General features: G+C 64.5%; 47 protein-coding genes and 1 pseudogene. 22 read left to right on the plus strand and 26 right to left on the minus strand.

The genetic code is table 11. The annotated features are described in order from the left end of the window. Positions 1–178: 178 nt before the first annotated feature. The 14 genes from APH27_RS17920 to APH27_RS17985 form a co-directional block, all read right to left on the minus strand. Positions 179–1,144 (minus strand): D-glycerate dehydrogenase, encoded by a 966-nt coding sequence (locus APH27_RS17920; protein ID WP_060485537.1) that lies wholly within the window; start codon positions 1,142–1,144, stop codon positions 179–181. Positions 1,145–1,153: 9 nt separating this feature from the next. Then, positions 1,154–2,446 (minus strand): MFS transporter, encoded by a 1,293-nt coding sequence (locus APH27_RS17925; protein WP_060485538.1) that lies wholly within the window; start codon positions 2,444–2,446, stop codon positions 1,154–1,156. 63 nt (positions 2,447–2,509) lie between these two features. After that, complete coding sequence (locus tag APH27_RS17930) at positions 2,510–3,460, minus strand: sugar kinase (protein WP_060485539.1); 951 nt, start codon at positions 3,458–3,460, stop codon at positions 2,510–2,512. Then, positions 3,453–4,238: an AP endonuclease gene (locus tag APH27_RS17935; RefSeq protein ID WP_060485540.1), complete on the minus strand. Its 786-nt coding sequence runs from the start codon at positions 4,236–4,238 to the stop codon at positions 3,453–3,455. Before APH27_RS17935 ends, APH27_RS17930 begins: the two co-directional genes overlap by 8 nt. A 69-nt stretch (positions 4,239–4,307) precedes the next feature. After that, positions 4,308–5,330, minus strand: coding sequence for a LacI family DNA-binding transcriptional regulator (locus APH27_RS17940; protein WP_060485541.1), 1,023 nt, complete (start codon positions 5,328–5,330; stop codon positions 4,308–4,310). Between the two features lie 213 nt (positions 5,331–5,543). Next, on the minus strand, positions 5,544–6,782 hold the full coding sequence (locus APH27_RS17945) for a cytochrome c (RefSeq protein ID WP_027917386.1): 1,239 nt from the start codon (positions 6,780–6,782) through the stop codon (positions 5,544–5,546). 12 nt (positions 6,783–6,794) lie between these two features. Next, complete coding sequence (locus APH27_RS17950; RefSeq protein WP_060485542.1) at positions 6,795–8,579, minus strand: GMC family oxidoreductase; 1,785 nt, start codon at positions 8,577–8,579, stop codon at positions 6,795–6,797. A gap of 3 nt (positions 8,580–8,582) precedes the next feature. Beyond that, positions 8,583–9,317: a gluconate 2-dehydrogenase subunit 3 family protein gene (locus tag APH27_RS17955; protein ID WP_027917388.1), complete on the minus strand. Its 735-nt coding sequence runs from the start codon at positions 9,315–9,317 to the stop codon at positions 8,583–8,585. A 195-nt stretch (positions 9,318–9,512) separates the two neighbouring features. Beyond that, on the minus strand, positions 9,513–10,796 hold the full coding sequence (locus APH27_RS17960; protein WP_060485543.1) for an OprD family porin: 1,284 nt from the start codon (positions 10,794–10,796) through the stop codon (positions 9,513–9,515). 43 nt (positions 10,797–10,839) lie between these two features. Beyond that, positions 10,840–12,156 (minus strand): MFS transporter, encoded by a 1,317-nt coding sequence (locus APH27_RS17965; protein WP_060485544.1) that lies wholly within the window; start codon positions 12,154–12,156, stop codon positions 10,840–10,842. A 67-nt stretch (positions 12,157–12,223) separates the two neighbouring features. Then, positions 12,224–12,748, minus strand: a complete 525-nt coding sequence (locus APH27_RS17970; protein ID WP_060485545.1) for a gamma carbonic anhydrase family protein — start codon at positions 12,746–12,748, stop codon at positions 12,224–12,226. Beyond that, positions 12,749–13,951, minus strand: a complete 1,203-nt coding sequence (locus tag APH27_RS17975) for a CaiB/BaiF CoA-transferase family protein (protein WP_033695974.1) — start codon at positions 13,949–13,951, stop codon at positions 12,749–12,751. Next, on the minus strand, positions 13,951–14,871 hold the full coding sequence (locus APH27_RS17980) for a hydroxymethylglutaryl-CoA lyase (protein ID WP_060485546.1): 921 nt from the start codon (positions 14,869–14,871) through the stop codon (positions 13,951–13,953). Before APH27_RS17980 ends, APH27_RS17975 begins: the two co-directional genes overlap by 1 nt. Positions 14,872–14,969: 98 nt before the next feature. Next, positions 14,970–15,881, minus strand: a complete 912-nt coding sequence (locus APH27_RS17985) for a LysR family transcriptional regulator (protein ID WP_027917393.1) — start codon at positions 15,879–15,881, stop codon at positions 14,970–14,972. A gap of 90 nt (positions 15,882–15,971) precedes the next feature. Between APH27_RS17985 and APH27_RS17990 the strand changes: the two genes are divergently transcribed. Beyond that, positions 15,972–16,823 carry a LysR family transcriptional regulator gene (locus APH27_RS17990; protein WP_027917394.1) on the plus strand — a complete coding sequence of 284 codons (852 nt, stop codon included), beginning with the start codon at positions 15,972–15,974 and terminating at the stop codon, positions 16,821–16,823. 99 nt (positions 16,824–16,922) lie between these two features. Then, positions 16,923–17,918: an aldo/keto reductase gene (locus tag APH27_RS17995; RefSeq protein ID WP_027917395.1), complete on the plus strand. Its 996-nt coding sequence runs from the start codon at positions 16,923–16,925 to the stop codon at positions 17,916–17,918. Positions 17,919–18,055: 137 nt separating this feature from the next. Here APH27_RS17995 and APH27_RS18000 read toward each other — a convergent pair whose 3' ends face one another. The 4 genes from APH27_RS18000 to APH27_RS18015 form a co-directional block, all read right to left on the minus strand. After that, on the minus strand, positions 18,056–19,408 hold the full coding sequence (locus APH27_RS18000) for an aromatic acid/H+ symport family MFS transporter (RefSeq protein WP_060485547.1): 1,353 nt from the start codon (positions 19,406–19,408) through the stop codon (positions 18,056–18,058). A 126-nt stretch (positions 19,409–19,534) separates the two neighbouring features. Beyond that, a complete protein-coding gene (locus APH27_RS18005; protein WP_060485548.1) occupies positions 19,535–19,864 on the minus strand; it encodes an NIPSNAP family protein in 330 nt (109 codons plus the stop codon). Continuing rightward, positions 19,864–21,582: an FAD-dependent oxidoreductase gene (locus APH27_RS18010; protein ID WP_060485549.1), complete on the minus strand. Its 1,719-nt coding sequence runs from the start codon at positions 21,580–21,582 to the stop codon at positions 19,864–19,866. Before APH27_RS18010 ends, APH27_RS18005 begins: the two co-directional genes overlap by 1 nt. Beyond that, positions 21,579–22,406 (minus strand): SDR family NAD(P)-dependent oxidoreductase, encoded by an 828-nt coding sequence (locus APH27_RS18015; RefSeq protein ID WP_027917399.1) that lies wholly within the window; start codon positions 22,404–22,406, stop codon positions 21,579–21,581. Before APH27_RS18015 ends, APH27_RS18010 begins: the two co-directional genes overlap by 4 nt. A gap of 177 nt (positions 22,407–22,583) precedes the next feature. Between APH27_RS18015 and APH27_RS18020 the strand changes: the two genes are divergently transcribed. Beyond that, a complete protein-coding gene (locus tag APH27_RS18020; RefSeq protein ID WP_027917400.1) occupies positions 22,584–23,462 on the plus strand; it encodes a helix-turn-helix domain-containing protein in 879 nt (292 codons plus the stop codon). Positions 23,463–23,599: 137 nt separating this feature from the next. On the opposite strand, the gene APH27_RS18025 is transcribed toward APH27_RS18020, so the two are convergent. From APH27_RS18025 to arfB, 8 genes and pseudogenes are all read right to left on the minus strand, one after another. Next, on the minus strand, positions 23,600–24,664 hold the full coding sequence (locus tag APH27_RS18025; RefSeq protein ID WP_060485550.1) for a lipocalin-like domain-containing protein: 1,065 nt from the start codon (positions 24,662–24,664) through the stop codon (positions 23,600–23,602). Continuing rightward, on the minus strand, positions 24,654–27,101 hold the full coding sequence (locus APH27_RS18030; protein WP_060485551.1) for an ABC transporter permease: 2,448 nt from the start codon (positions 27,099–27,101) through the stop codon (positions 24,654–24,656). The genes APH27_RS18025 and APH27_RS18030 overlap by 11 nt, the downstream gene beginning before the upstream one ends. Continuing rightward, on the minus strand, positions 27,101–27,757 hold the full coding sequence (locus tag APH27_RS18035) for an ABC transporter ATP-binding protein (protein WP_027917403.1): 657 nt from the start codon (positions 27,755–27,757) through the stop codon (positions 27,101–27,103). The genes APH27_RS18030 and APH27_RS18035 overlap by 1 nt, the downstream gene beginning before the upstream one ends. A gap of 304 nt (positions 27,758–28,061) precedes the next feature. Beyond that, positions 28,062–28,835 (minus strand): IclR family transcriptional regulator, encoded by a 774-nt coding sequence (locus tag APH27_RS18040; RefSeq protein WP_027917404.1) that lies wholly within the window; start codon positions 28,833–28,835, stop codon positions 28,062–28,064. A 69-nt stretch (positions 28,836–28,904) separates the two neighbouring features. Beyond that, a complete protein-coding gene (locus tag APH27_RS18045) occupies positions 28,905–30,362 on the minus strand; it encodes an amidase (RefSeq protein ID WP_060485552.1) in 1,458 nt (485 codons plus the stop codon). Continuing rightward, on the minus strand, positions 30,359–31,669 hold the full coding sequence (locus APH27_RS18050) for a citrate-proton symporter (RefSeq protein WP_060485553.1): 1,311 nt from the start codon (positions 31,667–31,669) through the stop codon (positions 30,359–30,361). The genes APH27_RS18045 and APH27_RS18050 overlap by 4 nt, the downstream gene beginning before the upstream one ends. Positions 31,670–31,710: 41 nt before the next feature. After that, positions 31,711–32,929: pseudogene (locus tag APH27_RS18055) on the minus strand (M20 aminoacylase family protein); the annotation flags it as partial. A gap of 164 nt (positions 32,930–33,093) precedes the next feature. Then, a complete protein-coding gene (gene arfB, locus APH27_RS18060) occupies positions 33,094–33,507 on the minus strand; it encodes an alternative ribosome rescue aminoacyl-tRNA hydrolase ArfB (RefSeq protein ID WP_027917408.1) in 414 nt (137 codons plus the stop codon). A gap of 399 nt (positions 33,508–33,906) precedes the next feature. On the opposite strand from arfB, the gene APH27_RS18070 reads away from it, so the two are divergent. The 19 genes from APH27_RS18070 to APH27_RS18160 all read left to right on the plus strand — a co-directional run. After that, complete coding sequence (locus tag APH27_RS18070) at positions 33,907–34,065, plus strand: hypothetical protein (protein WP_256250620.1); 159 nt, start codon at positions 33,907–33,909, stop codon at positions 34,063–34,065. A gap of 438 nt (positions 34,066–34,503) precedes the next feature. Then, positions 34,504–35,253 carry a hypothetical protein gene (locus tag APH27_RS18075; protein ID WP_027917412.1) on the plus strand — a complete coding sequence of 250 codons (750 nt, stop codon included), beginning with the start codon at positions 34,504–34,506 and terminating at the stop codon, positions 35,251–35,253. Between the two features lie 64 nt (positions 35,254–35,317). Further along, positions 35,318–35,851 (plus strand): type VI secretion system contractile sheath small subunit, encoded by a 534-nt coding sequence (gene tssB / locus APH27_RS18080; RefSeq protein WP_027917413.1) that lies wholly within the window; start codon positions 35,318–35,320, stop codon positions 35,849–35,851. Positions 35,852–35,865: 14 nt separating this feature from the next. Next, on the plus strand, positions 35,866–37,368 hold the full coding sequence (tssC, locus tag APH27_RS18085) for a type VI secretion system contractile sheath large subunit (RefSeq protein ID WP_060485555.1): 1,503 nt from the start codon (positions 35,866–35,868) through the stop codon (positions 37,366–37,368). A gap of 32 nt (positions 37,369–37,400) precedes the next feature. Beyond that, positions 37,401–37,883: a type VI secretion system baseplate subunit TssE gene (gene tssE, locus APH27_RS18090; RefSeq protein WP_027917415.1), complete on the plus strand. Its 483-nt coding sequence runs from the start codon at positions 37,401–37,403 to the stop codon at positions 37,881–37,883. Continuing rightward, complete coding sequence (tssF, locus tag APH27_RS18095; RefSeq protein ID WP_027917416.1) at positions 37,883–39,715, plus strand: type VI secretion system baseplate subunit TssF; 1,833 nt, start codon at positions 37,883–37,885, stop codon at positions 39,713–39,715. Before tssE ends, tssF begins: the two co-directional genes overlap by 1 nt. Then, positions 39,679–40,749: a type VI secretion system baseplate subunit TssG gene (gene tssG / locus APH27_RS18100; RefSeq protein WP_060485556.1), complete on the plus strand. Its 1,071-nt coding sequence runs from the start codon at positions 39,679–39,681 to the stop codon at positions 40,747–40,749. The genes tssF and tssG overlap by 37 nt, the downstream gene beginning before the upstream one ends. Further along, entirely contained in the window at positions 40,746–43,343 is a 2,598-nt protein-coding gene (gene tssH, locus APH27_RS18105; RefSeq protein WP_027917418.1) for a type VI secretion system ATPase TssH, read from the plus strand. Before tssG ends, tssH begins: the two co-directional genes overlap by 4 nt. Positions 43,344–43,426: 83 nt before the next feature. After that, positions 43,427–44,149 carry a type VI secretion system lipoprotein TssJ gene (gene tssJ / locus APH27_RS18110; RefSeq protein WP_027917419.1) on the plus strand — a complete coding sequence of 241 codons (723 nt, stop codon included), beginning with the start codon at positions 43,427–43,429 and terminating at the stop codon, positions 44,147–44,149. Further along, positions 44,146–45,489, plus strand: coding sequence for a type VI secretion system baseplate subunit TssK (gene tssK / locus APH27_RS18115; protein WP_027917420.1), 1,344 nt, complete (start codon positions 44,146–44,148; stop codon positions 45,487–45,489). The genes tssJ and tssK overlap by 4 nt, the downstream gene beginning before the upstream one ends. Then, positions 45,486–46,199 carry a type IVB secretion system protein IcmH/DotU gene (gene icmH / locus APH27_RS18120; RefSeq protein WP_060485557.1) on the plus strand — a complete coding sequence of 238 codons (714 nt, stop codon included), beginning with the start codon at positions 45,486–45,488 and terminating at the stop codon, positions 46,197–46,199. Before tssK ends, icmH begins: the two co-directional genes overlap by 4 nt. Before the next feature lie 21 nt (positions 46,200–46,220). Further along, positions 46,221–50,132 carry a type VI secretion protein IcmF/TssM N-terminal domain-containing protein gene (locus APH27_RS18125; protein WP_060485558.1) on the plus strand — a complete coding sequence of 1,304 codons (3,912 nt, stop codon included), beginning with the start codon at positions 46,221–46,223 and terminating at the stop codon, positions 50,130–50,132. A gap of 34 nt (positions 50,133–50,166) precedes the next feature. After that, positions 50,167–51,087: a type VI secretion system-associated protein TagF gene (tagF, locus tag APH27_RS18130; RefSeq protein WP_060485559.1), complete on the plus strand. Its 921-nt coding sequence runs from the start codon at positions 50,167–50,169 to the stop codon at positions 51,085–51,087. Continuing rightward, complete coding sequence (tssM, locus tag APH27_RS18135) at positions 51,087–53,579, plus strand: type VI secretion system membrane subunit TssM (protein ID WP_060485560.1); 2,493 nt, start codon at positions 51,087–51,089, stop codon at positions 53,577–53,579. Before tagF ends, tssM begins: the two co-directional genes overlap by 1 nt. A 108-nt stretch (positions 53,580–53,687) precedes the next feature. After that, entirely contained in the window at positions 53,688–54,206 is a 519-nt protein-coding gene (locus tag APH27_RS18140) for a type VI secretion system tube protein Hcp (protein ID WP_027917425.1), read from the plus strand. 100 nt (positions 54,207–54,306) lie between these two features. Next, complete coding sequence (tssA, locus tag APH27_RS18145; RefSeq protein WP_060485561.1) at positions 54,307–55,401, plus strand: type VI secretion system protein TssA; 1,095 nt, start codon at positions 54,307–54,309, stop codon at positions 55,399–55,401. A 35-nt stretch (positions 55,402–55,436) separates the two neighbouring features. Beyond that, the gene (locus APH27_RS18150; RefSeq protein ID WP_027917427.1) at positions 55,437–55,691 is read left to right on the plus strand and encodes a PAAR domain-containing protein; all 255 of its coding nucleotides are present in this window, start codon (positions 55,437–55,439) and stop codon (positions 55,689–55,691) included. Between the two features lie 11 nt (positions 55,692–55,702). Then, on the plus strand, positions 55,703–56,824 hold the full coding sequence (locus APH27_RS26915) for a hypothetical protein (RefSeq protein ID WP_256250622.1): 1,122 nt from the start codon (positions 55,703–55,705) through the stop codon (positions 56,822–56,824). Next, a partial coding sequence (locus APH27_RS18160; protein WP_060485562.1) for a hypothetical protein occupies positions 56,824–57,557 on the plus strand: 734 nt, incomplete at its 3' end. The genes APH27_RS26915 and APH27_RS18160, both read left to right, overlap by 1 nt.

Genomic DNA, 57,557 nt, shown 5'->3' on the forward strand with positions numbered 1-57,557 from the left:
GGGTGAGTATCGCTACCCAGATGCGGTGGGATTTCAAGTAAGCCATTACTGCAAAGTTTGACGCGCCCCCCTGTGGGAGCGGGTTTACCCGCGAAAAAGGCGACTCGGTGCATGGCACCGGCTTCGCCGGTGTTCGCGGGTAAACCCGCTCCTACAGAAAAGCGTTGACCACGCTGGATCACCTGCCATTGACCAAATTCGGCGGGCGCTGGCCCGCCAACGCGCTTAGCAGATTGTCCACCGCACACCGCGCCATGGCCTCCCGCGTTTCATGGGTCGCAGAGCCGATGTGCGGCGTTGCCACCACATTGTCGAGCTGCAACAACGGCGAATCGGCAGCCAGTGGCTCCTGCACGAACACATCCAGCCCTGCCCCGCGAATCCGCTTTTGCTGCAGCGCCTCGAACAACGCAGCCTCATCCACCACCCGCCCACGGGCAATGTTCACCAGGATCGCCTCGGGTTTCATCAGCGCCAGCTCGCGCGCGCCGATCAGACCCTCGGTGCTGGCACTGAGCGGCACCGTCAGGCACAAGTAATCCGCCTCGGCCAGCAGCGTATCCAAGCTGCAGTAACGTGCCGCGTAACGCGCGTCCACTTCGGGCCTGGCCCGCGAGCTGTGGTACAGCACGCGCATGCCGAAGCCGGCAGCGCCGCGTCGCGCCAATGCTTCACCAATGCGCCCCATGCCGACGATACCCAGGGTCTTGCCATGCACATCGGTACCGAAGTGCGCCGGCCCAAGGCTCGCCTGCCACTTCCCCTCGCGTACCCAGCCGGCCAGTTCGACCACCCGCCGCGCGGTGGCCAGGATCAGCGCAAAGCCGGTATCGGCGGTGGTCTCGGTGAGCACGTCAGGGGTGTTGGTCAGCTGCACCCCGCGGCGTGTCAGGTCGGCGATGTCGTAATTGTCGACCCCTACCGACACACTGGAAATCACTTCCAGCTGCGGCGCCAGGTCAAGCAGCTCGCTGTCCAGGCGCAAACTGGCGCCCAACAGGCCATGCGCCCCCGGTAAGGCATCGCGCAGGCGCGCCAGGCCGTCGGCGGCACTGGTGTCCACCCAGGTCACGTCCACCTGTCCCTGCAGCTTTGCCAGCAAAGCGTCGGACAGGCGTTTGTACAAGACGATGCGTTTCTTCATGGCTGTTTCCTATTGGCTCATGGCCAGCCGTGGGCCGCCGCGCTTGGCCCGGCCGGAGGTGTGTGAAGTGTTCAATACGGCGGTGAGCGCGACGGCGGTCAGCAGCGCACCCGACATGAACAGGTAAGAGGCGCCAGGGCCGCCAGTGGCGCCATTGAGGTAGCCCACCAGCCACGAGCCACCGAACGAACCCAGCGCGCCCATGCTGTTGATCAGCGCCATGGCTCCACCGGCGACGTTGCTCGGCAGGATCTCCGGCACGATGGCAAAAAACGGCCCATAGGGCGCATACATGCACGCACCTGCAACCACCAGCAGCGCGTAGGACAGCCAGAAATGCTCTGTACCCAGTGCGTAAGACCCATAGAACGCCACGGCAGCGATCAACAACGGTGGCCAGACGAAACGCTTGCGCTTCTGCAGCCGGTCTGACGCCCAGGACACACCGATCATGCCCAGCACCGCCGCCATGTACGGCACCGAGGCCAGCCAGCCGGCCGCGACGATATCGACATTGGCCGCCTGCTTGAGAATCGACGGCAGCCACAGCACAAAACCATACACCCCGATACTCCAGCAGAAGTACTGCAGCGACAGCACGATCACCTGGGGTGAACGAAACGCCTCGCGGTAGTTCTTCACGGGTTTGATGCCCTGCTGCTCGGCGTCCAGTGCCTGCTGCAGGCTGGCCTTTTCCGGTTCGCTCAACCACTTCACCTGGGCGGGCCGATCATCCACCAGGCGCCACCAGATGAAGGCCCAGAGCACCGCCGGCAGGCCCTCGATGATGAACATCCAGCGCCAGTCGAAGTGCTTGATCAGGTAGCCCGATACCACCGACATCCACAGGATGGTCACCGGGTTGCCGAGCATCAGGAAGGTGTTGGCACGTGAGCGCTCGGCGCGGGTGAACCAGTGGCACAGGTACACCAGCATGGCCGGCATCACCGCAGCTTCCACCACGCCGAGCAGGAAGCGGATGCCGATCAGCAGGTAGACGTTGCTGATCATCCCGGTCAGGGTCGCCAGGCCGCCCCAGAGGATCAGGCTGACGAAGATCAGTTTCTTCACGCTGCGTTTTTGCGCGTAGATCGCGCCGGGTACCTGGAAGAAGAAATAGCCAAGGAAGAACAGCGCCCCCAGCAGCGAGGACAGCATGGGCGTGATCTTCAGGTCGTCGGCCATGCCCGAGGCAGCCGCAAAGCCATAGTTGGCGCGGTCCAGGTAGGCCAGGCTGTAAGTGATGAAGACGATCGGGATGATGTACCACCAACGGCGTGGTGCGAGGCGAGTCGGTTGCATGAAACGTTCTCCTGAGCTTGTTGTTTTTGTCGCAACAGGGCCGGCAAGCCGGCGTTCAGCGGTTCAGGCACTTCTGCGCAGTTCGTGCGCTTGCAGCTCATGGCGGTGTGGCAGGCCTTCCATGTCGCCACGTGATTGCACGGCGCGGCTGCCGCACCAGTTGCCGCGCGCCACCGCGTCGGCCAATGGGCGGCCATCGAGCAGCGCACTGACCACACCGACGGCGAAGGCATCGCCGGCGCCCACCGTGTCCACTACATTGGCCACCGCTACCGGCGCGACCTGCCCGCAGTCATGGCGGGTGCGGTAGTAAGCCCCCGCATCACCGAGCTTGATCACTACCTTCTCCACGCCCTGGTCGAGGTAGAACGCAGCGATGTCGGCGGGCGTGTGCTGGCCGGTGAGCAAACGGCCCTCTTCCAAGCCAGGCAGCACCCAATGGGCTTTCACGGCCAGGGCGTTGATTTCGCGGATCATGGTCTCGCGGTCGGGCCACAGCGACGGGCGCAGGTTGGGGTCGAAGGAAATACTGTGCCCGGCCGCACGCATGCCGTCGATCAGCGCATGGGACAGAGCCCGGCAGCTGGTCGACAGAGCTGGCGGAATGCCCGTGGCATGCAGGTGGCGGGCCTGCAGCAACGCCGGGTCGAGCAGCGCGGTGGACAGGCGGCTGGCGGCGGAATCGGCGCGGAAATACTCCACGGCCGGGTCGCTGCCGTCGTCGCAGCGGCCCTTCAACTGGAAGCCGGTCGGCCGGCTGCCATCGACCTCGACGCGGCTGCAGTCCAAGCCTTCCTGGCGCAGGCTGGCGAGCACGAAACGCCCCAGCGAATCATCGCCCACCCGGCTCAGCCAACGCACAGCAAAGCCCAGCCGGGCCAAGCCGATGGCAACGTTGCTGTCGGCACCGGCAATGCGCTTGGTGAAGGCGCCGACGCTGGCAAGGTCACCCGCCTGTTCGGCGACGAACATGGCCATGGTTTCACCAAAGCACAGCACGTCATGTTCAGGCATGGCTCACCTCCTCGCCCAGGCCCAAGCCCAGCCTGGCCAGGTTGTGCACCTGGGCGCGGGTCAGCGCCAGCAGGTCATCGCTGACCAGCGGGTATTCGACCGCACGCACCAGGCCCGGGCTGAATTCATCGAACAGCGCCTCCCAGGCCAGCAGGTCGGCAGCCTTCGGCGGCACCGCGTGCAGGCGGCCATCTGCGCTTTGCTGCACGGCCTTGCAGTGCACGTAGCGCACCCAGCGGCCAAGCTGGCGAGCGGCCTGCAACGCGGACTCACCCTGCCACTGCCAGTTGCCGATATCGAAGGTCATGCCCAGCGGCAGGGACCAGCCCTGCGCATGCTGGAAGAAACGCAGCAGCGGTTCGATGCGCCCGCCTTGTGCGGTCTGGTCATTCTCCACCAGCAACACAGGGTCACCCTCGTGCAGCAGCGCCTGCAAGGCCCCCACATCGCATTGCTCATGGTAATACCCAAGTGAAACCTTCAGCGCCACGGCGCCCAATGCCCGGGCCAGAGCCAGCTTTGCGGGCAGGCGTGGGTGCGGCTGGCCTTGTGCCGTCCACAGTTCGAGCGGCGAGGAATACAGACATTCCAGCCCCGACGCGGCGATCGCTGCCCAGAGCGCGGCAGTGTCCGGCGCTTCGTCGAACAACTCTTCGCGCAGTTCGATCCGGCTGGCGCCGGCAGCCGCCAGCAGTTCGACAAAACTCAACTGGCCACGCTGCCGCACAAGGCTGGCGCCGTAGCTGGAGAGGCTGATGGAAACGGGATTCGCGTGCATTGTTGTTGTCCTTATGAAACCGGTTTCATTTTTGATTGCAGCAATGCGGGCAGCGCTGCAGCCCGCTCGTCATGGGTGAGCTTGGGTAGAACCTCGGGTGATCAATGTTGCTTTGAAATCGATGCGTCGAGGCACGTCGTTGCTGCCGCGCAGGCGTTCGAGCAGGCACTCGAAAGCCGCCACGCCAATGCGCTCGGTGGGCTGGGCCAGTGCGGTGATACCGCTGCCGACCAAGGGGTACCAGTCCAGTTCGTCGAGGGCGATCAGGCCCACGTCGCTGAACAGCCTGCAGCCCGAATCGTGCAACACACGGGTAACCGCCAGGGTGGCCACGCCGTTGAAGGTGAAGATCGCCTGCGGGCCGTGGCCCTTGCTGGCAAGGAAGGCACCCAGCTTGGCCTGCAAACCGGCGTCGACTTCCAGCAATTGCTGGCGCATGCCGTTGCGGTTGCTGATCGATGCGGTAAAGGCCTGCACCCGCTCCAGCCGCGAACTGGTGCCATCCAGCGGTTCAGTGACCGCAAGGATGTCGCGGTAGCCCCGCGCCTGCAGGTGGTCCAGGGCCTGCTCGATGGCATCGGCGTTGTCCAGGCCCACCAGGTCGACCTTGAGCTCTGGCAGTTGCCGGTCGACCAGCACCATGGGGATGTCGCGCTGCAGGTTGAGCAGTTCGCCGGGGTGGCGGCCGAGGGTGTTCACGATCAGCCCTTCGACGTTGTAGGACTGCAGGGCCGTCAGGTGGTGGCGCTCCTGTTCGTCGTCACGGTTGGTGTTGCATACCACCAGGCTGTAGCCGTGCTGGCGGCAGGCGGTTTCCACGCCATGCATCACGGCCACTGAATAGGGGTTGAGAATGTCGGCCACGAGCATGCCGATCAAGCGCGTCTGGCCACGCTTGAGGCCGCGGGCCATCTGGTTGGGCCGGTAGCCCAGGCGCTCGATGACCTCTTCCAGGCGTTTGGCGGTGGCTTCAGCCAGCAGCTGGCGATCGCCACCGATGTAACGCGAGACCGTGGCCTTTGACACACCGGCAACACGCGCCACTTCGCTGATGGTCACCCGCTCGCGGGCATAGGGGGGTGAATCGGTCATTGCGAGTCCCTTGTGATTGTTGTCGGGTAACGGCGAATGAAACCGGTTTCAATACAGCAGAAGTCTCTGCGCTCGTCAACTGTAGGAGCGGCCTTGTGTCGCGATAGGGTTGCGAAGCAGCCCCAGGATATCGGCGATAAAGCAAGTATGGTCGGGGCCGCTTCGCGGCCCTTTCGCGACACAAGGCCGCTCCTACAGGAACCGGGGTTGCAGTTACCGGTGTGTTTTCACGTCACTGGCGCTGACCGCACTGCCCTGGTTACCCCAGCTGGTGCGAATGAAATTGACCACATCCGCCACTTCCTGATCGCTCAAGCGCCAGCCGAACGCCGGCATGGTGAAGTTCGACGGTGCCGCATGGGTCGCCGGCACCGTGCCGCCCGCCAGCACCACATGGATCAGCGAGGTGGCATCCGCCGTCTGCACCACCGGGTTGCCCGCCAGCGCCGGGAACACCCGGGTGTAGCCATGGCCATCGGTGCGGTGGCAGGCCGCGCAGTTGTCGATGTACACCGACGCCCCCGGCTTGCTGTCGTCGCCCTGCCACAAGGCATCGGCTACCTGCTTGTCGTAGGCATGCGGCTTGTCGTTCGGATCGCTCGGCGGCAGGGTCTTCAGGTAACGGGCGATGGCGGTCAGGTCGGCGTCGCTCATGTGCTGCAGGCTGTGTTCCACCACATCGCTCATGCCGCCGAACACCGCACTGCGGTCACTGCGCCCGGTCTTGAGGAACTGCACCAGCTGTGCCTCGCTCCAGCTGCCCAGGCCGTCCTTGTAGTCGCCACGCAGGTTCTTGGCGATCCAGCCTTCCAGCGGCGCACTGCCAGCCAGGAACTGCTCACCATCTGCCGGGCTCAGAGCCTTTTCCTGCATGGTCAGGGCGCGCGGGGTGTGGCAGGCGCCACAGTGCCCCAGGCCTTCGACCAGGTAGGCGCCGCGGCTGACCACCGGGTCTGCACCGGCTGGCGCCTGCCAGGCTTGCACCTCTGGGGCGAACAGCCCGCGCCAGATCGACAGCGGCCAGCGCATGCTCAATGGCCAGGGGATATCGCTGGGCTTGTTGGGCTGCGCGACCGGCTCGACACCTTGCATGAAGTACGCATACAGCGCCTGCATGTCGTCGTCGCTGACCCGTGCATAGGACGGGTACGGCATGGCCGGGTACAAGGTGCTGCCGTCCCTGGCAATGCCTTTGCGCACGGCCTGGTCGAAGTCGGCGAAGCTGTACTGGCCGATGCCGCTGGCGTGCGGGGTGATGTTGGTGGAGTACACCGTGCCGATCGGGGTCTGCATCGGCAGCCCACCGGCAAAGGGCTTGCCGCCCTTGGCGGTATGGCAGGCCACGCAGTCACCCGCACGGGCCAGGTACTCGCCTTTCTTTACCAGGGCGTCGTCTGCCTGGGCGGCTGCGGTGGCGCCCAGCAGCAGGGTTGCGATCAACAGGTTCTTCATGTTCATCGCTCCTCAAGCCTGAACCAGCGGGCCGGGGTTTTTCAGGTACTGCTCGCGGATCGCCCGGGCTGACCAGTAGGTCAGCGCGGCGACCAGGCCAGTGGGGTTGTAGCCCAGGCCCTGGGGGAACGCCGAAGCACCGGGGACGAACACGTTGTGCACGTCCCAGCTCTGCAGGTAGCGGTTCAGGGCGGAGGTTGTAGGGTCGTTGCCCATGATCGCGCCACCGTTGAGGTGGGTGGTCTGGTAGCTGGCGGTGTTGAAGTGCTCCTTGACCTTCTTGCCGAGAATGGCGATGGACTTGGGGTTCATCGCCTGGGCGATCTTGCTCAACTTGTCGACCATGAACTGGTTCATCTTGATGTCGTTCTCCTGCCAGTCGAAGGTCATGCGTAGCAGCGGCTGGCCGTAGGCATCGCGGTAGGTCGGGTCGAGGTCGAGGTAGTTGCCGCGGTACGACTGGTGCGCGCCGTGGGCGTCCATCGACACCTGGTGGGTGTAGTAGTCGGCGGTGGCCTTCTTCCAGGCGCTGCCCCAGGCCGGGGTGCCCGGCGGGTTGGCGACACCGGCGATCGGCCGGCTGCCGGCCTGGTTGACCCACATCGGCGAACCCCCGACGAAGCCATGGGGCCCATGGTCGAAGTTGTCGGCGTTGAAGTCGTCGATGGCCACGCCGTTGCCGCCGGCCCCGATGAAGTTGTTGGTGTAGGTGTCCTTGTCGAAGAACGCCTTGACCGTGCCCATGTTCTGGTAGGCGAAGTTGCGCCCGACCACGCCTTCGTTCTTGATTGGGTCGTAAGGCTTGCCGATGCCGGAAAGCAACATCAGGCGCACGTTGTTGAACTGGAAGGCAGCGAGGATGACGATGTCCGCCGGCTGCTCCACCTCGCGGCCCTGGGCGTCGATGTAGGTCACGCCGGTGGCCTTGCGCTTGCTGTGGTCAAGGTTCACCCGCAGCACGTGGGCGTTGGCGCGCAGCTCGAAGTTCGGCACCTGGCGCAGTGCCGGCAGGATGTTCACGTTCGGCGAGGCCTTGGAGTACATGTAGCAGACATAGCCGCTGCAGAAACCGCAGAAGTTGCACGGGCCCATCTGCGCGCCGTATGGGTTGGTGTACGGCCCGGAGGTGTTGGCCGACGGCAGGTTGTAAGGCTTGTAGCCGAGGCTGGCCGCAGCCTTTTCGAACAGCTTGGCCGACACCACGTTCTTCTGCGACTCCAGCGGGAACGGGCTTGAGCGGTCAGGCGCGTAGGGGTTGCCGCCCTTGCCTTCGCCAACCCGTTTGCCGTTGACGGTCCAGGCCTGGCCCGAGGTGCCGAAGACCTTCTCGGCAAAGTCGAAATGCGGCTCGAGTTCCTCGTAGCTGACGCCGAAGTCCTGAATGGTCATGTCTTCGGGGATAAAGCGCTTGCCGTAGCGTTCCTCGTAGTGGCTGCGCATGCGCAGCTCTATCGGGTCGACCCGAAAGTGCACGCCCGACCAGTGCAGGCCCGCGCCGCCGACGCCCTTGCCCGGCAGGAAGGCGCCGAGCTGGCGGTTGGGCAACGCAACATCGTTGACGCTGTGGCGGATGGTGACGGTTTCTTTGGACACATCGACAAACAGCTTTTTGCGCACGCTGTAGGTCAGCTCGTCGATCACCTGCGGGTAGCTGCCGTCCGGATAGGTGTCCTGCATCGGCCCGCGCTCCAGCGCCACCACCTGCAGCCCGGCTTCGGTGAGTTCCTTGGCCATGATCGCACCGGCCCAGCCGAAGCCGACGATGACCACGTCAGCCTTTTTCATTGCATTGGCCATGCCTTACGCCCTCTCGCCACGAATCGATACTGCCGGGAACGGGTAAGGCGCGTTGCGCTCGACCCAGTCCATGAAATCTGCCCGGGCACCCGGGAAGCCGATCTGCGTCCAACCGACCATGCCTTTGTTGCCGCCGTGCATCGGGTCGCAGAAAAAGCCCTCGCGGGTGTTCTGCACCAGCAGGCTGAAAAACACCTTGGCCGGTAACTGCTCGAAAACGATCTCACCGGCTTCGATCTTGCCGAGGATCTTGTCTCGGGTAGCGCTATCTTGCTCGGCAAACGTTTTACCGCTGGCGTTCTTGCACCAGGCCTCCGTGGCAGCTATCCCTAAGCGGTAGATCTGTTGCGGGCTGAGTTGCAACTGGTAGCCGAGCTCTGGTGCGGCATCGGCCTTGAACGGGCCCTGCATGTACCACTGGGCGCCGGTGGCGTAAGGGGTGTTCATCTGGCGGTCGATGAACTCGGCGGCGCCAGCCTCCAACGCACCGGGGCCGAGCTCGTCGGCGGGGATGATGCGTGACACGGCCGCTTGCAGGAACGCCCACTCTTCAGCGGTGAAGAAGGTTGGCTGATAGTTGCCGGCCGGAGGTGTGGCCGGCACCTTGGGCTCGCGCACCGGCTCGGCCAGCAACTGGCTGGCACCAAGGCCGGTACTGGCCACGGTGACCACCGGGATCAGGGTCAAGGTTTTGCGCAGGAAGTCCCGGCGCGGGTTGTCGGGGGCATGCTCAGGCATTTCGCGTCCTCATCAGCATTGGGCGGCCTTGGATTGCGCCATCTGGTGTCCGGCCGGGCCGGAAAAGCCGCGTAATCTAGCGGGTTTGGAAATCTTTTGAAACCGGTTTCAGAGCCTGCGACAGCCTGCGCCTTGACACTCCCCCCGTAGGAACGCCCCGGCAAGGCCGCTCCTACCCCGAACGCGCCAGACTCATCAGAATTCGAAGGAGTACCCAACGATCACCCGGTTCTCATCCGCCGCATCGGCAAAATTGGATCGCATGCTCGCATTGCGCCAGCGCAGCGACACGTTCCTGAATGGCCCCAACTGCACCACATAGGTGATGTCCGTGGTGCGCTCCCACTCTTCGCCCTCACCACCCCGTGCCTCGAGGGCCCTGCCCTTGACCGTGGCGATCCGCTGCGGGTCTACCTGGTCCCCCTTCACATAGCGCACATTGAACGTCAGCCCCGGGATGCCCAAGGCGGCAAAGTTGTAGTCATAACGCAGCATCCACGCACGCTCGTTGGCCAGTGCGAACGTGCTGATCTGCTGTTCGCTGAACAGGTAGGTATCGGTGCCGCCCACATAGGCGTATGCGGTGTCACCGCTGACCTTCTGGTAGCCGCCGCTGAAAGTATGGCCATGCAGGCTGTAACCAAAGTTTGTGCTCAAGGTGCGGTTGTCGACCGCCCCCAGCAACGCCCTGCCCTGTTCCCTGGCGTTGAACCAGCGCCACTCGGTGAACGCCTCCCCCGCCACCAGGGCGACGCGGTACTTGAAACCGGCGAAATCACGGCGGAAGAGGTCTTCGAGTTCGCTGGTGTGCAGGCTGACGGTCAAGTTCTTCACGGGTTGGTAATCGACCCCGGCGTAATACAGCCGGTCACTGCTCACCGTCGCTGAATAAGCGCCCTGTTGCGCCATCGCCGTCAGGTCTTCGAAGTCAGTGGAGTCGCGCAGTTTGGTCGCATCTACCTGCAGCACGCTGAACGTGACATTGTCCAGGTCCTTGCTGACCACCTGCGCCCCGTTGAACCACTGCGGGAACAGGCGACTGTAGTTCGACGCCAGCAGCGGCAACTGCGGGCTCAGCCCACCGACCTGCAACTCGGTCCGCGACAGCTTGGCCTTGAACGTGGCAACCGCCTTGCCGTAGTCGTCCACCGCACGCTTGTCACTGCCTCGCGGCAACAACCCGGTCCCGCTGCGGTCGGGCGAGGAATCGAGCTTGATGCCCAACATGCCGGCCGCGTCCAGACCAAGTCCGACCACCCCGTCGGTATAGCCGGATTGCCACTTGAGCATGAAGCCCTGAGCCCATTCGCCACGCCGCGACTGGCTGGCCGTATCGCCATGGAAATCGCGGTCGAAGTAGAAGTTGCGCAGCTCCAGGCTGCCCTTGCCATCGTCGACAAAGCCTGCCTGGGCCGCCGGGCACGCGCAGCCAAGCATCGCGAGCATCAGCGATGCCCGCTGGGAGAGGGAAATGTTCATGGTTTCGCCTTGTTGTTGTTCTTGTTGGAGAAAGCAGTGGAACTCAGGCTTTGGGGTTCCTGACGTAGCGCATCACCACCAGGCAGGCGATCAGGATCAGCGGGGCAATCGACAGCATGCCCATGTAGCTGCTGGCGGTCAGGTCATTGATCTTGCCGACCATCACCGGCGCGACGATGCCGCTCAACTGGCCGACCGAGTTGATCGCCGCGGTGCCGGTGGCGATGGCCAGGCCAGAGAAGGTCGATTGCGGGATGGTCCAGAAGATCGGAATGGCGATGAAGGTACCTGCCGTGGCCAGCACCAGCGCCGCCATCATCGCCCAGGACGAGTCGGCGAACAGGCACGCCAGCAGGTAACCCAGCGCCGACGCCAGCAGGCAATACACCAGGTAACGCTTGCGTTCGCCGGTGCGGTCGGAGCGCCGGGTCAGCAGCACCATGCCGATGCAGGCCACAGCATAGGGCAGCGCCGACAGCACGCCGACCCAGAGCATGTCCTGCACGCCGGACGACTTGATCAGGTGCGGCATCCAGAAATTCAGGCCGTAGGAGGCGGTTTTCACCACGTAGTAGATGAACGCCATGATCGCCACTTCACGAGTCAGCAGCACCCGCCAGATCGACCCCAGCACCGGCTTCTGCACGCGCCTGTCCTGGGCCAGGTTCTCTGCCAGCAGGTCTTTCTCCTGGCGGCTCAGCCACCTGGCCGACTCGATATCGCGGTCCAGCTTCCACAGCACCAGGCCACCCAGCAGCACGCACGGCAACCCCGACATCAGGAACAGCCAGTGCCAGCCGGCCAGGCCCAGCACGCCATCCATGGTCCCCAGCAGGAACCCCGCCGCCGGTCCGCCCACCGCGCCGGCCAGGGGCACGGCAAGGAACCACAGGCCGTTCATCTTCGCCAGGTGTTTCCTGGGGAACCAGCAGGCCAGGTAGAACAGGATCGCCGGCCCGAACCCGGCCTCCATCACCCCGATCAGAAAGCGCAGGAAATACAGCGTGTACTGGGTGTAGGCGAACACCAGCGCCGCCGTGGCCAGGCCCCAGGACACCATGATCCGGCAGATCCACGCCGGCGCCCCGTAGCGCTTGAGGCCCAGGCTGCTCGGCACCTCGAACAGCACGTAGCCGATGAAGAACATGCTCGCGGCCAGGCCATAGGCGGCGTCGCTCAGGCCCAGTTCAGCCTGCATCTGGGTCTTGGCAAAGCTGATGTTGATGCGGTCGAAGTAGGAAAACAGAAAGCAGATGATGGCCAGCGGCATGATGCGCCAGGCCACGCGGCGGTACAGCAGCAGTTCATCGATGTGGCTGTCGGCGCGCTCGCGCGCCACTTCGCCGGTCAAGGCAACCATGGTGGATCTCCATTCTTGTAATTATTGGAGAGCGGCGGCACCCGTTGTGGGCACCGCTTGCAACGTGTCAGCCAATACGCACGAGCTTGTCCTTGAAGGCCTGGCCCTTGCGCACGTACTCGGCGGCATTGGCCTGCATGCCAGCGATGGCTTCGGGGCTCAGTTCACGCACCACCTTGGCCGGCGCTCCGAGGATCAGCGAGTTGTCGGGGAACACCTTGCCTTCGGTGACGATGGCGCCAGCACCGACCAGGCAATTGCGGCCGATCACCGCGCCATTGAGCACCACCGCCTGAATCCCGACCAACGCGCCATCGCCGATGGTGCAACCGTGCAGCATCGCCTGGTGGCCGATGGTGACGTTGCGGCCCACGGTCAGGGCAAAGCCCGGGTCGGCATGCAGCACCGCGCCTTCCTGGACATTGCTGTGCTGGCCGATACGGATCGGCTCGTTGTCACCGCGCAGCACCGCCTGGGGCCACACACTTGCCCCCTGCTCCAGGGTGACGTCGCCAATCACCGTGGCATCTTCGGCAATGAAGGTTTCCGGGTGAATGGCCGGTATCAACGTGTCGTATCGATAGATTGCCATTCAGTGCACTCCCTGGGCCTGATCGTCGGTTTTCAGCACACCGGCCGCACACAGTTCGGCGATGTGCTCCTCGCTATAGCCCAGTTCGCGCATGACCTTGTGCGTGTGTTCACCAATCCGCGGGATCGGCCGGCGCGGCTGCAGGCGCTGGCCGTCCAGCGACAGCGGCAGCAAGGGCATCGGCGTGCTGCTGCCATCTTCGAGCAACAGGTCCGCCATACCGCCGCTCTGGGTCAGGTGGGGGTCGTCGAACAACTCTTCCGGGCGGCGAATCGGCGCGAAGGGAATGCCGTTGGCCTCCAGTTCCACGGCCAATTGCCGGGCATCAAGGATGGCGAATACCTCGGCCAGATGCGCCAACAACCGCGGCCGCTGCAACACACGGTCATTGTTGCTGGCCAATGTCGGGTCATTGAGCAACGCCGTCTGGCCTAACAGCTGGCACAAGGCATGCCACTGGCCCTCACCCGTGGCGGCAACGAACATCTGTTCGCCGCCCGCGAACGTGAACACGTCGTAGATGGCCCAGGCGCTGATGCGGTTGGGCATCGGCGCCGCCGCCTGGCCGGTTACCACGTACTGCTGCATGTGCTGGGCCGCGAGCAACACACAGTTCTCGTACAGCGCGCTCTGCACTTCTCGACCGACACCGGTGGTGTTGCGCTCGTTGAGTGCGGCCAGCACCCCAATGGCGCCGAACATGCCACCCATGATGTCGTTCACCGAACTGCCGGCGCGCAACGGGCGCCCCACCGGCCCGGTCATGTAGGCCAGGCCGGCCATCATCTGCACCACTTCGTCCAGGGCAAGGCGGTTGTCGTACGGGCCACTGAGGAAGCCCTTGTGCGAGGCGTAGATCAGCCGCGGGTTGCGCTGGCGCAGCGTGCTGTAGTCCAAGCCCAGCGTGTGCATGCGCCCAGGCTTGAAGTTCTCGATGAACACGTCGGCGGTGTCGATCAGCGCCAGCACCGCCTCATGGCCCTGGGGCGTGTCGACGTCGACGGCGATGCACTGCTTGTTGCGGTTGAAGGTGCGAAAGAACCCCGCCCCCGCCCCCAGCAGACGGCGCGTACCGTCACCGCGGGTGGGCTCGATCTTGATCACTTCGGCACCCAGGTCGCCAAGGATCATGCCGCAGGTGGGGCCCATGACCATGTGCGAAATCTCGACGACACGAATGCCGTCCAAGGGGAGTCTGGACATTACGCGTTCCCTCGGTAGTTGAGCGGCAGGCCGGCGCGGGCAACGGCGCCGTAAAGCGGTTCATCCGGCAGCGCCTCGCGCAGCAGCTGGCGGGATGCGATCAGCGCCGGCAGGTCGATGCCGGTGTCAAAGCCCATGCTCTGCAGCATGAACACCAAGTCCTCGGTCACCGTGTTGCCCGACGCCCCCGGTGCGAACGGACAACCGCCAAGGCCGGCGAGCGATGCATCCAGCTCGCGAATGCCCTGCTGCACCGCCACCAGGCTGTTGGCCAAGGCCAGGCCACGGGTGTCGTGGAAATGCGCGGCGCGCAGGCGCTCGCCGGCAATGGCGCGCACGGCCTGGATCACCGTGGCCACCTGGCCTGGGTTGGCGTAGCCGGTGGTGTCACCGAGCGAGACCAGGTCGCAGCCGGCCTCGATAACCTGACGGGTCAGTGCGCACAGGTCGGCCAATGGCACATCACCTTGGCGGGTGCAGCCAAAGGCCACCGACATGCCCGCGATGATCTGTACATCATGACGCCCCAGCTCGCTGCGCAGCTGGCACATACGCCCCAGCTCCTCGACCATTTCCTGGGGCGTGCGGCGCACGTTGGCCAGGCTGTGGGCGGTACTGACCGATACCGGCGCGACAATGCGCTGGGCGCCAGACTCAAGCGCATCCTGCGCCCCCCGCTGATTGGGCGCCAGCACGGTCACCAGCAGATCGGGGTACGTCAGGGCGTGGGCCACCACCTGCCTGGCGTCGGCCATCTGCGGCAGCAGCCGGGCCGGCACGAATGAAGCGACTTCCATATGGCGCACGCCGGCGGCATAGGCACTGTCGATCCAGCGCATCTTGGCGGCAGTCGGCATCACCGTGTGCAGGCTTTGCAGGCCATCGCGCATGCCGACTTCGTTGATTGTTATTGTTGTCATCACGGTCTCTCTGTCTGAAGCGTGGGGCCAGACTAAGAGCAGGACGACAGGCGGAAAAGACGTGTTTCACGGGCTGATCCATCGCCAACCACGATGGATCAATCCCGGGTTTGCCAGGCCGGCGCCCGCAGCAGCAAATGGTCGAGCAGCCGGCGTGCAGACAGGCTCAAGGCATGGCGGTCGCGCATGCAGATGACAAACTCACCCAGCGCCCAGTCATCGGTCAGCGGGATCACCCGCAGGTCGAACAGCTGTGCGTAGCGCGCCACCGCTTCCTGTGGGAACACCGCCAGACCCAGGCCAAACTGCACCAGGCGATAGGCTGCATCGAACGACGACACATACGAGCGAAAGCGCAGTTCCTTGCCCGCCGCCTCGGCGCTGTTGCGCATGAAGGTGTTGAGCGTGGCGAATGCCGACAAGCCCAGATGCTCGTAATCCAGCGTCTGTGCAAAAGCGATGCTGTCGCGCCCGGCCAGCGGGTGATCGGCGCCGACCACCACGGCCAGGTGATCCTGCCGGTACGGCACGAACTCCAGATCGCCGACGGCCATGGACTTGCGGCAGATGCCCAGGTCGGCACTGCCTTCGGCCACCCCGCGCACCACGTCCGGGCTGAAACGCTCTTCGATATCGGCCTGGACCAGCGGGTTGTCGAGCATGAACGCCGACAATTCCTCCGGCAGGAACTCCATGATCGATGACACATTGGCCAGCACCCGTACATGCCCGCGCGCGCCCTCGGCGTACTCGCTCAATTCGCTGTCCAGGCGCTCCATGGCCCGGGTCAGGCCACGCGCATGGCGCAGCAGGGCAAGGCCTGCCGGGGTCGGCTCGACGCCGCGCTTGCTGCGCTTGAGCAACGCCGTGCCAAAGCGCGCTTCGATATCCGAGATCCGTTTGCTGACGGCCGACGGCGCCATGAACGCCCGCTCGCCGGCTCGGGCGATGGTGCCGGCTTCGCAGACCACAATGAACAGGTGCAACGACAGGTGATCGAGAGGCTGCATGGCGGTACCCGTTGCGCAAATGGCAGCCATCCTAGCACCTGCCGGTCGGCATAAGGCCGTATCATGGCGCCTCTACTACAGAGGCCCGCCATGTTCGATTGGGAAGATCTGCGCCATTTCTGCGCCTTTACCCGTACCGGCTCGCTGTCGGCAGCGGCCAAGCTGCTGGGGGTCGACCATGCCACCGTGGCCCGGCGCATCGCTGCGCTGGAGGCTGCGCTGAACCTCAAGCTGGTCGACCGCCGCCCCAGGGCCTACGCGCTGACCGACGAAGGCCGCCGGGTAGGCGAATACGCCGAACAGATGAGCCAGTCGTCGTTCGCCCTGGAGCACTTCGCCAATGCCGGGCAGCAGCACGTGGAAGGCGAAGTGGTGCTGGCGGCCCCACCCGCTTTGCTCGGCAGTATCATTGCCCGGCGCCTGGGTACGCTGTTGCAGCGCTACCCGCAGCTGCGCCTGAAACTGGTCGGCAGCAAGTCGCGGGCCTCGCTGGCGCGCCGCGAAGCCGATATCAGCATCACCCTGGCCAGGCCCACCGAGCCGACCCTGGTCGCCAGCCTGCTGGGTTATCTGGACTACCGGCTGTACGCCGCGCCCGCCTACCTGCGCAGTGCTGGCGCGCCGCGCTACATCGGCTACGACGAATCCCAGGCCAAGTCGCCGCAGCAGCAGTGGCTGCTCAGCCAGACCGGCAACCCGCCCTTCGTGTTGCAGAGCAACGACCTGCGCATCCAGGCCCAAGCGGCCGCAGGTGGGGTAGGCATCGCCTGCCTGCCGGCATTCATGGCGCAGGAGCATGGCCTGGAGGTCGCCGGCAAGGACGAACAGACCATGAGCATCGAGATCTGGCTGGCGGTACACGAGGATGTGCGCAACACGCCGCGCATCAAGGCCGTTACCGACTTCCTGCAGCAACAGGTCAAGCCACTGCTGCGCTTGTGAATTTTTGCGGATTTCGCCTGCACCGATTCGGGATTTTCGCAAGCAGCCATCACCGCTAAGCTTCCCTGCATCGCACAACCGATCACTGAGGAGCAGCGGATGCAATACGTCAAACTGGGCAACACTGGCCTGGACATCTCCAAACTGTGCCTGGGCTGCATGACCTTCGGCGAACCCGATGCCGGCACCCACCCGTGGACCCTGGGCGAAGCCGACAGCCGCCCGATCATCCGCCACGCCGTCGAGCAAGGCATCAACTTCTTCGACACCGCCAACAGCTATTCGGCCGGCACCTCGGAGATCATCCTCGGCAAGCTGCTGAAGGAATTCACCCGTCGCGAGGAAACAGTGATCGCCACCAAGGTGTTCTTCCCCGCCAACATGTGGGAAGGCAGCACCCGCCCCAACGAGCAGGGCCTGTCACGCAAGGCGATCATGGCCAATATCGACGCCAGCTTGGCCCGCTTGGGGACCGACTATGTCGACCTGTACCAGATCCACCGCTGGGACTACCACACGCCCATCGAAGAGACCATGGAAGCCCTGCACGATGTGGTCAAGGCCGGCAAGGCGCGTTACCTCGGCGCGTCGTCGATGTATGCCTGGCAGTTCGCCAAGGCCCAGCAGGTGGCAACGAGCAACGGCTGGAGCCGCTTCGTGTCGATGCAGAACTACCTCAACCTGATCTACCGCGAAGAAGAGCGCGAGATGATCCCGCTGTGCCTCGACCAAGGTGTCGGCCTGATGCCCTGGAGCCCGATGGCCCGCGGCCGCCTGACCCGCCCCCATGGGCAGCAGACCGAACGCACGCGTACCGATATTTCCGGGCAGTCGTTCTACGCCAACACCGAAGTGGAAGACGGCCGGGTGATTGACGTGGTCGAGCAGATCGCCGGCGAGCGCGGTGTGCCGATGGCACAGGTGGCGCTGGCCTGGGTGCTGGGCAAGCGTGGGGTTTCGGCACCGATTGTCGGAGCCTCGAAGGTGGCGCAGCTCGATGATGCGATTGCCGCGTTGGCGTTCCAGCTGAGCGATGAGGAAACCGCCCGGCTGGAAGCGCCCTATGTGCCGCATGCGGTAACGGGGTTCAAGTAAGCCTGCACTGGCCTCTTCGCGGGTGAACCCGCTCCCACAGGATCACCACCGGGCTGAAGCGGATGCGGTCCCTGTGGGAGCGGGTTCACCCGCGAAGAGGCCCGCACAGCCATACAGCGCCGCCGGTCGGACGCTGATTAACCTCGTGACGAATGGAGTACATCTGTACTCCTTGCTGAATTTGCGCGCCACCCCTGCAGCAACACCGCCAGTGCCGCCAGCCCCGCCGGTATGAGCAGCGATGCGAACACCTGGGCAAAACTCCAGCCCAGCGCCAGCATCTGCGCACCGGCAAAGGCACTGAGGATGGCACCGAAGCGGCCAATGCCACTCATCCAGCTGGCGCCGGTGGCCCGGGCTTCGGTCGGGTAGAACGCCGCCGCCAGTGCATTCATGCCCACGCTCGCGCCGTTCAGGCCAAAGCCCACGGCTGAGGCGATGGCGCACAGCCAGGCGAAATCACCTGCCACCTGGCCAATTGCGAAGATAACCGCGCCGCTGAACAGGAAGGTCAGCATCAGCACCCGCTGCGGGTGATAGCGGTCCATGGCCCAGCCCACCGAAACCGCACCAACCGGGCCGCCGACCTGGAAGCAGGCCGTGACGATCGCTGCCTGCGACACCGAGAAACCGCCGCCCTCCTTCACCAGGGTCGGCAGCCAGCCGCTGAACAGGTAGACCAGGAATAGCGCCAGCACATAGCCGGCCCACAGCATCAGCGTGCCGAAACGATAGCGTGGCGAAAGAATGGTGCCGATGGCGCCGCCCTTGTGCGCGCTGGTAGCAGGTACCACGAAGGCGCTGTCGGGCCCGCAATGTGCCGGTGCCAGGCGCTGGACGATGCGCCGGATACGCTGCGGGTCGGCGCCCTGGCTGACCAGGAAAGTCACCGACTCAGGCAGGCGCCAGCACAATAACGGCAAGACCAGCAGCGGCAACACCCCGCCCAGGGCCAGCACGCTGCGCCAACCCAGGTTGGGGATCATCCAGGCGCTGACGAAGCCTCCCAGCGCCGCACCCAGCGAGAAACCGCAGAAGGCCAGGGTTATCAGCAGCGAGCGGCTGCGCGCCGGTGCGTATTCGCTGACCAGGGTGCTGGCGTTGGGCATTGCCGCGCCCAGGCCCAGGCCGGTGAGAAAGCGCAGGGCGACCAGGGTTTCCAGGTTGGGGGAAAAGGCCGAGGCAAGGGTCCACAGGCCGAACAGCAGTACGCTGCCGAGCAGCACTGCCTTGCGCCCGTAACGGTCAGCCAGGGGCCCGGCAACCAGGGCGCCGAGGGCCAGACCGATCAGCGCGGCACTGAGCACCGGGCCAAGGGCCTGGGCGCCGAGGTGCCATTCGCTTTTCAGTTGCGGGGCGATGAAGCCGATGATGGCGACGTCCAGGCCATCCAGCGCGATGATCAGGAAACCGAGGAAAACCACCCATTTCTGGTAGGGACCGATGGGTTGCTGGTCGATCAGTTGGCGTATGTCGATTGGTGTGCTCATTTGCCTTACCTCTTGTTGTTTTTATTGGGGGTAATGCGCGGTATTTGTGGGAGCGGGTTCACCCGCGAATGCGTCGTTGAATCCACCACCGCTTTCGCGGGTAAACCCGCTCCCACAAGGTCCCAGTCAAGCCATGGCGCTATTACACAGGTGCACCGGCTTGATGATCCGCGTCTCCTGCGCCACCACCAGGTCGCGGGTGGCCTGCAGGTACGCGGCAAAGCCCGGGTCGGCATCGCGCGCCGCGCTGCGCCGCTCGAAATCCGCCAGGCTGTCATAGCCCCACAGGTGCACCACCTGGTTCAGCGGCCCGATGCTGCTGACGTAGAACCCCAGTGGCGTACCCAGATGCCGTCGCAGAATGGGCATCGCCAATTGCTCGAAGGCTTCGAGAAACGCCGCCATGCAGCGCGGCCGAATGGTGTAGACACGGTGGTCGACAATCGCCTTGTCCATCACGCCACCTCCCGCGCCGGTTTGGCACTGGCCAGCCCCTGCTCGACCCCTGCCAGGTGCCGGCCGGTGATGTAGCCGAAGGTCATGATCGGCCCCAAGGTAATGCCCGCGCCGGGGTAGTTGCCGCCCATGATGCTGGCGCGGTCGTTGCCCACGGCGTACAGCCCAGGGATGGCGCGCCGTTCGCCATCGAGCACCTCGCCGACCACGCTGGTACGGATGCCATCGAAGGTGCCCAGGTCGCCCATGACCACCTTCACCGCAAAGTACGGCCCGTCACCCACCGGTGCCACGCACGGGTTGGGCTGTTGTTGAGGGTCGGCCAGGTAGCGGTTGAAGGTGGTGGTGCCACGGCCGAATTGCCGGTCCTCGCCGTGCACTGCGCCAAGGTTGTATTCGCGCACCGTGCGCGCCAGGCCTTGGCCATCGATGCCCGCCTTGGCCGCCAGCTCGGCGAGGGTCTTGCCCTTGAGCAGGTAGCCATTGCGCAGCAGCGGCCCCAGAGGCATCGGTGCAGGTTTGGCATAGCCCAGGCCGTACTTGGCCAGGGTGCGCCGGTCGCAGACCAGCCACATGGCGGTTTCCGGTTGGTCGGCACACGCTTCGATCAGTGCCGCGCCAACATCGTGGTACGAGTTGGATTCATTGGTAAAGCGCTTGCCACTGCACAGCACGCCGATCACGCCAGGCTTGTAACGATCAAGCAGGTGCGGGAATGCCACATACTTGCCACCGGCCATCGGCACTTTCGAGACCGGCATCCAGGCCGCTGCCGCTTGCAGGCGGATATCCACCTTGCCGCCCTGGGCCTCGGCCATGCGAGCACCGTCGCCGGTATTACCCGCCGGCACCGGCGAAAAATGCTCACCGCCCCGGCGTACGTGGGGGTATGCCTCTCGCAAACGCTGCACGTCATGGGAGAACCCCCCGCACGCCAGCACCACCCCGCGCCGCGCCTCGATACGCAACTCACTGCCCTGCTGCTGAGCCAGCGCCCCGCTCACCCGCCCGCCCTCGCGCAACAGCTGCCGCGCCGGGGTACCGGTAAGGATCGGGATGCCGAGGTCCAGCGCCGACTTCACCAGCCGCGCCGCCAGGGCATTGCCGCTGGTGACCTGGGTGCCGCGACGGTACAGCAGCAGTTCCTTGAAGTGGGTCAGCAGCCGTTTGGCCACGTAGCTGAACGAGGCCAGCGAACGGGTGACGTTGAAGAAGTGCTTGAGGTCGGCATTCGACGAATTGAACATCATGCCGATGAAGGTGATGGTCTTCAGCGGTGGGCGCAGCCTGGCCATGTCCGCCCCGAGGCCGCGGATGTCGTAGGGCGCGGCCAGGATCGAGCGGCCGATATCGGCACCGCCCTCGACCTGCGGATGGTAGTCCGGGTACAACGTGGGGACGAACTTGACCGTGGTCTCGCGCTCGAAAAACGCCACCATCTGCGGCCCATGTTGCAAGAACGCCTCGACACCAGCGGCATCGAAGCAGGCGCCGGCTTCGTTGCGCAGGTAGGTCAACGCCTGCTCAGGGCTGCCATTGTGGTCATATCGGTTGCCCGGCACCCACAACACACCACCGGAAAACGCCGTGGTACCGCCAAAGCAGTCGTCCTTCTCGATCACCAGCACGTCAAGGCCATGCTTCTTGGCCGTGATCGCCGTCGCCAGGCCACCGGCTCCGGCGCCGATCACCAGCACATCGCAGCTGCGCGTGTTCATGCCTTCGCCCCCTCGAAGCCGGGGCGCGGGATCAGCGCCATGGGCATGCTCTCCAGGCCGCCATCCACGGTCAGTTCGGCGCCGTTGATGTAGTCGGCGCGGGGGCTGGCGAGGAACAGCACGGCGTCGGCGATATCCTGCGGCTCGCCGATACGCTGGTTGGCGGTCATCGCGCTGCGCTGGCGTTCGACCTGCGGGTCGGCATAGAACGCCGCCGACAGCGGTGTGCGGATCAGCCCCGGGCACACGGCATTGCTGCGCACCCCACGCGGCCCCCATTCCACGGCAATCTGCCGCGACAGCATGCTGACACCAGCCTTGGCCGCGCTGTAGGCGCCACTGTTAGGCTGCGGGTAATGCGCGGCGATCGATGCCACATGCACGATACGCCCCTGGCCACGGGCAAGCATCGAGCGGCCGAAAGCTTGCGCGCACAGCAGGTAGCCGCTGAGGTTGACCGCCAGCACCTGGTTCCATTGTTCCAGGCTCAGGGTTTCCAGCGCCCCGGGGCGCAGCACGCTGGCATTGTTCACCAGCACATCGCAGCGCCCGTGCAGCGCCTGCACCTGGGCAGCGGCCTGTTCGACGCTGGCCGGGTCGGCAATATCGCAGGCCAGTGCACTGACTTCACCGGCACTGTGCTCGCCCAGGCTGGCGGCGAGCTCCCGGCACTTGTCGACGTCACGGTCCAGCAGCACCACATGGGCCTGTTGCTCGACCAGCGCGGCGGCCAGCGCCGCACCGATGCCACCGGCCGCGCCGGTGACCACGCAAACGGCTGAATCCAGGCCCAGCCAGGTGGAGGAAATCTTGTTGTTATGCATGCGGCTCTCCAGAGTGTCGCTTGATCTGGTGAACAGCCTAGGGCCGAGGGGGCAGCCGGCAGAATGGACAAAACCTGCAAGCGTCGCCACATTCCGGTCAATTTTGTGCCAGGCACCTGAAGCCTGCATCTGGCTGTGGCACAGTGGCCGGGTAGCGACCAGAACAATTACAACAACATGAACAAGATCCCCAACTACGCCTTGTACGGTGAAACCGCACAGCCGGTGTGGCACGAGTCCTTGCATGTGGAGCAGATCTCACAGCGCTCCGGCGCGCACAACTGGGAAATCGCCGCACACCGACACGACGGCCTGCTGCAACTGCTGTACCTGCAGAGCGGCAGCGGCGAAGTGCTGTTCGACAGCGAGCGCGTGCAGGTTTGCGCACCCTCTGTGGTCTATGTGCCCGCGCAGGTGGTGCATGGCTTCCACTGGGCCGGCCAGGTCGAGGGCCAGGTGATCACCGCCGCGCAGCCGCCACTGGAGAGCATCGCCCAGGTGCTCGCGCCCAACTTGCTGGCAGCGATCCGCAAGCCGCAGGTCATCGCCCTGCCCCGTTGGCCCACCGAGGACGACCCGCTGCTGCCGCTGTGCCTTGCCCTGCGCGAGGAATACCACAACCGCGCCCGCGAGCACGTGGCCAGCAGCATGGCGTTGCTGCTGGCCCTGCTGATCCAGGCCCTGCGCCATGGGCAGGAGGCGCCCGACCCGGCGCACCGCCCAGCGTCACGGCGCAGCCAGCAACTGACCGGGTTTCGGGAGCTGGTGGACAGGCATTACCGCGAGCACCGGCCACTGGGCTTCTATGCCGGTGAACTGGGCATGACCCTGGCGACCCTCGGGCGCTTGTGCCAGGAGCACCTGGGCATGACCCCGATGAATGTGATCAATGCCCGGCTGGTGCTGGAGGCCAAGCGGGTGCTGGGGCATTCGGATGCAAGTGTGAAGCAGATTGCCCATGAACTGGGGTTTGCCGATGTGGGGTACTTCAGCCGGTTCTTTCGCAAGCAGTGCGGGGTGAGCCCGAGCGCGTTTCGCGGTGAAAAACCCGGGTGATGTGCTGCCTGTGCCGGCCTCTTCGCGGCTAAAGCCGCTCCCACAGAGATCACACCCCAAGGCCCACAGCGCTCACACCGCACCTGTAGGAGCGGCTTTAGCCGCGAAGAGGCCGTCAGCATCAATACTGCGCTGCGCTAGTACCCAGTCATCTCCAGATACCCCCGCCCTTGTACGCTGCCATTCACCCGCACCGGCCCTTCCCAGTATGGGAACCGCGTCCCCATCCAGGCCTTGGCCTGCACTGCCTCGACCTGCACATCCAATTGCACCGAGGGCACTTGAACCCGCCAGCGGGTCGGCACGCGCTTGCCGTTATCCTGGTTGGCCCAGGCCAGCGGTGTCAGCTCGACCTCAGCCCCTTGCAGCGCGCGTACCTGCCCGTCAGGGCCAACCCAGGTGCCAGCCCGGTACGGCTGCCCCTGGTCTTCACGCACCTGAAACAGCATCAGCTTGGCGCCACTGCCCAGGTGCAGCGAAAACCAGTCCCAGCCACTTTGCCCGGCCGCCAACGGCTGGCTGCTCCACTCCCGGTCGAGCCAGGCCTGCCCGGTTACCGCAATGCGCTGCCCGTCCCGCTCGACCTCGCCACTGACCTGGTAGAACGGCTGGCTGTAATAGTACGAAGCCTGGCCCTTGCCAGACTTTTCGCTGTAACCACGGTCACCGTGCAACACCAGCGGCTTGTCGCTGGCCAGGGTCAGGTCGTAGCGAAAGCCCTGGCCGCTGGCACGCATCTGCAAGCGCTGGATGTTGTCATCGCCTTGCAGCGACCAGTCATTGATCCAGGCCCGGAACGGCCCGGTTTCGACACCGGCCTGGCCGATGCCGCCCCGTGCCAGCGTTTCGCCGACCTGGTGGCCGCCCGGGTCGGTCAGCGCGGCATGGCCCATCCACAGGTTGGGGCTGTTCCAACTGTGCGTTTCGGGGCCGGGGCGCAGGGCTGAACGGAACAGTGTCCATTGCACGCCCCAGTCGCGGCCTTGGGCATCACGCAGGTTGGCGGTGACATACCACCATTCGATGCGGTAGCCGTCGTGGGCGCCGTGGTCGCGGGGGAACACCCGCTCAGTGTTGCGCGTGACCTGCTTGAACGCCGCCGCCTCGGCTCCGAGCCCTGCATAACTCGCAGCTGGCGGCGCAGGCGCGTCACACCCGGCCAGCAGCAGGCAGGCCAGCAACAGCCAGGCATCAAGCCTCATCGGCGAACCGCCTCAACAGCTCACTCGGCTGGCGCCGTGCCAATTGCCACAACGGCCAGGCGCTGGCCAAAAGGCTGGTCAACACGCCAAGCCCGGCCAGTTGCACCAGTTGGCTGGCAAACACGTGCCAGGGCAGCCGCCAGCCGAATGCCTGCACATTCACCACCGCCACCAGGCACCAGGCCAGCAGCAACCCGAGCGGGATGGCCAGCAGTACGGTAAAGCCGCTGAGCATCAGGGTCTGGCCCAAGCTCAGCCAGGCCAGCCGACGGCGCGGCACGCCCAGCGCCCACAACGGAGCCAGCTGCCCGAGGCGCTGCTGGCCCAGGGTCAGCTGGCTGATGAACAGCGCCACGCCAGCGACGCCCAGGGTAAGGCTGTTCAGGGCGGCGGTGACAGCGAAGGTACGGCTGAATATCTGCGTCGACCAGGCTTTCAGGCTGGCCTGCTCGACCAGTTGCGATTCGTCCAGGCCGTAGCGCTGCTGCAAGGCGCCCTTGACCTGCGCGACCTGCCCGGGCCGGATCAGCAGGCTCAGGCCGCTCAGGCTGGCCGTCGGCGCGTGCCGGCGCAACCAGTCGGCATTGACCAGCACATGCCCTTTAGGGTTGCCATAGTCGGCGTGAATGCCTACCACCCGCACGCCCTGCGGCGGTTCGCCCGGCAACTGCACGGTATCCCCGATGCCCAACCCAAGGCGCCGCGCCAATTGCTCGCTGAGCATCGCACCCTGCCCGTTGGCTACCTGCGCCCAGGCGTCCGCAGCCTGTTCCAGCAAAGGCCAATGGTTGCGGTAGAACGGATGATCGATCACCCCCTGCACCTGCACCGGCCATTGCTGCAGGCGCCACTCCACCCGCCAGCCTGGCAGCACGGCACTGACGTCCGGGTTGTGCTGCAGGTCCTGGTAGATCTGCAGCGCCTGCGTGCTATCGCGGGGTGTGACATACAGGTCGGCGGCCAGGCGCTGGTCGAGCCAGTCTACGAACGTGCGGCGGAACCCTTCGGTCATGCCGCCCACGCCCACACTGGCAGCCAATGCCAGTAACAGCGCCATCAGTGCCAGGCTCAGCGCCGGCAACTGCTGGCGGCTGTCGGCAATGAACCACTGCGCCAGCGGCCGCCGGCCGTGCCTGCCCAAGCCGGCGAGCAGCAGGGCCAGTGCGCCCGGCAACAACAGGGCCGCCGCCAGCAACAACGCAGCAAGCATGGCGAAAGCACTGGCCAGGCTGCTGCCGAAAACGCCACAGCCCAGGGCCAGCAAGGCCAGGGCTGCGGCGGCCAGCGCCTGGCGCTTCAACCAGGGCAGCTGGGCCAACCGCCACGCCTGCGGTTGAGCCAACGCCAGCAACGGCAACCGCGCTGCGCGCAACAGGCTGTCGATGCCGGCCAGCAGTGCGCCGAGCAGGCTCACGGCAATACCCACCAGCCACCAGAACAGCGGCAGATGCAGGTGCCCGGAGACCTGGGCGCCATACAGGCCGCGCAGGCTGGAAGCGAAGTCGGGCAGCAGCAGCGCCGCCAGCAGGTAACCTGCCGCCACGCCTGCCAGGCCGCCGGCCACAGCGAACAGCCCAAGCTCCAGGGCCAACGCCGCCAGCAACACCTTCAGGCTCACACCGCAAGCGCGCAAGGTTCGCATCAGGCCTCGTCGCTGCTCCAGCGCCAGGCCGATGGCGGCATGGGCAATGAACAGCCCGACCACGAAGGCCAGCAGGCCGAGGGCCGTGAGGTTGAGATGAAAGCTCGCGGTCAGGCGTTGCAGGTCGGTGTCATCGCCCGCTGGCTGCACTTTCAATCGCTCGGCGAGGGCCTGCGGCAACGGCTGGTCGGTGTCGCTGATCAGCCGCGACAGCTGCCCTGGCGCGTCGAGCAAGGCCTGGGCCACGCCGATATCGACCAGCATCACGCCAGGCGCCAGGTGCTCATTCAAGGTCAGTGGCGGCAACGCCTGCCCATCGGCCGTGCGTAGCTTGCCCGCCAGTTGGCGCAAGGTATCTGGCCCGACCCAGGCCTGCCCTGGTGTGCCGATGAAGGCCGGCAAATCGAAGCTCGCCGGGTCGGTACCTGCGACTGCCGTGCCAGGCAGCATGCTCAGCGGCTCGATGCCGATCAGCCTGACGGCAATCGCCGGCTCACCGGCCAGGCGCAAGCGCCCTTCCAGCACCGGCGTCACTTGCCAGCCTTGCCTGCGCAGTTGCACATACAGCGCCTGATCGAATCGCTCCCCGTCCCGCGCGACGATCTGCTGATGCGCCGGCCCGCTCAACACGGCGCTGGCCTCGGCATAATCGCTGCGCGCCTGGGCGTTTAGCGCCTGCACGCCAGTCCACAAAGCGGTCGCCAGCCACAAGCCGGTGAAGATGCTGATGCACTGCAAGCGGTGGCGCCACCAGTGGCTGCCCAGTGCCTGCAGGGTTATCAGCAGGTCGTTCATCAGCTTTGCACCCGGCCCTGGTGCAGCACGCAGCGGTGCTGCAGGCAGGCCGCCAGGCGCGGGCTGTGGGTCACCATCAGCACGCTGCTGCCGGCCTCGCCGACCAGTTGCAGCAACAAGGCCAGCACCTCGTCGCTGCTGGCTTCGTCAAGGCTGCCGGTGGGTTCGTCGGCGAGCAATAGCGTCGGCCGGCTGGCCAGTGCCCGGCCGATGGCGACCCGCTGCTGCTGGCCGCCAGACAGCTGCTCCGGGTAACGATCGAGCAATGCCGCCAAACCCAGGCGTTCGGCCAGGTAGGCCAGCCACTGCGGGTCGTGGCGCTTGGCCAGGCGCGCCTGGAAGGCCAGGTTGGCTGCCACGTCGAGGCTGCTGATCAGGTTGTATTGCTGGAACACCAGGCCGATGCCCTCGCGCCGCCAACGGGCCAAGGCGGCCTCGCCGTGGCCGTGCAAGGGGCTACCGTCGATGAGGATGCGCCCGCTGTCGGCGCGGTCGAGGCCGGCGACCAGGTGCAACAGCGTGCTTTTGCCACTGCCGGATTCGCCCATCAGGGCCAGGCTGCTGCCGCGCGACAGGGTCAGGTCGACGCCGCGCAGGACCTGGAGTGGGCCTTGGGCAGTGGGGAAGGACTTGTGCAGGTGCTCGATGACCAGCATGGGGTTACCTTTGGGGAGCTAATTGCAGGGTGCATGCCTTTGATTCTATAGCGCCTGGGAGATCGAGCGCCGCCCGCGCGGCGCATCGCGGATAAATCCGCTCCTACATGTGTTGCAACGTGCCGAACCTGTCACGCCATCGTTGCCCGCCCTGGCGCATGACTTGAGCCCACAAACAAGGCAGACAACCATGGCCTCACAGGCATGGCCACGTTGCAACAAATGTAGGAGCGGATTTATCCGCGATGCGCCGCGCGGGCGGCGCTCGGTCTCGAACCCACCAATAATCTACCGCCAAACACCCCTAACCCACCAAAGCATGCTGCACTTCCCCAACAGTCGTCGCCAGGCTGTTCAGGTGCAAACTCAGCACCTGCTCCACCGGCGCCTGGTCCAGCGGCCAGTGCAAGGCAATACTCCCGGCCAGTTGCCCCTGCACCCTCACCGGCAAGGCAATCGCGCGGATCAGGAACGGCAGGCGCACCGGATACTCCCAATAGCCCTCGGTACGCTGGCCGAAGCCCTTCTGCACATCCCCTTCCAGGTCACGCATCAACACTTCACCGCCCACCCGCTCATGCTGGGCCAGGCGCTGCACCTCATCCACCGCCAGCTCCTTGAGGCAAGCCCGTCCCATCGCTGAATGGAACAGGCTGGCATGCTGGCCGACGATCTGGCAGTTGTTCGGATAACGCTTGCGCAACACTTGGGGAATCGCGCTTTCCATCACCTCCAGCCGCTCGCCGTCGAAGCACGAGAGGTCGACCACCAGCCCGGTGCGCTCGCTCAATTCCAGCAACAATGGTGCGGCGGTTTCCACCAGTTGGCGCTTGAAACGCTGCTGGCGGTCGCCAAACAGGCGGCGGGCGCACAGGCGGTAGCGCCGGTCGCTCAGGCCGCGGTAGACCCAACCCTGCTCCTGCAAGGTGGCGAGCATGCGCGATGCCGTGGCCTTGGGCAGGCCGGTGAGGTAATGCAGCTCCTCAAGCCCCAGGGCCTGATGCTCGCCAAGCAGTTCGACGATGGCCAGCGCGCGTTCCACCGAGCGCACGCCACCGCTGTCTGTCGCTGTGCCCATGTATCCGACCTCCCTGTCTGTGCGTGGATGGTCATCATGCCCAGCAAGATACGGGCCGGGCCAGCCCCCTTACCGCTCCAGCAGGCTTGGCGGGGGGCGCCGGTCCACCCAGCGGGTCAGCTGTTCATGGGCGTAGGCCAGCTGCAGCACGGCGTGGTCGGCCTGGGCCGGGCCTATGATCTGCAGGCCCGTCGGCAGCCCCGCGGCATTGAAACCGACCGGCACACTCATGCTCGGCAAACCGGCCAGGGTTGGCCCGATCACCACCTCCATCCAACGGTGGTAGGTGTCCATGGTGCGCCCCCCGACCACCTTCGGCCACGCCTGGGCTGCGTCGAAAGGGAACACCTGGGCCGCAGGCAACAGCAGGAAATCGTAACGCTCGAACAGTTTCTGCATGGCCTGGTACCACGCGCTGCGGTCCAGCGACGCCTGATACACCGCAGCGGCACTGAGCTGCAGGCCGCCCTCCACTTCCCATTGCGCCTCGGGTTTGAGCAGCGCCCGTTTGCCCGGGTCGGCATAGGCCGCCGCCAGGTTGCCGTGCACCAGGAAGTGGCGGTGGGTGAGCCAACATTGCCACAACCGCGCCGGATCGAACGGGGGCTGGCAGGCCTCGACGGTGCAGCCAAGCTCGGCGAAATCGGCCAGGGCTGCTTCGCACAGCCCCAGCACGCCGTCTTCCATCGGCAGATAGCCGTCGTAGTCACCCAGCCAGCCGATCCGCGCCCCTTTGAAATCGCGCTGCAGCCCCGCCGCGAAATCCCGCCCGCCATCGTTCAGCGACAACGGCACCCGCGCATCATGCCCGGCCTGCACCGTCAGCAAGCGGGCGACATCGGTCACGCTGCGCCCCATCGGCCCCTCAGTGGCCAGCTGCTGGACGAACAGCTCCGGCGTCGGCCCATAGGGCACCCTGCCTAGCGACGGGCGCAGGCCGAACACGTTGTTGAACGCCGCCGGGTTGCGCAGCGACCCCATCATGTCGCTGCCATCAGCCACCGGTAGCAAGCGCATGGCCAGCGCCGCCGCCGCGCCGCCGCTGCTGCCTCCGGCCACGCGGCTGTGGTCGTAGGCATTGGTGGTGGTGCCGAACAGCGTGTTGTAACTCTGCGAACCCAAGCCGAACTCCGGCACATTGCTCTTGCCGATGATGATCGCCCCGTTCGCCCGCACCCGCGCCACGCTGATGGCATCGTGCGCCGGCACCTGCTCGGCGAACAGCGGCGAACCCAGCGTGGTACGCAGCCCGGCCGTGGCGGCCAGGTCCTTGATCGCCTGGGGCATGCCATGCATCCAGCCCCGCGACTGGCCTTGCGCCAGTTCGCGGTCGCAGGCATCGGCCTCGGCCAGCAAGGCTTCAGCTGCGCGCAACGACACCAGTGCATTGACCTGCGGGTTGCAGCGCTCGATATGGCCCAGGTAAGCCTGCATCACCTCGCGGCACGCTACCTGGCGTGCATGGATGGCCCGGGACAAGGCCTCGGCGTCGAGGGCGACGATGGGGTCGATAGCTAACGCGTTCACGGTTTTACTCCAAGGTTGTAGGCGACGGCCTTGCCGGCGCGCGGTGCTTCTTTCAGGCAGTAGGTGCCGAGCAGGGTCAGCAGGCAGGCGAACAGCACGTAGAACGACGGTGCCACCGGCGTGCCCAGCACCTTGCTCAGCCAGGTAACGATCAGCGGTGCGAAGCCGCCGAACACCATCACCGCCACGTTGTAGGCCACCGACACGCCCGTGGAGCGCACCTCGACCGGGAACTGCTCGGCCAGCGCGGTCGGCGCGGGGCCGAAGAAACCACCGATGGCGCTGCACAGCAGCAGTTGCATCACCAGCAGGCGCTCGATCGAGGGCGCCGCGGCCACCCACACATAAAGCGGGTAGACCATGACGAAGAACGCCAGGGTGAAGGCCATCAGCACCGGCCGCCGGCCAAGCCGGTCCGACAGCGCGCCAGACAGCGGAATCACCACGGTCATCAGGCCCACGGCGAGCATCTGCACCAGCAGCACCTGGTCCAGCGGCAGGCCGAGGTTCTTGTGGGCGAAGGTCGGCATGTTCACCAGCACCACGTAGAACGACACCGTCGCGCCACACGCCAGGCCCATCGACACCAGCAGGCTGCGGCGGTGTTTGCGCAGCACCTGCCACAGGCTCGGCGCCTGGCCCTTGGCCTGCTTGCGCGCCTCCAGGAATTCCTCGGGTTCTTCCATGTGCTTGCGAATCCAAAGCCCCACCGGGCCAATCAGCAAGCCAAGCACGAACGGTATCCGCCAGCCCCAGCTGTCCAGCGCCTCGGGCGTGCACAGGTGGGTGACCAGCGCCACCATCGCCGCCCCGGAAAACACTGCCAGGCACTGCCCCACCAGCTGCCACGAGCCATACAGGCCCTTGCGATTGGCCGGCGCGCTCTCCACCAGAAACGCCGTGGCGCTGGCGTACTCGCCGCCAGTGGCAAAGCCCTGCAGCATGCGCGCGACCACGATCAGCAGCGGCGCGCCCATGCCGATGGCCAGGTAGCTGGGGGCAAAGGCGATCATGGCGATCGACACCGTCATCAGGCGGATGATCAGCTGCATCGCCGCCTTGCGCCCCTTGCGGTCGGAATACACCCCCAGCAGCACACCACCCACCGGGCGCATGAAAAAGCCCACGCCGAACGTGGCCAGGGCCATCAGCAGCGAGGCGTATTCGTCGTCCGAGGGAAAGAACTGGCGGGCGATGATGCTTGCCAGAAAGCCGTACACGATAAAGTCATACCACTCCAGCGCATTGCCGATGACCGCCGCGACCACTTGCCGGGTACGCGAGGCGCCTGTATTGGAAATCTGCATGCGGAACACTCCATCTTCTGTTCAGGTGATCGCCCAGGCGCAGCGGCGCCCGGGTTCCCAGCGGCAGTCGTCAATACAGGGCAATCAGGCCGGCTTGAGCCAGCTCTCGGTCAGCGCGCCCCAGTAGGCGGCGCCGGTCAGCAGGATGTCGTCGTTGAAGTCGTAGGCAGGGTTGTGCACCATCGGCCGCTGCACGCCGTTACCGATGAACAGGTAGGCGCCCGGGCAGCGCTGCAGCATCCAGGCAAAGTCCTCGCTGCCCATCAGCTTGCGGGTATTGCCATCGACCTTGTCCGCGCCGAGCAGTGCTTCACCGACCTGCTGGGCAAAGGCGTTTTCCGCGGCATGGTTGACCAGCACCGGGTACGCCGGGCGGTGCTCGATGCTGGCCGTGCAGCCAAAGCTCTGGGCTTGGCTGACGATGATGGCCCGCACCCGTTCCAGGGTCTGCGCCCTGACGTCGGCATCCAGCGCACGCAGGCTCAGGCGCAGCAGCGCCTGCTGTGGAATCACGTTGGCCGCCTCGCCCGCCTGCAGCGCGCCGACCGTGACCACCGCCGCTTCTTGGGCATCAATGTTGCGCGCCACCACCGTCTGCAACGCCATCACCACACTGGCTGCCGCCACCAGCGGGTCGACCGTCAGGTGCGGCATCGAGCCATGCCCGCCAACGCCTTCGATGGTCACGGTCAGCAGGTCTTGCGAAGCCATCATCGGCCCTTCACGCAAGCCCAGGTGCCCAGCCGGCAGCCCCGGCATGTTGTGCATGCCGAACAGTGCATCACAGGGGAAGCGCTCCAGCAGCCCATCGGCAAGCATCGCCTCGGCACCACCCTGGCCCTCCTCGGCCGGCTGGAAGATCAACGTCAGCGTGCCATCGAACTGCCGCGTCGCCGCCAGGTAGCGCGCCGCGCCCAGCAGCATGGTGGTGTGGCCATCGTGGCCACAGGCGTGCATGCAGCCCTGGTGGCGGCTGCTGTAGGCAGCACCGGTGGCCTCATGGATCGGCAACGCGTCCATGTCGGCACGCAAGCCCAGCTTGCGCGGGCTGCTGCCGTTGCGCAGCACGCCGACCACACCGGTCTTGCCGATGCCGGTGTGCACCTCGTAGCCCCACTGCTGCAACAGCGTGGCGACCAGGGCCGAGGTGCGGCTTTCTTCGAAACCGAGTTCAGGGTGAGCGTGGATATCGTGGCGGATGGCGTGCAGGTCGCTGGCCACGTCATTGAGCCAGGCCAGGATGTGCTGGTGTTGCTGCATGGGGAATCTCCTCGCGCGGGTGGGTCCCGTTCTTGTTGTTCGCTTGAGATCACGACGGGAAAGGCAGGTCGTGCTTGGCGACAGATAAGCGCGAGTGGCGAGGGAGTACAAACGAATGTGGTTCCGCCCAGTGGAACCACCTTGCAAAAATGCCTATCGCGCGCCTAGAACTCCACCTTGCCCCGCCCCGCCTTGACCGTGCTGCGCCTGGCTTTGCCTTCGAGGCGGCGAGTCTTCGAGCCGAGGGTTGGCTTGGTGGGGCGGCGTTTTTTCTCGGTCTTGCCGGCAGCAATGATCAACTCGGCAAGACGCGCCAGTGCGTCAGTGCGGTTCTGCTCCTGGGTGCGGTACTGTTGGGCCTTGATGATCAACACGCCGTCGCCGGTGATGCGACTGTCACGCAGTGCCAACAGTCGCTCCTTGTAAAACTCCGGTAGCGACGAGGCGCGAATGTCGAAGCGCAGGTGCACGGCGCTGGACACCTTGTTGACATTCTGCCCACCTGCGCCTTGCGCGCGGATGTAGGTCAGTTCGATGTCGGCATCGGGCAGATGCACGTTGTTAGAGATGGTCAGCATGGCATGGCCCTTGTGATTGCCTGCCATTATCACAGCCTTGGCGGTTCGTTCACAGAACAAAACGCGTTTGAGCTCAACGTCACGATCGAGATGCCCTACTGCGCTGGCTTTGCAGAGTGGCAGTCGTCTGATCCCAAGTGCTTGCCCAGTTTCCAAGGACTGGCGCGAAACCTGTGCAAGCGGGCTGGCCCGCGAACACGGGCGCAGCCCGTGCCGTCCAGCGCCATGCCTGACAGCCACTACATGATGCAGCTGTCACCAGTAGAGTATGAGAAACGCTATTTTCTGAGCTTGGAGAGTGTCTAGGAAACCAGGGGCGATTCATACCCAAGCTGGGCCAACACGTTCCTGGGCTACCGCTCACGCCTGCACAGCGAGCCGCAACAGGTTCGCCTGAGCGTGTTCGCAATGCCGCGTGGCATGGGCACGCTCAGCGATGCCGTGCTGTATGAAAATGGCGACCCTTCGGTCGAAGCCACCGACGAGTTGCATGCGTTGCTGGGGTGGTTGTGGGAGTGGGGAATCGAAGTCCGTACCACTGGCTCAAAACCGCTCTAGCAGGCTGCCCTAAAGTCGCAGCATGCGGCATATTCCGTCGCATTGCCATCATTGAACCGCGCCTTTCAGTGGCCTGCACACCTGCGTCTGCGCCCGAAAAAATGAGACCCAGTTCACTTCCTGCAAAAAACTTTTAGCGCAAAATTTTACGCCGTTCTTAACCCCTGCACCCCTTATTTTTAGGGGCCAATCCCCTATTTTCAGTGGATGAAACCACACCGAGCCAGCATCCAGCCATCATTGCGTAAGTTCACAAAACAGGGAAAAAATTGCCGCCCTCGCAGGAACTTCTTTCACAGCGGGGTGCCCTACTCGGCATTACTGGCAACACGATATTCATGTGCCAGCACACAAATTTGCCGCAGCCGAGAGGCGTGACTTCAGGTCCACGCCATTGGCGTTTCAGGACGATCAAGCAGGCTCATGGACGATGTACCGATGACACAGACATTCGATGTCGAAGCACTGATCAAGCTGCGTAGCCAGACGCGGGCGATCTCCGATGCGCTGAAGGCGCAGGCGGCGGATTACCTTGCCACCGTGGCACCGCTGATCCGTCCGCAAACCCTGTTTGGCGAATACCTGCAAGGCGCCCAGCGCAGCAGCGGGCGCGAAACCCAGGGCCATTTCCAGTCGTTGATCGAACTTTACGAGCGCATCGGCTCGGCCGCGCCATTCCAGCTGGTCAGTGAACTGGAAGTGCCGCTGAACCTGATCAGCACCACCCCCGAACTGTTTCCGCTGGAATACGACAAGGTCCTCGAACAGAGCGGCCAGGTCATTCGCATCACCAGCCCGACGCGCTGGGTGGTGGGCTTTCACGCCTTCGACCTGGCGCAGTTTCGCAACGTCATCAAAGACCCCAACCGCAGCAGCGCCGAGCTGTACCGCTTCGTGGTGCACTACCTGGTGCTGTTCTACTGCCTGAGCAAATCGCCGGGCCTTGGCCGGCTGTTCGAAGGCCTGCGCTACGGGCTCAGCTTCGAGCGCCTCAAGGGCTTTGGCGACCTGCCGTTCTGCGTCATCAGCTCGCCGGTACGTTCGGAACTTCCTGACGATTCGGTCATCCGTAGCAGCACGCAAATTGCCGGCAACACCAGCTTCGAAGAACTGGTGGGGCGCGACAACATTCTGGAAATGAACGACGACATCCGGCAGCGCCTGCTGCTGACGATCGAAGGACTGTAACGCGCAGGGCCCGCTCGCGGGCCGCGCAATGATTCGCAGCGAATTGCTCGCACTGGAGAACACGATGGCGAAGAAGGAAAGCACCCAGCACAAACTTGACCGCGTTCGCGCACCTCGGGTCCACATCACCTACGACGTGGACATCGGCGATGCGCTCGAAAAGAAGGAACTGCCCTTCGTCGTCGGCGTACTGGGCGACTTCTCGGGCAACCCGCTGGAGCCGCTGCCCAAGCTCAAGGACCGCAAGTTCGTCTTCATCGACCGCGACAACTTCAACAGCGTGCTCAAGGGCATCAAGCCGCGCCTGACCTACCGCGTGGACAACACCCTGGCCAAGAACGGTACTCAGCTGGGCGTCGAGCTCAACTTCAACACCCTCGAAGATTTCGAGCCACAGAACGTGGTCAAGCAGGTCGAGCCGCTGCGCAAGCTGCTGGAAGTGCGTAACAAGCTGGCCGACCTGCGCAACAAGATGGGCGGCAACGACAAGCTCGAAGAGCTGCTGATGGACGTGCTGCAGAACACCGAGAAGCTGAAAACCCTGGGCAAGGAATTCGGTCGCGAAGCCGCCGTACCTGCCGACGATGGCAAAGAGTAAGCAGGAGCCAGACGATGACCGACAAGCAAGCATTGCCTCAACAGGAATCCGACCTGGTCGAAGTCGAGAACTTCGCGCCCCAGGCCTCTCTGCTCGACAGCATCATCTCCGAGAGCCGTGTGGCCCGTTCGGAAACCGAGCGCAGCCGTACCCGCGACCTGATCGGTGAACTGGTCGGTCAGGTGCTGGAAGGCGAACTGACGCCCAGCAAGGATCTGATCGCCGTACTCGATGCGCGTATCGCCGAAATCGACGCGATGCTCTCCGAGCAGATGAACGAGATCATGCACGCCAGCGAATTCCAGCAGCTGGAAGCCTCCTGGCGCGGCCTGAAGTACCAGGTCGACCAGACCGAGACCAGCACCACGCTGAAGATCCAGTTGCTCAACGCATCGAAAAAGGACCTGGTCCGCGACCTGAAGGCCGCCTCCGAATTCGACCAGAGCGCACTGTTCAAGAAAATCTACGAAGAAGAGTACGGTACCTTCGGCGGTGCGCCTTTCGGCATGCTGGTGGGCGACTACGAGTTCACTCGCAGCCCAGAGGACATGTACCTGCTTGAAGAAATCTCCCACGTCGCCGCTGCCGCCCACGCGCCGTTCATTTCTGCAGCATCGCCGGAGCTGTTCGGCTGGGACTCGTTCACCGACATGTCCGGACCGCGCGACCTGGCGAAGATCTTCGACACCGTCGAATACGCCAAGTGGAAGTCGTTCCGCGCCTCCGAAGACTCGCGCTATGTCGGCCTGACCCTGCCGCACGTACTCGGCCGCCTGCCCTATGGCCCGGATACCGTGCCGGTGGACGAGTTCAACTTCGTCGAAAGCGTCGATGGCCGTGACCACAACAAGTACCTGTGGATGAACGCCGCTTACGCCCTGGGCACCCGCGTGACCGATGCCTTCTCCCGCTATGGCTGGTGCGTGGCGATCCGTGGCGTGGAAGGCGGTGGCCTGGTCGAAGGCCTGCCGACCCACACCTTCAAGACTGACGACGGTGAAATCGCGCTCAAGTGCCCGACTGAAATCGCCATTACCGACCGCCGCGAGAAAGAGCTGTCGGACCTTGGCTTCATCCCCCTGGTCCACTGCAAGGGCACCGACTACGCTGCGTTCTTCGGCACCCAGTCGACCCAGAAGCAGAAGCAATACAACACCGACATTGCCAATGCCAACGCACGGCTGTCGGCGCAGCTGCAGTACATCTTCGCCACCTCGCGTATCGCCCACTACATGAAGGCGATCATGCGCGACAAGATCGGCAGCTTCGCCTCGCGCAAGGACGTGGAGTCGTTCCTCAACGAATGGTTGGCCGACTACGTGCTGCTCGACGACACCGCCAGCCAGGAGGCCAAAGCCAAATTCCCGCTGCGTGAAGCCAGCGTCGAAGTGGTCGAGGTGCCGGGCAAGCCAGGTGCCTACAAGGCCGTGGCGTTCTTGCGCCCGCACTACCAGCTTGACGAACTGACCGCCTCGCTGCGTCTGGTCGCCGAACTGCCGCAATCCACCCGTAGCTGATCGAACCCAAGCCAGGAAGGCGCCAGTCACCCATGAGCCGTAACTATCAATTAGTGCCAACACTGTTGGATCGCCTGCTTGATGACACCCCTCATCAGGCAAGCGAGGCGGTCTCCAGGCGGCTGTGCTCCCTGGCCGATTACAAGGCCAGCCTGATCCGCGACCTTGAAGTGCTGGTCAACACTCGTCAGTGCATGGTCGCCGAGCGGCTGGGCGGCCATGCGCAGCTGGCCGGCACCATCCTCGAATACGGCATGCCCGACTTCACCAGCAAGGGCGTGCTCAACCCCGAGGACCGGCGCCTGATCCAGGCCCAGCTTGAACGCGCCATCACCGTTGGTGACAAGCGTTTTCGTGCGGTACGCGTACAACTGATGACCCAGCAGGTAGGCCACCGCATGCTGACCTTCCGGGTCGATGCCGTGCTGCATCTGCAGGATGCCACCCGCCAGGTCTCGTTCGACGCCGTACTGCAGATCAATACCCAAGAATACAAAGTGCAGAACCTCAACTGATGCTCGACGATCTGCTGCCCTACTACGAAAAGGAACTCTCGCACCTGCGCTTTCTCGGCCAGGAGTTTGCCCGCGAGTACCCGAAAATCGCCTCGCGCCTGCTGATCGAGGGGGACAACTGTGAAGACCCTCATACCGAACGCCTGATCGAAGCGTTTTCGTTCCTTTCCGCACGCATTCACAAGAAGCTCGATGACGAGTTTCCGGAAATCGTCGAAGCCTTCCTCGAGGTGCTGTACCCGCATTACCTGCGCCCGACCCCGGCGCTGTCGATCGCCGAGTTTTCCGCGGGTAACCGTTCGACCCTGGCGGCGTGCTACGACATCGCCCGCCACACCGAAATCACCTCGCGCAGTATCGAGGGTGTGGCCTGCCGGTTCCGCACCTGCTACCCGGTGCAATTGTGGCCCGTGGCCGTGCAGGACGCTTCTTTCACCGAACTCGAACGTTCGGTGTTCAACGGCCACAGCGCCGACCTCGTGGCGCACCTGAAGATCGGCCTGGCCGCCACCACCGACTTGCATTTCGGTCAGCTCGACATCCATTCGCTGCGCTTCTTCCTCGACGGTGAAAGCACACTGATGCTGCAGCTGTACGAGCTGCTGTTCAACAACCTGGCCAAGGCCACCGTCAGCTTCTACGAAAACGGCCAGCGCCGGGAGATCGGCCTGCCGGCTGATGCCTTGCAGGCTGTCGGCTTCGAGCAGGATGACGGCCTGGTGGATTATTCGGCCCGCTCGTTTGCCGGCTACCGCTTGCTGCACGATTACTTCACCTTCCCTGACAAGTTCATGTTCTTCGACATTGGCGGGCTCAAGCGCAGCCTGGCAGGTCGTGACATTCAGGCCATCGAGCTGAATTTCTACTTTTCCCACTTCGAGCTCGGCGAGCGCCTGGTACGCCTCGCACAGAACCTGGGGCGGCACAATTTCAAGCTCGGCTGCACCCCGATCATCAACCTGTTCAAGCAGCAGGCCGAGCCGATCAAGCTGAGCCATACCCAGCATGAGTATCCAGTGACCCCGGATGTGCGCCTGCAGGGCAACGCCGAAGTGGTGTCGATCGACCGTGTGCAACGCGTGCGCAAGCTCGGCGGCCGCGACAAGGTCAGCGAGTGCAACCCGTTCTTCGAGCCACGGGGCGAGCTCGGCCCCGATGCCTGCTACTGGATCGGTCGCCGCCAGCCGTCACGGCGCGGCAGCCAGGGCGGCACGGAAATGGTGATCCGCGTGGTGGACCGGGAACTGGACCTGATCGACAGCAGCAGCGACACCCTCAGCATCGCCCTGACCTGCAGCAACCGCGACCTGCCGCAACTGCTCAGCTATGGCGGCAGCCAGAGCGACCTGAGCCTCGACCAGGACAGCGTGGTCGACACCATCCGCCTGCTGCGAAAGCCCACCGCCACTGCCCGCGTGCCACTGGGCGACGGCCTGATCTGGCGGTTGATCTCGCACCTGTCACTGAACCACATGTCGCTGGTGACCCAAGGCAAGGAAGTGCTGCAGGAAATGCTCAGCCTCTACAACTACCGACGCGGCTTGGCTGTACGCAAGCAGATTGGCGGCATCCTGTCGATCAAGAGCGATCCGGTCGTCGCCCGCATCGGCCACCCACGGCCAAACTTCGTACGCGGCGTGGGTATCACCCTGGAACTCGACGAAAGCCAGTACATCGGCAGCGGCGTGTTCCTGTTCGGCAAGATCCTGGACCATTTCTTCGGCCAGTACTGCACCGTCAACAGCTTTACCCAATTGACCCTACGTACCCGCCAGCGGGAAAAGAGAATCGTACAATGGCCACCCAGAACCGGCGATCAGCCACTGGTCTGATAGACCAGGCACGTGCCCAGCCCTACCGGTTCGAATTCTTCCAACTGGTGCGGCTGCTGCGCCTGCACTACAGCAGAGCCGGACGTATCGACCCGGAAACCCGTCCGCACGACGACCCGCTGCGCTTCCGTTCGCAGCTGTCGCTGGCATTCCCGGTCAGCGAAGTCAGCGAGCTGAAGTTCGAGCGCGCCGAACGCACCAACGCAAACGATCAACCGTTGTCGGAGGTCCAGGTCACCTTCATGGGCCTGGTCGGCCCGTCCGGGGTGCTGCCACGGCCGTACACCGAGCTGCTGATCAATCGCCACATCCAGCACCGTGACGACGCCGCGCACGCGTTCATGGACCTGTTCTCGCACCGCATGGTCGCGCAGTTCTACCAGGCCTGGCAGAAGTACAAGTTTCACATCGAGCACGAACGCAAAGGCAGTTCGGACTTCGAGCGCTACCTGCTGAGCATGGTGGGCTTTGGCGAGCATGCGCGTCAGCGCAAGTTCACCCGCAAAGATTCGGGCCTGCGCCACGAACTGTTCAGCTACTTCGCCGGTTTGTTCAGCCAGCGTCCGCGCAACCCGCAAAACCTGCAGGCAATGCTCAGCTTCTATTTCTCCCTTCCCTTCACCCTGCGCCCGTTTTCCGGGCGCTGGCTGAAGCTCGAAGCCGAGCAATGCACGCGCCTGGGGCGGCAGAACGCCCAACTGGGGCAGAGCAGCGTGATCGGCAACCGCGTATGGGACTACCAGTCGTGCGTGCGGATCGAAATCGGCCCGCTGGAGCTGGCCGACTACCGGCGCTTCCAGCCCGGCACCGAGGACTACCACAAGCTGGTGGAACTGGTGCGTTTCTACCTCGGCCCCAGCCTGGATTTCGAACTGGCACCAAAGCTCAAGCCCGAGGCTGTGCCGGTCGCCCGCCTGGGGCGCGAAGGCGGTGTGGCGCTGGGCTGGCTGGGCTGGCTGAAACGCCCTGGCAGCCAGGTCGAACCTGCGCGCTGCGGCATTTTTAGTATTCCTTTTGATGGGGTCTCGCTGTGAACCTTAAGTCACTGTTTGCCAAGCTCAACGACACCTGCCGCGGCGCCACGGAAAGCGCGGCTGCGCTGTGTCTGGCCGAGCGTCACTACGAAGTGGACATCGAGCACGTGCTGCTGCAACTGCTCGAAGGCGATGACAACGACCTGCGGCCTGTGCTGCGCCACTACGATGTGGTGGTCGAGCGCCTGCAGTCACAGCTGGCCGATGCCTTGCAGGGCTTCAAGACTGGCAATACCCGCACGCCAGCGCTGTCGCCGCACATTACCCAGCTGATCGAGCGTGCCTGGGTGCTGGCCTCGATCGAATATGGCACCGGTCAGATCCGCAGCGGCTACCTGCTGCTGGCCCTGCTCGACGATGCCGACCTGCGCCGCCTGCTGCTGGCCAGCGCAGCGGAACTGGACAAGATCAACGTCGACGACCTGCGCGCCAACCTCCCGGCCCTGATCAGCGCCAGCGGTGAAGCCCAGCAGGCCACGGCGTTGCCGGCCGACACCAGCGGCCCTGCCCCGCTGCGTGGCGCGGGCAAGACGCCAGCACTGGACCAATACACTGTCGACCTGACCCGCAATGCCCGGGAAGGCCGCATCGACCCGGTACTGGGGCGTGAGTTCGAGGTTCGGCAAATGGTCGACATCCTCACCCGCCGTCGGCAGAACAACCCGATCCTCACCGGTGAGGCCGGGGTCGGCAAGACCGCCGTAGTCGAAGGCCTGGCACTGCGCATCGCCGAGGGCGACGTGCCCGAACCGCTCAAGGGCGTTGCCATTCACACCCTTGACCTGGGCTTGCTGCAAGCCGGCGCCGGTATCAAGGGCGAGTTCGAGAACCGCCTTAAAGCGGTGATCGAGGAAACCAAGCGCAGCGTGCACCCGATCATCCTGTTCATCGATGAAGCCCACACCCTGATCGGCTCCGGTGGCCAGGCCGGGCAGAACGATGCTGCCAACCTGCTCAAGCCAGCACTGGCACGGGGCGAGCTGCGCACCATCGCTGCGACCACCTGGGCCGAATACAAGAAGTACTTCGAAAAGGACGCCGCCCTCGCCCGCCGCTTCCAGGTGGTCAAGGTCGAAGAGCCTGAAGAGGACCAGGCCATCTACATGCTGCGTGGCTTGCTGGAGAAGATGCAGAGCCACCACCGGGTCGCCGTGATGGACGACGCGCTGGTCCAGGCGGTACGCCTGTCCAGCCGCTATATCACCGGCCGGCAGCTGCCGGACAAGGCCGTCAGCGTGCTCGACACGGCCTGCGCGCGGGTTGCCCTGGGCCAGACTTCGCAGCCCGGCCGTCTTGAAGACTGCCTGCGCCTGGTCGACAACCTGCGCACCGAGATCGACCTGCTGGAACAGGAACAAAGCAAGGGCAGCGACCACCAACGCCGCCTTGGGCAACTGCACGAGCAGATCGAACAGGCCGGCCTGCGTCAGCAGCGCCTGGAGCAGCAGTGGCAGCGCGAGCTGGAACTGGTCAAGCAGATCCATGCCTTGAGCGATGCCAGCGACAGCGACAACCGCGCGGCCCTGGCCGAACTGCGGGTGCAACTGGCCGATGTCCAGGGCGAAGAGCCGCTGGTCCATGCCCTGGTCGATGGCGCCACTATCGGCGAAGTGATTTCCGGCTGGACCGGCATCCCTCTGGGCAAGATGCTGCGCGATGAAATTGACACCGTGCAGCGCCTGCCGGCACTGATGGCCGAGCGCGTGCTGGGCCAGGACCATGCCCTGCACGAGATCGGCAAACGCATCAAGATTTCCCGGGCGCGCATGGAAGACCCGAACAAGCCGATTGGCGTGTTCCTGCTGCTGGGCCCTAGCGGCGTTGGCAAGACCGAGACCGCGCTGGCCCTGGCCGACACCCTTTACGGCGGCGAGCGCAATGTCATCACCATCAACATGTCCGAGTACCAGGAGGCGCATACCGTCTCCAGCCTCAAGGGCTCACCTCCCGGCTATGTCGGCTATGGCGAAGGTGGCGTGCTGACCGAGGCGGTGCGGCGCAAGCCTTACAGCGTGGTACTGCTCGACGAGGTGGAAAAGGCCCATCCGGACGTGCTCGAACTGTTTTTCCAGGTATTCGACAAAGGCGTGCTGGACGATGGCGAAGGCCGCGAGATCAACTTCCGCAACACCGTGATCATCCTCACCTCCAACGTCGGCACCGAACACATCATGCGCACCTGCCTGGGCGCCGAGCAGGTTCCGGCGCCGGCGCAGTTGGTCGAAGACCTGCGCGACCAGCTCAACAGTGTGTTCAAGCCGGCCTTCCTGGGCCGCCTGAGCATCGTTCCCTATTACCCGGTCCAGGACGCCATTCTCGAGCGCATCGTCGGCCTCAAGCTGGAACGCATCCGCCAGCGCTTCGAACGCAACCATCAGGCCCAGCTGCACTTCAGCCCGGCGCTGGTGCCGGCGATTGCCGCGCGCTGCACCGAGGTCGACAGCGGTGCGCGCAACATCGACAACATCCTCTCGGGCAGCCTCATGCCGGAGCTGGCCGAACAGGTACTGGCGCGCATGGCCGAAGATCAGCCGATCAACAGCCTGCGCATCGACCTGGATGAAACCGGCGGCTTCACCTACAGCCTGGCGTGAAGGAGCGGCCGTTGACGCAAGGACCATCAGCAGCGCCCCGGGGTAACCGGGAGTTGCCAGAACAAGACTTCAGGAGCAGGACAATGGGCAGGTTACTGGGTGTACTGATCATGGCCTCGGCACTTTCCGCCTGCGGCATCACTGACCGCGTCGGCAAGCGTGTCGACGACACCTGGGCAGGCGACATGCTGTTCAGCAGCGACGAAAAAGTGGTCCTGACCATCGACGGCGGCAACCACCTCAACCCGGATGTGGCCGGCACCCCGCTGTCGGTGGTTGCGCGCGTCTACCAGCTGACCAGCCTCGATCGTTTCATCAGCAGCGATGCCGACAGCCTGCTCGACCACCCTGAACAAGCGCTGGGCAATACCGTGCTCGATACCCGCGAAACCGTGGTGCTACCGGGCATGGGCAACATTCAGCACTGGCCCCTGGCCAAGCAGGCGCGGTATGTCGCGGTGGCCGCGTTCTTCCGCGACGAAAGCGGCGGGCGCTGGAAGATGGCCTTCAACGCCGACGCCTTCCGCAAGGACGGCATCTTCTTCTCGTCCGAAGGCGGGCGAGTCCTGCTCGACCTTAACCAGGTCACTGCCGAGCGTGGCCAGGATGTCCTGCAGCTGCCGGCGCAGCAAGCCATCGCCACCCTGCAACCGGCACAACCGCTGGAAACAGCACCCAGCGTCAGCCAGCAACTGCAGGACAAGGCATTGGACGCAGCCCAGCAGGCCGCTGCCGATGCCGCCGAGCAATCGGCCAAGAAAGCAATGACCAACGTGTTCGATTCAGCACTGGAAGGTATCCAATGAGCAACAAGAGCCGCGTGATGTGGTCGGAAGGCATGTTCCTCCTGCCGCAACACTTCCAGTATCAGGACGAGTTCCATCAGCACCAGCTGGCTCAGGCGACCCTGCGTTCGTCCCCCTTCCACTGGGGTGTGCAGGCGCTCGAGGTCGATGAACAAGCGCTGAGCAGTGGTGTGCTGCAGCTCAACCGCCTGCACATGGTATTTCCCGATGGTTCGGTGTTCGACGCCCCGCAGCATGACCCGCTGCCAGCGGCGCGCGACCTCAAGGAAGTGCTACTGGGCTCCGGCCTGAAAGTGTATGCCGCACTCAAGCTGGCAGAGCCGTACAGTGCTAATTACCTCGAAGAAGGCACCGAGCGCAAGGGCGCCCGCCGCTTCCGCAAAGCCTTCGCGACCCTGCCCGACCTCAACGAAGGCGACCTGGAAAACGAAATCACCAGCCTGCGCCTGAACGTGGTGCTGCTGGTCGACGGCGATGCACTGGATGGTTACAGCTATTGCCCGCTGCTGCACTTGCAACGCAACAACGTCAACGCGTTCAGCGTCGACAGCCAGTTCGTCCCCCCGGCTTTGCACCTGGGTGCCCACGAAACCCTGCTGACCATTGCCCAACGCCTGTTGGCGATGCTGCAGAGCAAGAGCGAGACGTTGTCCGGGCGCCGCCGCGAACGCGCCGACCAGATCGCCGAGTTCGGTTCCAGCGATGTCAGCCTGTTCTGGCTGCTGTACACGGTCAATCGGGCCTACCCTGGCCTTGCGCACTTGCTGCAGCACCCGCGCCTGCACCCGGAGCAACTTTATCGCTTCCTCGCCGAGCTGGCCGGCAGCCTGCTGACCTTCTCGCTCGATGCACGCCTGGAAGACATCCCGGCCTACGACCATCAGGACCCCGCTGCTTCGTTGCTGAAGCTGGACCGCCTGGTGCGCGAACTGCTCAACAGCGTGGTGCCCAACCAGTACATCCCGATTGCGCTGGACCAGACCCGGCCGTCCTACTACGTCGGCCGCCTCAATGACCCGCGCCTGGCCGGCGCCGACTTCTACATCTCGGTGCACGCCGACATGCCTGGAGCCCAGGTACTGGAGCTGGTACCGCGGGCCTTCAAAGTCGGCTCGCCGGAAGACATCGAAGTGGTGGTCAACACGGCCATGCCGGGTGCCACGCTCAACCACTGCGTGCGGACACCCAACGCCATCCCGGTGCGTCTGGACAACCAGTACTTCGCGATCGAACCCCATGGACGGGTGTATGAACGCATGATGAGCGCCCACGCCATCGCCTTCTACGTCCCCAGTGCCTTCAAGAACCTCAAGCTCGAACTGATGGCGGTGCTCAAATGACTGTTGCCGTAATGCCAGGCGGCGCGACCGCCGTCGAACAACCCTCCACGCTCAAGGACCTGGTCAAGGATTTCCTGACCATGGCGCTGATGATCCGGCGTGGCAACAAAGTGATCGACGTGCAGCGCCTGCGTGCTGCTATCGACGAGTTCTTCCCGGCCCTTGAGCGCGATGCCCGCCGAGCCAACTACAGCGTCGAGCAGGTCAAGGACGTGCAGTACGCGCTGTGCGCCTTCCTCGACGAAAGCGTGCTGAACGCTGGCCCCAGCGAGATCCGCAACCAGATCGAGATCAACCCGCTGCAGTTCCAGTACTTCGGCGTACACCTGGCCGGCCAAGGCTTCTTCGACAAGCTCGAGGCCCTGCGCACCGACGTCAAGCGCAACCTCGACGTGCTGGAGGTTTACCACCTTTGCCTGGCCCTGGGCTTCGAAGGCAAGTACAGCCTCGAGCAGAAGGACCAGCTGCGCTACATCGCCAATACCCTCGGCCAGGACATCGCCCGCCACCAGCCGCCACGAAAGGCAATGGCAGCACAGTGGGCATTGCCGGACCAGGTTTCGCAGATGCTGCGCTACGAAGTGCCGCTGTGGCTGTACCTGGTACTCATCGCGCTGGTCTGCGGGGCCGTCTACCTGACCCTCGACTGGTTGCTGGGCAAGGAAGTCGCCGCGTTGGCAGAGCAGGTCCGCCGGCTGTTCGGCGTTTAACTCGGGTACGGTCAGGAAGACATGAAAGCACTACTGCGCTGTTTGAAGAATTTCTGGTTTGCCTTGGCACTGGTCTGGGTAATCGGCCTGCTGGCCTGCTGGTTCGCCCTGCCGCGCTGGCAGTTCTCGCCCGAGCAGGTGTATGTGGCGATGACACTGTTCAGCGCCGTGTGCCTGCTGTTGATCGTGTTGCGCCAATACCGCCGCATCCGCGCCGAGCAGAACATCGAGAGCCTGGTGCAGCTGGAAGTAGACCGCTCGCTGGGCGCCGAAGGCGAGTTCCGCGACCAGCATGTGCTGCGTGAACGCCTCAAGCACGCCATCGCCATGCTGCGCTCGGCGCGCTCGGCCGGTGGCGGCGGTGCCTCGGCACTGTCCGACCTGCCGTGGTACCTGGTGATCGGCATGTCGGCCTCTGGCAAGACCTCCCTGCTGACCCGCTCCGGGCTCTCGGCATCGATCGCCGGCGCCCAGGCCAGTGGTTTCGACAGCGGCACCCAGCACTGCGACTGGTACTTCAGCCCTGAAGCGGTGCTGATCGATACAGCCGGCCGCTACTTGCGCGATGACGCTTCTGCCAGCGAGTTCGCCTCGTTCCTCAAGCTGCTGCGCAAACAGCGCAGCAAGCCTGCGGTGAACGGCCTGGTGCTGGTGGTGAGCCTGCCAGAAATCATCTGTGCCACCGTGGCCGAGCGCGAAGCCATGGCGGCGCGCCTGGTCAGCCGCATCGACGAGTACAGCGAATGCCTGGGGGTGAACCCACCGCTGTACCTGATGCTCAGCAAGACTGACCTGGTGCCAGGCTTCAACCAGGCCTTCGAGGGCCTGGACAATGCCCAACGCCAGCAACCGCTGGGCATGACATTCCCGCTCGCCGAGGTGCGCAGCAAGGGCTTGCGCAACGTCGCCGAAGCCCGCTTTGCCCAGCTGCTGGGCAGCCTGCGTGAGCATGTCGACCACCAGGTTATCGCTGGCGGCAACACCGCAGGCGTCGAATTGCTGCAGTTCCCCAACTACTTCGCCGAGCTGTCGAGTGTTTTGGGTGGCTTCCTCGAACAGTTCGAGCGCAGCGCCGACGGCCGCACCCCACCGATCGTGCGGGGTGTGTACTTCACCAGCGCACTGCAGACCGACGAGCAGCTGCCACCGGTCTACGAAGATGCCCTGGGCGCCCACTATGCCCTGCAGGCCAGCGAGCGTCCGGCGTCGAACAAGCCAGCCAGCAAGATCGGTGACAAGAGTTTCTTCATCACCGAAACCTTCCGCCAGGTGGTGTTCCCTGATCGCAACCTGAGCCTGTACTACTCGCGCCAGGGCCGTACCCGTGCCCTCACCCCTGCCCTGGCCGGCGCCGCCGCCCTGGCCGGCGTTGCCCTGCTGGCTTGGGAAGGTGTGTCGTTTCACAACAACCGCCAGGTACTGGCCACCCTTGGTGGCGAGCTGAGCGAGCTGGAACAGGCCCCCGAGCAGGCCGAGCGTTTGGCCTCCGGCCAGGCCATGGAGCAGCTGCGCCATTACCTCGGCCAGTTCGAAGGCTACGACAGCCAGGGTGTGCCGCTGGCATTGGGCGCCGGCCTGTACAGCGGTGCCGAGTTGCTCAGCCCGTTGCGCCAGGCGTACCTGCAGCAACTGCGCACCCAGGCCCTGGAGCCAATCGGCAAGCAGCTACAAGTGCAACTGCGCGCGCTCAACCAGTTCGCCGAAACCGTCGACCGCACGCCACTGGCCGACACCGGCAAGCGCCGCGCGCCGAAGGCTGAGGCGGCGGATGCCGCGTCAGGCAACGGGGTCAAGGTGCTCAAGGCGCCGACCGCTGCAGCACTGACCACTCAGGTTCCCCGCAGCGGCGCGCAACTGGCTGGCCAGGTGCAGGCTGCTGCCAGCGAGGCCGGCCAGGACGGCCGCCGCCGCGCCCTCGATGCGCTGCATGAAAAAGCCCGTTCGGTGTCCAGTGCCGACCCGTCCGAAGACACCGCCCTGACCGCCGGCCTGTCACTGTCCGAGGACAGCCTCGGGCGCCTCAGCGAGCAGCAGGTGGCCTCGGTGATCGAAGCCTACAGCGCGCTGAAGCTGTACCTGATCCTGACCCGCCCGCAGGAACACCCGGACGCCGACTTCGTCGCCGCCGAGCTGCCGCGCGCCTGGGCCCAGGCCGCGCAGGCTCAGGGCCACGACGTCGACCCGGCACTGGTGCAGGCAAACAGCGCGCTGTACGTGCGCTACCTGCAACAGGGCACGGCCCCGGCCCTGCGCCGCAACGAACAACTGGTCAGCGAGGCCCGCCAGAGCCTGCGTTCGTTCATGATCGCCAGCTCCCTGGTCGACCGTGAATACCTGCGCCTGCAACTGGAGTCGGGCCGTCAGTATCCGAACCTGACCCTGGCCGACATGGTGCCGGCCAACAGCCGTAACCAGCTGTTCTCCTCCGAAGCTGTGCCAGCCTTTTACACCCGCCAGGGCTGGGAAGCGTTCGTGCAGCCAGAGTTGATCAAGCTGCTCTCGGGCGACCTGCGCAACGACAGCGACTGGGTGCTCGACGGCGAAGGCGGAAACGGCCTGGTGCAGAAAGCCAACTTCATGCGCGAGCTGCTGGCCCGCTACAAGGCCGACTACGCCGAAGCCTGGTTCAACCTGCTCGAAGGTGTTGGCGTACGCCACTTCACTGACATGGCCAACGCCAATGAGCGCCTGGCGGTGCTCAGCGACGTGCAGAACTCGCCGGTGAAGAGCCTGCTGGCTGCCGTCAATCACAACACCGATTGGGACCTGCCCAAGCAAGCGTCCGCCTCCCCAGCCAGCGCGGCTGAAGACAGCTTCTGGGGCAGTATCAAGGGCGCCTTCAGCAGCCAGGGCGCTGCGGTGGAAAACGTCGTCGCGCAACTGCCGCGCGTTGATGACGGCAGCCTGGCCAAGCGCTTCGAACCGGTCTCGCGACTGTTCGCCGCGCAGAATGCCGAAGGTGCCGACAGCACCGTGATGGACCGTTACCTGGCCGCGCTGCGCAAGCTCAAGGTGCGCCTGAGCAACATCCAGCGCTCGCAGGATGTTGGCAAGAACAGCAAGCTGCTGATCAGTGAAACCCTCGAGGGCCAACCTTCGGAAGTCACCCTGGTGCGCAACTACGTCGAGACCAGCGTAGACACCTCGGCCGGCAAGCTGTCCAGTGCCCTGCAGCGCTTGTTCAATTCGCCGCTGCAATACACCTGGGAAACCCTGCGCGACCCGGCCGGGCAACAGATCGCCAAGGCCTGGGCACAGGATGTGGCCCGCCCATGGCAGCAAGTCATGGCGCACCGCTACCCGATCGTCGCCAACAGCAACAACGAAGCCTCGGTAAAGGACCTGCAGCGTTTCGTCGACCCCGAAAGCGGCCTGCTGCCAGCGTTCAAGCGCAATCAAATCGGCAACCTTGCCGGTGGCGAAGGCCTGGGCATGGGCACTGGAAGCAACACCAGCCCACTGGTCAACGCCAGGATGGTCGACAGCATCGACAAGGCCAGCTCGGTTGGCCAGGTGATCGCCAGCCTCTCGGACCGAGAGAACGGCTTCGAGATCATGCTCGAGCCTTCGGCGCGCTACACCGACATCATCTTCACCCTCGACGGCCAGGAGCAGCACTACCGCAACGGCCGCACCAGCTGGAACCGCTTCGCCTGGCCGGGCAACAACAATACCCCGGGCGCACGCCTGGATGTGGTCACCCTGGAAGGCCAGCGCATCAACGTGTTCGACTACCCCGGCCGCTGGGGCCTGCTGAAGATGAACGACAGTGCCCGGGTCAGCGACCTGGACACCGTGCAGCAGCGCTTTACCTGGCAGTCGGTGGCCGGCCCGGTGAGCCTGGTGGTACGCAACTATGGCGGCGTGAAGATGACTGATCTGGCCCAGGTCAAGGCACTCAGCGTGCTCAACGACAGCGCACGGGTGAACTGATGCTGACCCGTACCCTGACAGGGGCACCTGGCCAATGATCGGATGTTTCGGCAAAGTCCCTGCCAGCGCCGACTTCGTCAGCCTCAACGGCGCCTTGCCGGAGGTCTGCGAGTTCGACCTGTGGCTGCAGAACGGCCTCGGCCGCATGCAGGCGCAGGCCGACTGGCGCGAGCGTTTCGATGCCCTGCCGGTTTGCTTCTTCTGTTACCGCAGCCGCGCCGGGCAGTGGCTGCTTGGCGGCTTCATCAGCTCGCGCGACACCAGTGGCCGGCGCTACCCGTTCATGGTGTTCCAGAGCATCCGCATGGACCACGATGCGCGCTTCGTCAGCCCGCACATTCTCTGCGAGCTTTTCGCGGGGCAGATCAAGCCATTGCTCATGCAAGCCGCCCAGGGCGCTGACATGGCCGAGCTGTTCAACCGGGTCAAGGCCATGCGCGGCTGGACCGCACAGGACCTGGACCTGTACCGCCGGGTGCACGAGAAGTTTCTGCGCGACTTCAACCTGCGCGATGTCGCCCGGCCGCTGCGCCACAGCTACCCAGAGTTCGACACCCAGGCCGGCATGGCCAGCCTGTACCGTCTGCGCACCGCCCTGCAGCAGGCGCACACGGCGCCGATCTGCCTGCCGCTGCCGGCTCAGAGCGGCCTCAAGCGGCCCATGGCCGACCTCTGGTGCTCGCTGCTGTCACGCCTGCGCGGCAGCGCCGGCATGCCTGACGTCAGCGTGCTGGTGGACGACTTCATGCGCCCCGGGCTGCTGTGCTTCACCTCCCGCGGCAGTGACGAGATCTACCGGCTGCTGACCGGCATTGCCGACTGCAGCGAACGGCATGACCTGCTGGCCCCATTGCCGTACCCATCGACCGGCAGCCCCCTGGCGCTGCCGGCCGATGACCTGGCCTTGAACGATTTCATAGAGCGCTTCGCCAGCGCTCGGGACGAACAATACTGATGAACAGGCTCAAGTATTACTTCTTCAAATATCAGCCGTACGTACTCGGCGTGGTGTTTTTCCTGGCCATTTTCCTGGTCTGGGCGGCCGGTGTGGCGCTGGGCTTTGCTTCGCTCTACAGCCTGCTGGCCGGTATCGGCGTGTTCGTGCTGCTGTCTGCCCTTTACGTGCTGCTCATGTACCGCGGTGTCTCGCAACATCATGACCTGGAAGCGCTGCTGCGCGAAGATGCCGACCAGGCGGTGCTCAATGCCAACCCGCAGGACCGTGAAGAAGTCAGCCTGCTGCGCGAGCGCCTGCTGCAGAGCATCGAACGCCTGCAAGGCGGCTCCAAAGGTAGGGCCAACAAGGATGCGCTGTATGCGCTGCCGTGGTACCTGGTGATCGGCCAGCCGGCCTCGGGCAAGAGCACAATGCTCTACCAATCCGGCCTCACCTTCCCGTACGCCGAACGCGAAGGCGCACGGGTCGCCGGCCTTGGCGGCACACGCAACTGCGACTGGTTCTTCAGCTCCGAAGCCGTGCTGCTCGACACCGCTGGCCGCTACATGGACAACCAGGAGGAAGCCGGCAAATGGCGCGCCTTCCTAGGCCTGCTGCGCCAGCACCGCCAGCGCCGCCCGTTGAACGGCCTGATCGTGGCAGTCAGTATCGAAGACATCCTGCACGCCGGTGCCGATGGCCGTGAGCGCCTGGCCAAACGCCTGCGCGAGCGTATCCAGGAAGCGCACGAGCTGCTGGAGCTGCGCCTGCCGATCTATCTGGTGTTCACCAAGTGCGACCTGCTGCCGGGCTTTACCCACTTCTACCGCCAGCTGGACGCACACTCGCGTGACGAAGTGATGGGCAAGACCTTCAGCCACGAGGGCTTCGAGCAGTCAGACTGGAGTACACGCTTTGCCGCAGCGATGCACGAACTGGTCGGGCACTGGCAGGCGCTGGCTGACCAGCAACTGTTGCAGCAGGACATCCAGCTGACCCGTCGCGACCCGGCTGCCTATCGTCTGCCACTGGAACTGGCAGCACTGAAGCCACTGCTCAACACCTTCGTCGCCGACCTGTTGCGGGCCAACCCCTATCAAGGCGCGGAACTGTTGCGCGGCTTCTATTTCACCAGTGCCCTGGATGCCGACGAACCAGCCCACGGCCGCTATGCCAGCAACGTGCGCGAGCGCTTCGCGCTGGCAGCACCAAGCACCGGCAAGCCGGTGGTAAAGCAGGCCGATCCACTGTTCATCGCCAGCCTGTTCCGCAAGGTGATCATTCCCGACCAGCACCTGGTGGCGCTGTACACCAGCAACCGCCGCGAGCGCAGCCGCAAGGCCGGCTGGGTCGGCGCTGCCAGCCTGGCCGGGCTACTGCTGTGCCTGGCCTGGGGCTGGTCGTACAGCAACAACAAGGCGGCGATCCAGGCCGTAGCGGCCAACCTCGACAGCGCCCGCCAGCAGGATGCCGCCGCCCCTCAGCAGTACACCGCCTGGCACAGCCTGGACCAGTTGCGCCAGGCCGCCGCCGAGCTGTACGCCCGCCACCATGGCGAAGGCGTGCCGCTGAGCATGCGCATGGGCCTGTACAGCGGCCACGACATCGAGCCATTCGTGCGCCAGGCGTACTTCACGCAGCTGGAAAAGGTCATGCTCAAGCCTACCGCCGACAACCTGACCCGCTCGCTGTACCTGCTCAGCAGCATCAAGATCTACCAGCGCAACGCCTCGCGCCTGGAAACCGTGAGCGGTATCGACAGCGTCGAGCCACAGGCCCTGCCGGTGGACAACCGTGCGCAGTCGGTGGCCACCTTCGGCCAGACCACGCTGGACACCTACCTGATGCTTTCCAAGGCCCAGCGTGAGCAGGCACAGCCGGCCGTGCTCAAGGCACGTATACCGGATTACTGGTACCCGGCCATCTACAAGCAGGTGCCACGCCCTGCCGGGCAGTCGGCGCAAGCTTCCGGCGAGGGCGACGATTACCAGTTCGCCGGGCGCCAGATCGCCTTCTACAGCGACCAGATCCGCGAGCCGGACGTGCCGCGCATTCTCAACAACGCGTTCCTGGTCTCCAGTTCGCGCAACTACATCAACAGCCTGCTGACCCGCTCGCTGCGCGCCATCGAGACCATAACGCTGGAGTCCGACACCCTGTTTGCCTTTGGCCGCGCCGACTTCCAGAGCCTGCAAGCCGCTGGCCAACGCCAGCTCAGCAGCATTGCCAACAAACTGCTTAACACCCCCAACGTCGGCAAGATCGTGATCACCGGCCATGCCGACCAGATTGGCGACCGCCAGAGCAACCTGCAGGTTTCGCGGCAACGTGCGCAGACCATCAAGACCTACCTGGTGGGCAAGGGCCTGCCGGCGGAACTGGTCGATGCCGTGGGCGAAGGCAGCAACAAACCCTTGGTGCGCTGCAACATGCAAGCGCCGCGCGCCGAACTGATTCAGTGCCTGGAACCTAACAGGCGCGTCGAGATCGAGGTCCGGGCACTGGATTGAACGCCCGGTCTCAACACGACGCCTGCGGCTGGCCCGCAGGGGTCACACTCAGGGCAGGTCCACGTACTGGATCAAGGAAGCCCTTTATACCTATGGAGAAATGTAAAAATGGCATTTGACGCTTACCTCAAGATTGACGGCATCCCAGGCGAAGCTCTGGATGACAAGCACAAGGACTGGATCGAAGTACTGGGCTATCAGTACGGCGCCACCCAGGCGACCTCGGCGACCGCCAGCTCCTCCGGTGGCGCTTCGTCCGAACGTGTCAATCTGAGCGACTTCACCATCCGCAAGTACGTCGACAAGGCCTCTGCCAAGGCCTTCGAAGCATGCTGCAAAGGCCAGCACATCAAGGAAGTGGTGCTGAACGTGAACCGTGCCGGTGGTGACAAGGTGACCTACCTGACCATCACCCTCGAAGAAGTCGTGATCTCCTCGGTCAATTTCCTCGGCAACCTGCCGCTGGACGGCGAAGCCAAGTCCGAAAGCGACCTGCCGATGGAGGAAATCAAGTTCAACTTCTCGCGCATCAAGACCACCTACACCCAGCAGAAGCGCTCCGACGGCGCGGGTGGCGGCAAGGTCACCGGCGGTTGGGACCGTTCGCTGAACAAGGTCTACTCCTGAGCCTGACTTGAGCTGGCGCCGGTAACGGCCAGCTCACTCGAGGGGCCCGTGCTGGCAACGGCACGGGGCCTTCCTTTCACCTTTGCACACAGAGCCGTCCATGCACGACATTCTTGACGACCTTTCGCTGTCTGCCCTGCGTACCCCGATTGACGGGGGGGCCGGCGAGGACCTGAGTTTTTCCAGCCTGTTCGATCAGATCAAGGAGGCGCGCCGCGCCGATGCCGAGTACCTGACCCAGGGCGACTGGCAGACCGACCTCAAGCAGGCCGACTGGGAGCAGGTGATCCAACTGGCTGCCGCCGGCCTCACCGAGCAGAGCAAGGACCTCATGCTGGTGGCCTGGTTGAGTGAAGGCCTGGCCCACAGGAAGCAGTTTCCGGGCATCCGTTTTTCCCTGGCGGTGGCACAAGCCCTGCTGGAAGACTTCTGGGACACGCTCTATCCCTCCCTCGAGGAGGGGGTGGACGAGCGTGCTACCCGCCTGGCGTGGTTGACCACCACGCTGACCGAGGTGGTCCGCACCCTGCCGATCACCCAGGGGCAAGGCTACAGCCTGCTCAAGTATGAAGAGTCGCGCCAGGTCGAGAACCTGGGCCGGCAAAACCCGTCGGCGATGCAACAGGCCCTGGAAGAGGGCAAGATCAACGCCGAACTGTTCCAACGCTCGGTGGTGCTGACCGACACCGAACACCTGCAGAGCAAGCACGTGCAGATCGGCGAATGCCTGGGCGCCTGCCAGCAGTTGCAAGCCGCCGCCGATGCCGTGTTCGGCGATGACGCACCGAGCTTTCTCGCCCTCAACGACGTACTGGTGCACGCCCGGCAACTGGTCGAACGCCTGCTCAAGGAGCGCGGCGTCGACCTGGCGGAAACTGCAGCGGCACCGGCCGAAGAAGCCGCGCAGCCTGAACGCCCGACAGCGGCCAGCACGGCCACACCCGCCACCCAGCGTGGCGGCGATGCCCCTCTGCGCACCGTACCGCTGAACCGCGAAGAAGCCTTCACCCTGCTCCAGGGCGTGGCACAGTTCTTCAAGCAGACCGAGCCGCACAGCCCGGTGCCGTACCTGGTGGAACGCGCCATCAAGTGGGGCAACATGCCGCTGGAATCCTGGCTCAACGATGTGATCAAGGACAGCAGCGTGGTCGATGGTATTCGCGATGTGCTCGGCACCTTGCAACCTCGTGACTGATTTGTGGTCCTAGCCGGCTGAAAAGGAGTTTCGACATGCGCCCCATCATTCTCTTGAACGACCCCACCGACCGCGGCGGCATGGTCGTGCAGGCCTCCACCTCCACCCTGGTCAACGGCCGTGCCGTGGCCAGGCTCGGCGACAAGGTAATGTGCCTGCACGGTGCCTGCGTAATCGCCAGCGGCGACACCACGACGCTGGTCGACGGCATGCCGGTGGCCCGTCATGGCGACAAGACCGCTTGCGGCTCCAGCCTGATCGCCACCAACAGCGACACCGGAATACTGTAAGGACTGCCAGCATGTTGAAACCCTCCGCCCAGGGCCATCGCTCATTGTGGGACGTTATCGGCGAGCGCCGCGAGCAAGCGCAACGCCTTGCGCCACCGCCTCGCCCGCGCGCCGAGTACGACACCACCCGCATCGGCCTCAGTGATGCCTGGCTGTGGCTGCCCAACCTGACCCCGGCCGAGGCCCAGGCAGGCAAGGCACTGGGCAGGGTCAACGCCGACTTCGAGCACGATCCGCGCCTGGTCACGCCGGCCGGGCACCGCCATACCGTGCGGCGCATTCGCGCAGGCAGCGCCCGTGCCGAGGTCAGGGCGTTACCCAGGGCCTTGCAGTTGCTGCAAGCCATGCTCGGCCAGTGGCACGACTTCGCCAGCGGCCTGGACTGGAACCAGACCCAGGTGGTGGTGTTCGCCCCCACCAGCATCGACGCCGACCCCTGGCTGGACGCGCTGCTCGAAGCCTGGCCGTTCGATTACCTGCCTGGCCACGGTTTCAGTGCCCCCGAGCAGACTTTCGCCACCTGGTTGCCGTGGGCCCAATGCAACGAGCTGGAAGCCGCCAACCTGCTGTGCATCGGCATCGACAGCTGGGTCACGGTGGACCGCGCCGGCAGCATCAAGGGCGAGCGCATGGCCGGTGAAGCGATCGCCGTGCTCAACCTGCAACGCATCGACCTGGCCAACCCCGAGGCGAATGCCCGCTGGCAGTTGCATCCTGCCGTGGTCCACGAACATGGGCCGCGTGCGCTACTGCCGCGCAGGGGCTGTGGCGGCCTGGAACAGGTGAGCGAGCAGTTGTGCGCGCAGAGCGGCATTGCCCTGGCTGATGTGAAGGCCCTGGTAACCGACGGCCACCACGACGACAACCGCCTCGATCATTTGTACCAGCTGCTTAACACCCACCTGCCCGACTGCGACCCGCAACAACACGTCGTCGGCTATGCCTTGCTGGCAGGTGAATACGCGCCGGGCATCAGCGAGATGAGCGCACTGGCGCTGGCGTTGCACACGGCCAACAGCCTGGAAGGTGCAGTGCTGGTACTGGACCGCCATGCATCGACACAGACCCGGGGGTGGTTGCTGGGGCCGTTGCAGGCGGCGGTTGCCGGGCAGCGCCCGAGCGAGGGCGTTTGATGATCAAGTACGCCAGTTGTGCATTTTTCCTGGCGCTTGCCGGTTGTGGGGACGCGAACATGAGTGGGGAAAAGCCCGCCATACGATTTGAGCTGGACGCGCCTGTCGAGAATGCCTTCTCGGGTTCATCTGTGCAGTTTCAGAAGGACTGCATGCTGGGGCTGTGTATGTATGAGTACTCACTGACGTTCAGCGAGCCGCTTCGAGCGGACCTGGAAATTGTTTCTGATGCTGGCAGCTTGAAGTTTGACGACGTAGTCAGCACAAAGCTCACTACATTTGAAAGCGATATGGTGACTAGCGCCAACGTAACGTTAGGCGGTGTGAAACCAGACGCCGAACACACTGAAGCCATGATGTATCACGCACAATTGCTCGACAAATTGCGGGCAGAAGGCTGGCGTCGATTCATCCTTCAAAACGAAGCCCGTATACCGGGCACCGAAGCCAAAAAATTCAAAGCTTACACCGTTTTAGATAAACCTGTAGGCACTGGGCCTTGGGATGATCCTGAATTGAGGCTGACCCAGAAAGCGTGGTTGTCGAAACGGTCATTGAGCAATTGGTATTTGCAAAAAGACGGCGTCTATCTGGTGCTTAGTGTACTGCGTTGGGATAGTGAGGTTGCGCCCCAGAAGAAAGCTTCTTACCTGTTCACGTTAGCGTTCCAGTCAGAAAGCGAATTCTATAAAGATTATTTCGAAGGCGATGACCGTGAAAGATGGACAACCCT

This window comes from Pseudomonas sp. NBRC 111123 (assembly GCF_001320205.1).
GTDB classification, from domain to species: Bacteria; Pseudomonadota; Gammaproteobacteria; order Pseudomonadales; family Pseudomonadaceae; genus Aquipseudomonas; species Aquipseudomonas putida_J.

Bases quoted from the DNA above. Each gene is read 5' to 3' on its own strand.
- APH27_RS18005 (WP_060485548.1), bottom strand. From the start codon at position 19,864: ATGGACAAGGCGATTGTCGACCACCGTGTCTACACCATTCGGCCGCGC.
- tssG (WP_060485556.1), top strand. From the start codon at position 39,679: ATGGCCACCCAGAACCGGCGATCAGCCACTGGTCTGATAGACCAGGCA.
- tssE (WP_027917415.1), top strand. From the start codon at position 37,401: ATGAGCCGTAACTATCAATTAGTGCCAACACTGTTGGATCGCCTGCTT.
- APH27_RS18125 (WP_060485558.1), top strand. From the start codon at position 46,221: ATGAAAGCACTACTGCGCTGTTTGAAGAATTTCTGGTTTGCCTTGGCA.
- APH27_RS18050 (WP_060485553.1), bottom strand. From the start codon at position 31,669: ATGCAGATTTCCAATACAGGCGCCTCGCGTACCCGGCAAGTGGTCGCG.
- APH27_RS17955 (WP_027917388.1), bottom strand. From the start codon at position 9,317: ATGCCTGAGCATGCCCCCGACAACCCGCGCCGGGACTTCCTGCGCAAA.
- APH27_RS17920 (WP_060485537.1), bottom strand. From the start codon at position 1,144: ATGAAGAAACGCATCGTCTTGTACAAACGCCTGTCCGACGCTTTGCTG.
- APH27_RS18035 (WP_027917403.1), bottom strand. From the start codon at position 27,757: ATGCTGGTCATCGAGCACCTGCACAAGTCCTTCCCCACTGCCCAAGGC.
- APH27_RS17960 (WP_060485543.1), bottom strand. From the start codon at position 10,796: ATGAACATTTCCCTCTCCCAGCGGGCATCGCTGATGCTCGCGATGCTT.
- APH27_RS17965 (WP_060485544.1), bottom strand. From the start codon at position 12,156: ATGGTTGCCTTGACCGGCGAAGTGGCGCGCGAGCGCGCCGACAGCCAC.
- APH27_RS17945 (WP_027917386.1), bottom strand. From the start codon at position 6,782: ATGAAGAACCTGTTGATCGCAACCCTGCTGCTGGGCGCCACCGCAGCC.
- tssJ (WP_027917419.1), top strand. From the start codon at position 43,427: ATGGGCAGGTTACTGGGTGTACTGATCATGGCCTCGGCACTTTCCGCC.
- APH27_RS18015 (WP_027917399.1), bottom strand. From the start codon at position 22,406: ATGCATAACAACAAGATTTCCTCCACCTGGCTGGGCCTGGATTCAGCC.
- tssB (WP_027917413.1), top strand. From the start codon at position 35,318: ATGGCGAAGAAGGAAAGCACCCAGCACAAACTTGACCGCGTTCGCGCA.
- APH27_RS17995 (WP_027917395.1), top strand. From the start codon at position 16,923: ATGCAATACGTCAAACTGGGCAACACTGGCCTGGACATCTCCAAACTG.
- APH27_RS18010 (WP_060485549.1), bottom strand. From the start codon at position 21,582: ATGAACACGCGCAGCTGCGATGTGCTGGTGATCGGCGCCGGAGCCGGT.
- tssF (WP_027917416.1), top strand. From the start codon at position 37,883: ATGCTCGACGATCTGCTGCCCTACTACGAAAAGGAACTCTCGCACCTG.
- APH27_RS26915 (WP_256250622.1), top strand. From the start codon at position 55,703: ATGTTGAAACCCTCCGCCCAGGGCCATCGCTCATTGTGGGACGTTATC.
- APH27_RS18020 (WP_027917400.1), top strand. From the start codon at position 22,584: ATGAACAAGATCCCCAACTACGCCTTGTACGGTGAAACCGCACAGCCG.
- APH27_RS18040 (WP_027917404.1), bottom strand. From the start codon at position 28,835: ATGGGCACAGCGACAGACAGCGGTGGCGTGCGCTCGGTGGAACGCGCG.
- APH27_RS17930 (WP_060485539.1), bottom strand. From the start codon at position 3,460: ATGCCTGAACATGACGTGCTGTGCTTTGGTGAAACCATGGCCATGTTC.
- APH27_RS17980 (WP_060485546.1), bottom strand. From the start codon at position 14,871: ATGACAACAATAACAATCAACGAAGTCGGCATGCGCGATGGCCTGCAA.
- APH27_RS17975 (WP_033695974.1), bottom strand. From the start codon at position 13,951: ATGTCCAGACTCCCCTTGGACGGCATTCGTGTCGTCGAGATTTCGCAC.
- APH27_RS18000 (WP_060485547.1), bottom strand. From the start codon at position 19,408: ATGAGCACACCAATCGACATACGCCAACTGATCGACCAGCAACCCATC.
- tagF (WP_060485559.1), top strand. From the start codon at position 50,167: ATGATCGGATGTTTCGGCAAAGTCCCTGCCAGCGCCGACTTCGTCAGC.
- APH27_RS17990 (WP_027917394.1), top strand. From the start codon at position 15,972: ATGTTCGATTGGGAAGATCTGCGCCATTTCTGCGCCTTTACCCGTACC.
- APH27_RS18025 (WP_060485550.1), bottom strand. From the start codon at position 24,664: ATGAGGCTTGATGCCTGGCTGTTGCTGGCCTGCCTGCTGCTGGCCGGG.
- APH27_RS17950 (WP_060485542.1), bottom strand. From the start codon at position 8,579: ATGGCCAATGCAATGAAAAAGGCTGACGTGGTCATCGTCGGCTTCGGC.
- APH27_RS17925 (WP_060485538.1), bottom strand. From the start codon at position 2,446: ATGCAACCGACTCGCCTCGCACCACGCCGTTGGTGGTACATCATCCCG.
- tssK (WP_027917420.1), top strand. From the start codon at position 44,146: ATGAGCAACAAGAGCCGCGTGATGTGGTCGGAAGGCATGTTCCTCCTG.
- APH27_RS17940 (WP_060485541.1), bottom strand. From the start codon at position 5,330: ATGACCGATTCACCCCCCTATGCCCGCGAGCGGGTGACCATCAGCGAA.
- tssC (WP_060485555.1), top strand. From the start codon at position 35,866: ATGACCGACAAGCAAGCATTGCCTCAACAGGAATCCGACCTGGTCGAA.
- arfB (WP_027917408.1), bottom strand. From the start codon at position 33,507: ATGCTGACCATCTCTAACAACGTGCATCTGCCCGATGCCGACATCGAA.
- APH27_RS18030 (WP_060485551.1), bottom strand. From the start codon at position 27,101: ATGAACGACCTGCTGATAACCCTGCAGGCACTGGGCAGCCACTGGTGG.
- icmH (WP_060485557.1), top strand. From the start codon at position 45,486: ATGACTGTTGCCGTAATGCCAGGCGGCGCGACCGCCGTCGAACAACCC.
- APH27_RS17935 (WP_060485540.1), bottom strand. From the start codon at position 4,238: ATGCACGCGAATCCCGTTTCCATCAGCCTCTCCAGCTACGGCGCCAGC.
- APH27_RS18140 (WP_027917425.1), top strand. From the start codon at position 53,688: ATGGCATTTGACGCTTACCTCAAGATTGACGGCATCCCAGGCGAAGCT.
- APH27_RS17970 (WP_060485545.1), bottom strand. From the start codon at position 12,748: ATGGCAATCTATCGATACGACACGTTGATACCGGCCATTCACCCGGAA.
- APH27_RS18150 (WP_027917427.1), top strand. From the start codon at position 55,437: ATGCGCCCCATCATTCTCTTGAACGACCCCACCGACCGCGGCGGCATG.
- tssA (WP_060485561.1), top strand. From the start codon at position 54,307: ATGCACGACATTCTTGACGACCTTTCGCTGTCTGCCCTGCGTACCCCG.
- tssM (WP_060485560.1), top strand. From the start codon at position 51,087: ATGAACAGGCTCAAGTATTACTTCTTCAAATATCAGCCGTACGTACTC.
- APH27_RS17985 (WP_027917393.1), bottom strand. From the start codon at position 15,881: ATGCAGCCTCTCGATCACCTGTCGTTGCACCTGTTCATTGTGGTCTGC.
- APH27_RS18075 (WP_027917412.1), top strand. From the start codon at position 34,504: ATGACACAGACATTCGATGTCGAAGCACTGATCAAGCTGCGTAGCCAG.